Annotated in this window: 49 protein-coding genes and 4 pseudogenes (2 of these 53 running past the window's edge); 37 read left to right on the top strand and 16 right to left on the bottom strand. The window is 58.4% G+C overall.

Annotated elements, in window-relative coordinates; all coding sequences use genetic code 11:
- The 3 genes in view from V8689_RS22745 to V8689_RS22755 are tightly spaced (at most 46 nt apart) and all read left to right on the top strand, a layout consistent with a single transcriptional unit that may run on beyond the window.
- Window positions 1-857, top strand: the 3' portion of a protein-coding gene (locus tag V8689_RS22745; protein WP_056791634.1) for a putative 2-dehydropantoate 2-reductase. The gene continues 61 nt to the left of window position 1, outside the view; the window shows 857 of its 918 coding nt (coding positions 62-918); its start codon lies beyond the left edge, outside the window; it ends in the stop codon at window positions 855-857.
- Window positions 858-903: 46 nt separating this feature from the next.
- Window positions 904-2,940: a sensor histidine kinase gene (locus tag V8689_RS22750; RefSeq protein WP_056791137.1), complete on the top strand. Its 2,037-nt coding sequence runs from the start codon at window positions 904-906 to the stop codon at window positions 2,938-2,940.
- 2 nt (window positions 2,941-2,942) lie between these two features.
- On the top strand, window positions 2,943-3,521 hold the full coding sequence (locus tag V8689_RS22755) for a cob(I)yrinic acid a,c-diamide adenosyltransferase (protein WP_014719723.1): 579 nt from the start codon (window positions 2,943-2,945) through the stop codon (window positions 3,519-3,521).
- A 111-nt stretch (window positions 3,522-3,632) separates the two neighbouring features.
- Here the strand turns inward: V8689_RS22755 and V8689_RS22760 are convergent, their stop codons facing one another.
- From V8689_RS22760 to secA, 3 genes are all read right to left on the bottom strand, one after another.
- The gene (locus V8689_RS22760; RefSeq protein WP_056791134.1) at window positions 3,633-4,577 is read right to left on the bottom strand and encodes a Nudix family hydrolase; all 945 of its coding nucleotides are present in this window, start codon (window positions 4,575-4,577) and stop codon (window positions 3,633-3,635) included.
- Window positions 4,578-4,720: 143 nt separating this feature from the next.
- A complete protein-coding gene (gene argJ / locus V8689_RS22765; RefSeq protein ID WP_056791131.1) occupies window positions 4,721-5,938 on the bottom strand; it encodes a bifunctional glutamate N-acetyltransferase/amino-acid acetyltransferase ArgJ in 1,218 nt (405 codons plus the stop codon).
- 124 nt (window positions 5,939-6,062) lie between these two features.
- Window positions 6,063-8,798 (bottom strand): preprotein translocase subunit SecA, encoded by a 2,736-nt coding sequence (gene secA / locus V8689_RS22770; RefSeq protein ID WP_014719726.1) that lies wholly within the window; start codon window positions 8,796-8,798, stop codon window positions 6,063-6,065.
- A gap of 306 nt (window positions 8,799-9,104) precedes the next feature.
- Here secA and V8689_RS22775 point away from each other — a divergent pair, with 306 nt between their 5' ends.
- Complete coding sequence (locus tag V8689_RS22775; RefSeq protein ID WP_003193887.1) at window positions 9,105-9,560, top strand: DUF721 domain-containing protein; 456 nt, start codon at window positions 9,105-9,107, stop codon at window positions 9,558-9,560.
- 4 nt (window positions 9,561-9,564) lie between these two features.
- Here the strand turns inward: V8689_RS22775 and V8689_RS22780 are convergent, their stop codons facing one another.
- The gene (locus V8689_RS22780) at window positions 9,565-11,043 is read right to left on the bottom strand and encodes a helicase HerA-like domain-containing protein (RefSeq protein WP_056791128.1); all 1,479 of its coding nucleotides are present in this window, start codon (window positions 11,041-11,043) and stop codon (window positions 9,565-9,567) included.
- A 349-nt stretch (window positions 11,044-11,392) separates the two neighbouring features.
- Between V8689_RS22780 and V8689_RS22785 the strand changes: the two are divergent.
- The 5 genes and pseudogenes from V8689_RS22785 to V8689_RS22805 form a co-directional block, all read left to right on the top strand.
- Window positions 11,393-12,232: pseudogene (locus V8689_RS22785) on the top strand (HAMP domain-containing protein); the annotation flags it as partial.
- A 141-nt stretch (window positions 12,233-12,373) separates the two neighbouring features.
- Window positions 12,374-13,138 (top strand): methyl-accepting chemotaxis protein, encoded by a 765-nt coding sequence (locus V8689_RS22790; RefSeq protein ID WP_370694806.1) that lies wholly within the window; start codon window positions 12,374-12,376, stop codon window positions 13,136-13,138.
- Between the two features lie 207 nt (window positions 13,139-13,345).
- Complete coding sequence (locus V8689_RS22795) at window positions 13,346-14,467, top strand: glycosyltransferase family 4 protein (RefSeq protein WP_056791125.1); 1,122 nt, start codon at window positions 13,346-13,348, stop codon at window positions 14,465-14,467.
- Complete coding sequence (locus tag V8689_RS22800; protein WP_056791122.1) at window positions 14,460-15,212, top strand: DUF2334 domain-containing protein; 753 nt, start codon at window positions 14,460-14,462, stop codon at window positions 15,210-15,212. Before V8689_RS22795 ends, V8689_RS22800 begins: the two co-directional genes overlap by 8 nt.
- On the top strand, window positions 15,200-16,309 hold the full coding sequence (locus V8689_RS22805) for a lysylphosphatidylglycerol synthase transmembrane domain-containing protein (RefSeq protein ID WP_056791119.1): 1,110 nt from the start codon (window positions 15,200-15,202) through the stop codon (window positions 16,307-16,309). Before V8689_RS22800 ends, V8689_RS22805 begins: the two co-directional genes overlap by 13 nt.
- 124 nt (window positions 16,310-16,433) lie before the next feature.
- Here the strand turns inward: V8689_RS22805 and purU are convergent, their stop codons facing one another.
- On the bottom strand, window positions 16,434-17,282 hold the full coding sequence (gene purU / locus V8689_RS22810) for a formyltetrahydrofolate deformylase (protein ID WP_019821236.1): 849 nt from the start codon (window positions 17,280-17,282) through the stop codon (window positions 16,434-16,436).
- Between the two features lie 351 nt (window positions 17,283-17,633).
- Here purU and mvaT point away from each other — a divergent pair, with 351 nt between their 5' ends.
- Window positions 17,634-18,008, top strand: a complete 375-nt coding sequence (gene mvaT / locus V8689_RS22815) for a histone-like nucleoid-structuring protein MvaT (protein ID WP_019821235.1) — start codon at window positions 17,634-17,636, stop codon at window positions 18,006-18,008.
- Window positions 18,009-18,098: 90 nt separating this feature from the next.
- Here the strand turns inward: mvaT and sbcB are convergent, their stop codons facing one another.
- Window positions 18,099-19,526 (bottom strand): exodeoxyribonuclease I, encoded by a 1,428-nt coding sequence (gene sbcB / locus V8689_RS22820; protein WP_056791116.1) that lies wholly within the window; start codon window positions 19,524-19,526, stop codon window positions 18,099-18,101.
- 166 nt (window positions 19,527-19,692) lie between these two features.
- On the opposite strand from sbcB, the gene V8689_RS22825 reads away from it, so the two are divergent.
- The 9 genes from V8689_RS22825 (at window position 19,693) to V8689_RS22865 (ending at window position 29,777) form a co-directional block, all read left to right on the top strand.
- A complete protein-coding gene (locus V8689_RS22825) occupies window positions 19,693-20,385 on the top strand; it encodes an RDD family protein (RefSeq protein ID WP_056791113.1) in 693 nt (230 codons plus the stop codon).
- The gene (locus V8689_RS22830) at window positions 20,382-21,362 is read left to right on the top strand and encodes a stage II sporulation protein M (RefSeq protein ID WP_056791111.1); all 981 of its coding nucleotides are present in this window, start codon (window positions 20,382-20,384) and stop codon (window positions 21,360-21,362) included. The genes V8689_RS22825 and V8689_RS22830 overlap by 4 nt, the downstream gene beginning before the upstream one ends.
- Window positions 21,349-22,878, top strand: a complete 1,530-nt coding sequence (locus V8689_RS22835) for a DUF4129 domain-containing protein (RefSeq protein ID WP_056791108.1) — start codon at window positions 21,349-21,351, stop codon at window positions 22,876-22,878. The genes V8689_RS22830 and V8689_RS22835 overlap by 14 nt, the downstream gene beginning before the upstream one ends.
- The gene (locus V8689_RS22840) at window positions 22,875-24,032 is read left to right on the top strand and encodes a DUF4350 domain-containing protein (protein WP_056791106.1); all 1,158 of its coding nucleotides are present in this window, start codon (window positions 22,875-22,877) and stop codon (window positions 24,030-24,032) included. Before V8689_RS22835 ends, V8689_RS22840 begins: the two co-directional genes overlap by 4 nt.
- A 154-nt stretch (window positions 24,033-24,186) precedes the next feature.
- Window positions 24,187-25,359, top strand: coding sequence for a tyrosine-type recombinase/integrase (locus tag V8689_RS22845; protein WP_434520632.1), 1,173 nt, complete (start codon window positions 24,187-24,189; stop codon window positions 25,357-25,359).
- The gene (locus V8689_RS22850) at window positions 25,334-27,013 is read left to right on the top strand and encodes a hypothetical protein (protein ID WP_056791100.1); all 1,680 of its coding nucleotides are present in this window, start codon (window positions 25,334-25,336) and stop codon (window positions 27,011-27,013) included. Before V8689_RS22845 ends, V8689_RS22850 begins: the two co-directional genes overlap by 26 nt.
- On the top strand, window positions 27,010-28,908 hold the full coding sequence (locus V8689_RS22855; RefSeq protein ID WP_056791097.1) for a hypothetical protein: 1,899 nt from the start codon (window positions 27,010-27,012) through the stop codon (window positions 28,906-28,908). The genes V8689_RS22850 and V8689_RS22855 overlap by 4 nt, the downstream gene beginning before the upstream one ends.
- Complete coding sequence (locus V8689_RS22860; RefSeq protein ID WP_054899051.1) at window positions 28,905-29,324, top strand: hypothetical protein; 420 nt, start codon at window positions 28,905-28,907, stop codon at window positions 29,322-29,324. The genes V8689_RS22855 and V8689_RS22860 overlap by 4 nt, the downstream gene beginning before the upstream one ends.
- 219 nt (window positions 29,325-29,543) lie before the next feature.
- The gene (locus V8689_RS22865) at window positions 29,544-29,777 is read left to right on the top strand and encodes a hypothetical protein (RefSeq protein WP_150072850.1); all 234 of its coding nucleotides are present in this window, start codon (window positions 29,544-29,546) and stop codon (window positions 29,775-29,777) included.
- Window positions 29,778-30,479: 702 nt separating this feature from the next.
- Here V8689_RS22865 and V8689_RS22870 read toward each other — a convergent pair.
- The gene (locus V8689_RS22870) at window positions 30,480-31,148 is read right to left on the bottom strand and encodes a tyrosine-type recombinase/integrase (RefSeq protein WP_155717324.1); all 669 of its coding nucleotides are present in this window, start codon (window positions 31,146-31,148) and stop codon (window positions 30,480-30,482) included.
- A 121-nt stretch (window positions 31,149-31,269) separates the two neighbouring features.
- Entirely contained in the window at window positions 31,270-31,767 is a 498-nt protein-coding gene (locus V8689_RS22875; protein ID WP_223816855.1) for a tyrosine-type recombinase/integrase, read from the bottom strand.
- A gap of 291 nt (window positions 31,768-32,058) precedes the next feature.
- Between V8689_RS22875 and V8689_RS22880 the strand changes: the two are divergent.
- The 9 genes and pseudogenes from V8689_RS22880 to V8689_RS22920 form a co-directional block, all read left to right on the top strand.
- Window positions 32,059-32,187 (top strand): annotated as a pseudogene (locus V8689_RS22880) (type II toxin-antitoxin system RelE/ParE family toxin); the annotation flags it as partial.
- Window positions 32,188-32,540: 353 nt separating this feature from the next.
- Window positions 32,541-32,762: a hypothetical protein gene (locus V8689_RS22885; protein ID WP_054899052.1), complete on the top strand. Its 222-nt coding sequence runs from the start codon at window positions 32,541-32,543 to the stop codon at window positions 32,760-32,762.
- Window positions 32,763-33,178: 416 nt separating this feature from the next.
- Window positions 33,179-33,541 (top strand): GtrA family protein, encoded by a 363-nt coding sequence (locus tag V8689_RS22890; protein ID WP_056791091.1) that lies wholly within the window; start codon window positions 33,179-33,181, stop codon window positions 33,539-33,541.
- Window positions 33,538-34,458: a glycosyltransferase family 2 protein gene (locus V8689_RS22895; RefSeq protein WP_054899054.1), complete on the top strand. Its 921-nt coding sequence runs from the start codon at window positions 33,538-33,540 to the stop codon at window positions 34,456-34,458. Before V8689_RS22890 ends, V8689_RS22895 begins: the two co-directional genes overlap by 4 nt.
- The gene (locus V8689_RS22900; RefSeq protein WP_081089431.1) at window positions 34,455-35,897 is read left to right on the top strand and encodes a glucosyltransferase domain-containing protein; all 1,443 of its coding nucleotides are present in this window, start codon (window positions 34,455-34,457) and stop codon (window positions 35,895-35,897) included. Before V8689_RS22895 ends, V8689_RS22900 begins: the two co-directional genes overlap by 4 nt.
- Before the next feature lie 217 nt (window positions 35,898-36,114).
- Window positions 36,115-36,330 carry a hypothetical protein gene (locus V8689_RS22905; protein ID WP_223816856.1) on the top strand — a complete coding sequence of 72 codons (216 nt, stop codon included), beginning with the start codon at window positions 36,115-36,117 and terminating at the stop codon, window positions 36,328-36,330.
- A gap of 140 nt (window positions 36,331-36,470) precedes the next feature.
- Window positions 36,471-36,683, top strand: coding sequence for a hypothetical protein (locus tag V8689_RS22910; protein WP_434520633.1), 213 nt, complete (start codon window positions 36,471-36,473; stop codon window positions 36,681-36,683).
- 381 nt (window positions 36,684-37,064) lie between these two features.
- Complete coding sequence (locus tag V8689_RS22915; protein WP_056791085.1) at window positions 37,065-37,307, top strand: transposase; 243 nt, start codon at window positions 37,065-37,067, stop codon at window positions 37,305-37,307.
- Window positions 37,298-37,384, top strand: a pseudogene (locus V8689_RS22920) (site-specific integrase); the annotation flags it as partial. The gene V8689_RS22915 and the pseudogene V8689_RS22920, both read left to right, overlap by 10 nt.
- A 263-nt stretch (window positions 37,385-37,647) precedes the next feature.
- Here the strand turns inward: V8689_RS22920 and V8689_RS22925 are convergent.
- Window positions 37,648-38,809: pseudogene (locus V8689_RS22925) on the bottom strand (IS3 family transposase).
- Window positions 38,810-39,205: 396 nt separating this feature from the next.
- On the opposite strand from V8689_RS22925, the gene V8689_RS22930 reads away from it, so the two are divergent.
- On the top strand, window positions 39,206-40,201 hold the full coding sequence (locus V8689_RS22930; protein WP_056789215.1) for an AAA family ATPase: 996 nt from the start codon (window positions 39,206-39,208) through the stop codon (window positions 40,199-40,201).
- 7 nt (window positions 40,202-40,208) lie between these two features.
- Window positions 40,209-41,540 (top strand): DUF58 domain-containing protein, encoded by a 1,332-nt coding sequence (locus V8689_RS22935; protein WP_056789212.1) that lies wholly within the window; start codon window positions 40,209-40,211, stop codon window positions 41,538-41,540.
- Between the two features lie 52 nt (window positions 41,541-41,592).
- On the opposite strand, the gene V8689_RS22940 is transcribed toward V8689_RS22935, so the two are convergent.
- Both V8689_RS22940 and V8689_RS22945 read right to left on the bottom strand, forming a co-directional pair.
- Window positions 41,593-41,952 (bottom strand): PilZ domain-containing protein, encoded by a 360-nt coding sequence (locus tag V8689_RS22940; RefSeq protein WP_056789208.1) that lies wholly within the window; start codon window positions 41,950-41,952, stop codon window positions 41,593-41,595.
- A gap of 222 nt (window positions 41,953-42,174) precedes the next feature.
- The gene (locus tag V8689_RS22945; protein WP_003193903.1) at window positions 42,175-42,549 is read right to left on the bottom strand and encodes a tetratricopeptide repeat protein; all 375 of its coding nucleotides are present in this window, start codon (window positions 42,547-42,549) and stop codon (window positions 42,175-42,177) included.
- A gap of 173 nt (window positions 42,550-42,722) precedes the next feature.
- Between V8689_RS22945 and pyk the strand changes: the two genes are divergently transcribed.
- Window positions 42,723-44,174, top strand: a complete 1,452-nt coding sequence (gene pyk, locus V8689_RS22950; protein WP_003193904.1) for a pyruvate kinase — start codon at window positions 42,723-42,725, stop codon at window positions 44,172-44,174.
- A 222-nt stretch (window positions 44,175-44,396) separates the two neighbouring features.
- Here the strand turns inward: pyk and V8689_RS22955 are convergent, their stop codons facing one another.
- On the bottom strand, window positions 44,397-45,338 hold the full coding sequence (locus V8689_RS22955) for an iron-sulfur-binding ferredoxin reductase (protein WP_056789205.1): 942 nt from the start codon (window positions 45,336-45,338) through the stop codon (window positions 44,397-44,399).
- A gap of 303 nt (window positions 45,339-45,641) precedes the next feature.
- Here V8689_RS22955 and V8689_RS22960 point away from each other — a divergent pair, with 303 nt between their 5' ends.
- The 4 genes from V8689_RS22960 (at window position 45,642) to V8689_RS22975 (ending at window position 52,489) form a co-directional block, all read left to right on the top strand.
- Window positions 45,642-47,165, top strand: a complete 1,524-nt coding sequence (locus V8689_RS22960) for a fumarate hydratase (RefSeq protein WP_003193907.1) — start codon at window positions 45,642-45,644, stop codon at window positions 47,163-47,165.
- Window positions 47,166-47,783: 618 nt separating this feature from the next.
- Window positions 47,784-49,550: an ATP-binding protein gene (locus V8689_RS22965; protein ID WP_056789203.1), complete on the top strand. Its 1,767-nt coding sequence runs from the start codon at window positions 47,784-47,786 to the stop codon at window positions 49,548-49,550.
- Window positions 49,544-50,869, top strand: a complete 1,326-nt coding sequence (locus tag V8689_RS22970) for a sigma-54-dependent transcriptional regulator (RefSeq protein WP_056789201.1) — start codon at window positions 49,544-49,546, stop codon at window positions 50,867-50,869. The genes V8689_RS22965 and V8689_RS22970 overlap by 7 nt, the downstream gene beginning before the upstream one ends.
- 300 nt (window positions 50,870-51,169) lie before the next feature.
- The gene (locus V8689_RS22975; protein ID WP_032895468.1) at window positions 51,170-52,489 is read left to right on the top strand and encodes an MFS transporter; all 1,320 of its coding nucleotides are present in this window, start codon (window positions 51,170-51,172) and stop codon (window positions 52,487-52,489) included.
- 100 nt (window positions 52,490-52,589) lie between these two features.
- Here the strand turns inward: V8689_RS22975 and V8689_RS22980 are convergent, their stop codons facing one another.
- Window positions 52,590-53,345 (bottom strand): COG4705 family protein, encoded by a 756-nt coding sequence (locus V8689_RS22980; RefSeq protein WP_056789199.1) that lies wholly within the window; start codon window positions 53,343-53,345, stop codon window positions 52,590-52,592.
- A 177-nt stretch (window positions 53,346-53,522) separates the two neighbouring features.
- Here V8689_RS22980 and V8689_RS22985 point away from each other — a divergent pair, with 177 nt between their 5' ends.
- Window positions 53,523-54,143: a flavin reductase family protein gene (locus V8689_RS22985; protein WP_032895466.1), complete on the top strand. Its 621-nt coding sequence runs from the start codon at window positions 53,523-53,525 to the stop codon at window positions 54,141-54,143.
- Between the two features lie 99 nt (window positions 54,144-54,242).
- On the opposite strand, the gene V8689_RS22990 is transcribed toward V8689_RS22985, so the two are convergent.
- A complete protein-coding gene (locus V8689_RS22990; protein WP_056789193.1) occupies window positions 54,243-54,488 on the bottom strand; it encodes a hypothetical protein in 246 nt (81 codons plus the stop codon).
- Window positions 54,489-54,529: 41 nt separating this feature from the next.
- The gene (locus tag V8689_RS22995) at window positions 54,530-54,871 is read right to left on the bottom strand and encodes a putative quinol monooxygenase (protein ID WP_056789190.1); all 342 of its coding nucleotides are present in this window, start codon (window positions 54,869-54,871) and stop codon (window positions 54,530-54,532) included.
- A 327-nt stretch (window positions 54,872-55,198) separates the two neighbouring features.
- Between V8689_RS22995 and V8689_RS23000 the strand changes: the two genes are divergently transcribed.
- The gene (locus V8689_RS23000; protein ID WP_003193916.1) at window positions 55,199-56,128 is read left to right on the top strand and encodes an AraC family transcriptional regulator; all 930 of its coding nucleotides are present in this window, start codon (window positions 55,199-55,201) and stop codon (window positions 56,126-56,128) included.
- Window positions 56,129-56,643: 515 nt separating this feature from the next.
- Here V8689_RS23000 and V8689_RS23005 read toward each other — a convergent pair.
- Window positions 56,644-57,671: the 3' portion of an ATP-binding protein gene (locus V8689_RS23005; protein ID WP_056789187.1), read on the bottom strand. Its footprint extends 442 nt past the window's final position; 1,028 of the gene's 1,470 nt are visible here — the last part of the coding sequence; its start codon lies off the right edge, out of view; its stop codon occupies window positions 56,644-56,646.

Raw genomic sequence — 57,671 nt, forward strand, 5'->3', positions numbered from 1 at the left:
TGGCGCGCGCCGGCGTGCCCGTCAGGCTGATCCTGCGCAATGAGGCGCGCCTGGGCGACTATCGAGCCGGCCAGGGTCTGACACTGGTCGAGCACGGTGTGGAACAGACTTACCCGGTAGTCGGCGAAACGCCTGACAGCCCAGAGCCAATTCATCGCCTGCTGCTCGCATGCAAAGCCTACGACGCCCAAAGCGCTATCGCCCAGTTGCAACCTCGACTGACGCCCGACGCCGAACTGATCCTGCTGCAAAACGGCCTTGGCAGCCAGGACGCAGTGGCCGCACAAGTACCGTCGGCCCGTTGCATCTATGCCTCCAGTACCGAAGGCGCGTTTCGCGAAGGCGACTGGCGGGTGGTATTTGCCGGCCATGGTTTCACCTGGCTGGGGGATGCGAGCCACCCCACGCCACCGCTGTGGCTGGACGACCTGCAAGCGGCCGGCATTCCCCACGATTGGGCCAGCGATATCCTCACGCGCCTGTGGCGCAAGCTGGCGCTCAATTGCGCCATCAATCCCCTGACCGTGCTTTACGAATGCCGCAACGGCGGCTTGCAAGCCCACGCGTGTGAAGTGGCGACCTTGTGCGCTGAACTGGCCGAGCTGCTCGAATGCTGCGGCCAACCCGCCGCCGCACAGGACCTGCACAGCGAAGTTCAGCGGGTGATCCAGGCCACGGCAGCCAATTACTCGTCCATGCACCAGGACGTGGCCAACGCCCGACGTACCGAGATCAGCTACCTGTTGGGCTACGCCTGCCAGGCGGCGGCCCGCCATCAATTGGTGTTGCCACATCTGCACCAGCTGCAAGCGCGCCTGGTCGAGCATTTGCGCGCACGCGGATTGGCCAGCGACTGAGGCACGCGCTACCCTGCCTACCTGTCTATCACCTGGGAAAACCCTGATGCCACTGCGCCAGCGTCTTGAAAATCTACCGGTAGGGCAGAAACTGCTGGCCGCCCTGCTGGTGTTGTTGACCACCGTATTACTGGTGGCCAATCTGACGTTTATCAGCGCTGCCTACTGGATCTCCCAGGAAAGCATGGCCCCCCAGGCCTTGCAGTCCATCGGTCGACTGGTGTCCAACCCCGCGCTCGCCGCCGAGGCCCTTGAGTCTCCGACCAAGGCCGAGGCGCTGCTCAATGAGCTGACCAGCTATTCACCGTTGCGCGCCGCCGCCCTGTACGACGGCGAAGGCAACCGCCTGGCGCAGATGCAGCACGGCGACCGCCTGCACCTGCCGGACCACTACCGGCATATCGAAGCCTGGCGCCTCACCGAATTTCGCAGCAACCAGGTCATCACCCTGCCCCGCGGCAACCAGCCTTCGGGGTATTTGTTGCTGGTGGCCAGCAGTGAGCTGCCGGTGGCGTTCTATACCGGCACCCTGACCGCGAGCCTGGGCATCCTGATTTTCAGTGTGTTGCTGTGGCTGGTCATCGCCCGGCAGATCAAACGCCTGATCACCCGACCAATTCATGAACTTGAAGAACTGTCTCGCCAGGTGACCCGCGAGGAGAACTACGCCTTGCGGGCCGGGCGTGGCAACCGTGATGAAATCGGCAGCCTGGCCGAAGCGTTCAACACCATGCTGTCGCGTATCGAAGCCCGTGAGCAGCAGCTCAAACGCGCGCGCGACGATTCCCAAGCCGCGTATGACCAGGCCCAGGGTTTGGCCGAAGAAACCCGGCATACCAACCGCAAGCTGGAGCTGGAAGTCCAGGTGCGCAGCAAGATCGAGAAAAAGCTCACGGGTTTCCAGAACTACCTGAACAGCATCATCGACTCGATGCCCTCGGCGCTGATCGCCCTGGACGAACAACTCTATGTCACCCAGTGGAACCAGGAAGCCACCGCCCTCTCCGGTACGCGCCTGGACGAAGCCCTGAACCAGCCGGTGTTTCTGGCCTTCCAGCCGCTCAAGCCGTACCTGCCACAGATCAAGGCCACCGTGGAGCAACACACGGTGGAGCGGATCGAGCGGGTCACCTGGATCAAGGACGACGAGCCCAAGCATTACGCGCTGACGTTCTACCCATTGATGGGCGGCGCCGGACGCGGTGTGGTGATCCGAATCGACGACATCACCCAGCGCCTGTCCCTGGAAGAAATGATGGTGCAATCGGAAAAAATGCTCTCCGTGGGCGGCCTGGCCGCAGGTATGGCCCATGAGATCAACAACCCGCTGGGCGCGATCCTGCATAACGTGCAGAACATTCGCCGGCGCCTGTCCCCCGAGCTGCCCAAGAACCTGGAACTGGCCGAACAAGTGGGCATCGAGCTGGAGACAGTCAACCGTTACCTGCAAGGCCGTGAAGTCCCGCAACTGCTCGACGGCATCCAGCAGGCCGGCGCACGTGCCGCGAAGATCGTCACCCACATGCTCAGCTTCAGCCGCCGCAGCAATCGCCAGATGGCGCCTTGCGATTTGCCGGCGCTGATCGACCAGGCCGTGGAAATCGCTGGCAACGACTTTGACCTGACCATCGGCTTCGACTTCAAGGGCCAGGCGATCATCCGCCAGTTCGATCCGCAACTGGGCCCGGTGCCCGGCACTGCCAACGAACTGGAGCAAGTGCTGCTCAACCTGTTGAAGAACGCCGCCCAGGCCATTCACCTGCGCGAAGACGACAGCGAGCCGGGGCGCATTATCCTGCGCACCCGCCTCAACCCGCCGTGGGCAGAAATCCAGGTGGAAGACAACGGCATCGGCATGAGCGAAAACGTGCGCAAACGTACATTCGAACCGTTCTTTACCACCAAGGAAATCGGCCAGGGCACCGGGCTAGGCCTGTCGGTGTCGTACTTCATCATCACCAACAACCACAAGGGCCAGATGGAAGTGCATTCCACCCTGGGCCAGGGCACCTGCTTTACCTTGCGCCTGCCCCTGGCCGGCAGCCAATTGCCCACCACTGAACTCACCCAACTGGAGCACTGACCATGGGCTTTCGCCTGTCGAAGATCTACACCCGTACCGGCGACAAAGGCGAAACCGGCCTCGGCGACGGCCGCCGCGTGCCCAAGGACCATCCACGCGTGGAAGCGATTGGCGAGGTGGATACCCTGAATAGCCAACTGGGCCTGCTGCTGGCCAACCTTGAAGAACAAAGCGGCAAGCACCCGGGGTTGAAGGATGTGATTGAAGTGCTCACACCTTGCCAGCACCGTCTGTTTGACTTGGGCGGTGAGCTGGCCATGCCGGTGTACAAGGCGTTGAATGCGGCGGAAGTGGATCGACTGGAGGCTGCGATTGATCGTTGGAATGAGGAGGTTGGACCGCTGGAGAACTTCATCCTGCCCGGCGGCTCAGCCCTGATTGCCCAGGCCCATGTGTGCCGCAGCCTGGCGCGCAGCGCCGAACGCCGCTGTCAACACCTCAATGCGGTGGAGCCGTTGGAGGGTGTGGGGCTGGCGTATATCAATCGGTTGTCGGATTTGCTGTTTGTGGCGGCCAGGGTGATTGCCAAGCGCCAAGGGGTTGCGGAAGTGTTGTGGCAGGCGGCGGCCAAGCCACACTGAGCAGATCGTTCCCACGCTCTGCGTGGGAATGCATCAAGGGACGCTTCGCGTTCCAAAGCGTGACGCAGAGCGTCACAGTAGGCATTCCCACGCGGAGCGTGGGAACGATTATCAGAGCTGCGGCCAGAACGCCCGAATACCTGCCACACCTTGCGCACCAGCCTCCCAAGCCTGCTCCCGCTGCGCCGGGCCAACCCCGCCCAACAGAAACACCGGCTTGCTGAACCCGGCGATCAACTGCTGCGCCTGCTCCCAGCCCAACGGCTGGGCATCCGGATGAGTCTGGGTCGGCTGCACCGGCGACAGGGTGACAAAATCCACGTCCATCATTTCTGCCAGGGCCAGCTCTTCAGCGTTGTGGCACGAAGCCGCCAGCCAACGGTCTTTGGGCAGCGGTCGACCCTTACTGGCGTATTTGCGCAACTGCGCCGAAGTCATGTGCCAGCCGGCAGCGGGAAAATCACCCAGCCACTCAAACGGCCCCTTGAGCATCAGTTGCGCCTTGCCGGCACACAGGCCCACCGCATCTACTGCCAAGTCGCGGTATTTGGGGTCATAGCCGTTGGGCGCACGCAGTTGAACCAGCTTGATGCCACCGGCGATAGCCTTCTGGATACCGCGCAACAACGTCGGGGTTTCCAGCTCGCCAGGGGTGATCAGGTACTCGGCGGGCAAGCGTGCCGCAGCGACAATCGGCGCATTCGCCGCCGGGAATTCATAGTTGATCAGGTCGCGCGGTGCCACCCATTCCAACGGCTGCCCTTCGGCGCCATGGGGCTCGCCGGTAAAGGCCGAGACTTCCCAAACATCCAGCAATACCTGTTTGTCCGGGTAGTCATGTTGCACCTTGATCAGCGGCCGCGCCGTAGTGACCTGGATGCCCAGCTCTTCCTGCAGTTCACGGGACAAGGCCGTGGCAACCGACTCATCGGCCTCCACCTTGCCGCCGGGAAACTCCCAGAGGCCGCCCTGATGCTGGGTATCGGCACGGCGCGCCAGCAGGATCCTGCCATCGACACCGCGGATCACCGCTGCTGCTACATGCACTCGTTTCACGCCACTGCTTCCTCTCGTTATAGCCCTTTGTAGGAGCGAGCTTGCTCACGAAGAACGTCAACGATAACGCGTGCATCCTGGATAAACGCGGTGGCCTTGAGTTTTTCGCGAGCAAGCTCGCTCCTACAGGGGGAGGGTCATTTTCAGGTACGGTATTCCGCGTTGATCTTCACGTACTCGTGGGACAGGTCGGTGGTCCAGATGGTTTCGCTGCACTCGCCGCGACCCAGCTCGATACGGATGGTGATTTCTTCCTGCTGCATCACTGCCGAGCCCTGGGCTTCGGTGTAGGTTTCGGCGCGGGCGCCACGGCTGGCGATGCACACGTCACCCAGGAACACGTCGATCTTGCTCACGTCCAAGTCCGGCACGCCAGCACGGCCGACAGCCGCGAGGATACGGCCCCAGTTCGGGTCCGATGCAAACAGCGCGGTCTTGATCAGCGGCGAGTGCGCCACGGTGTAGCCCACATCCAGGCATTCCTGATGGTTGCCGCCGCCGTTGACTTCAACCGTGACGAACTTGGTCGCGCCCTCGCCGTCACGCACGATGGCCTGGGCCACGTCCATGCACACCTCGAACACCGCCTGCTTCAACGCCGCAAATAATGGACCTTCGGTGGAAGTGATTTCCGGCAGGTTGGCCTGGCCGGTGGCGATCAGCATGCAGCAGTCGTTAGTGGACGTATCACCGTCGATGGTGATGCGGTTGAACGACTTGTTGGCGCCGTCCAGCATCAAGCGTTGCAGCACATCGCGGGAGACTTTGGCGTCGGTGGCGATATAGCCGAGCATGGTGGCCATGTTCGGGCGGATCATGCCTGCGCCTTTGCTGATACCGGTGACGGTAATGGTCACGCCCTCATGCACGAACTGGCGGCTCGCGCCTTTTGGCAAGGTGTCGGTGGTCATGATACCGGTAGCGGCAGCCGCCCAGTTATCCACAGACAGGTCATCGAGCGCGGCTTGCAGGGCGCCTTCGATTTTTTCCACCGGCAGCGGCTCACCGATCACACCGGTGGAGTACGGCAGCACCTGGCTGGCGTCCACGCCGGTCAGCTGGGCCAGCTTGGCGCAGGTGCGCGCAGCCGCCACCAGGCCCGGCTCGCCGGTGCCGGCGTTGGCATTACCGGTATTGGTCAGCAGGTAACGGATCGACCCGGCCACGCGCTGCTTGGCCAGAATCACCGGTGCGGCGCAGAAGGCGTTGAGGGTGAACACGCCCGCTACGGTCGAGCCTTCAGCACAGCGCATCACCACCACATCCTTGCGCCCCGGGCGCTTGATGCCGGCCGAAGCGATACCGAGTTCAAAACCGGCAACCGGGTGCAACGTGGGCAAAGGACCAAGACCAACAGCCATGAATGCGCTCCTTAAAAATAGGTGATGTCTGTGCCGTCGCTATCGACGGTGGGAATTAATGGCAAAACGCCGCGACGGCAAAGGCCGGTCGCGGCGCGGGGTGTTGCAGCGTCAGGCGAAAATCTTATTCGATCTGGCCGTGGCAGTGTTTGAATTTCTTGCCCGAACCGCAGTAGCACAGCTCGTTGCGACCCAGCTTCTGGTCATTGCGAACCGGGGTCTGGGCCAGGGCCACATCAACCTCTTCACCCAAGGCTTCAGGCTCATCCAGGCCCGGCGCTTCGTCATGCTGGAACTGCATGCGCGCCGCCAGGGCCTCGGCTTCCTGACGCAGGCGTGCTTCTTCCTCGATCGGGTCTTCGCGACGCACCTGAACGTGGGACAGCACGCGGATCGAGTCGCGCTTGATCGAATCCAGCAATTCGGAGAACAGCGTGAACGACTCGCGCTTGTACTCCTGCTTCGGGTTCTTCTGGGCGTAGCCACGCAGGTGGATACCGTGGCGCAGGTGGTCCATGGTCGACAGGTGGTCTTTCCACAGGTCATCCAGCACGCGCAATACGATCTGTTTCTCGAAGGTGCGCAGTGCTTCGGCACTCGCCTGCTCTTCTTTCTCGTTGTACGCAGCCAGCAGCTCGGCCATCAGTTTTTCGCGCAGGGTTTCTTCGTACAGGTGGTCGTCTTCGTCCAGCCATTGCTGAACCGGCAAGTCCACACCGAAGTCGCTCTTCAATGCCGCCTCCAGGCCGGCAACATCCCACTGCTCAGGCAGCGATTGTGGCGGGATATGCGCGCTGACAGTGGCGTTGAGCACGTCCTGACGGAAATCAGCGATGGTCTCGCCAATGTTGTCGGCGGCCAGCAACGTGTTACGCATGTGATAGATCACTTTACGCTGTTCGTTGTTGACGTCGTCGAACTCGAGCAGTTGCTTACGAATGTCGAAGTTACGGCCTTCTACTTTGCGCTGGGCCTTCTCGATGGCGTTGGTCACCATGCGGTGCTCGATCGCTTCACCGGACTGCATGCCCAGGGCTTTCATGAAGTTCTTCACCCGGTCCGACGCGAAGATACGCATCAGGCTGTCTTCCAGCGACAGGTAGAAGCGGCTGGAACCGGCGTCACCCTGGCGACCGGCGCGACCACGCAGCTGGTTGTCGATACGACGCGATTCGTGGCGCTCGGACGCGATCACCTGCAAGCCACCGGATTCCAGCACGGCCTGGTGGCGCTTCTGCCAGTCGGCCTTGATCTGGGCGATCTGCTCAGGCGTCGGGTTGTCGAGCGAGGCCACTTCCACTTCCCAGTTGCCGCCCAACAGGATGTCGGTACCACGACCGGCCATGTTGGTGGCGATGGTCAGTGCGCCTGGGCGACCGGCCTGGGCGATGATCTCGGCTTCTTTTTCGTGGAACTTGGCGTTCAGTACCTTGTGCTCGATACCTTCCTTGTTGAGCAGGTTGGACACGTGCTCGGAAGTCTCGATGGTGGCGGTACCCACCAGGATCGGGCGGCCCTTGGCCATGCCGTCCTTGATGTCATTGATGATCGCCGCGTATTTCTCTTCGGCGGTCAGGAACACCAGGTCGTTGTAGTCTTTACGCGCCAACGGCTTGTTCGGCGGGATGACCATCACGGCCAGGTTGTAGATCTGGTGGAATTCGAACGCTTCGGTGTCGGCCGTACCGGTCATGCCGGACAGCTTGTTGTACAGACGGAAGTAGTTCTGGAAGGTGGTGGACGCCAACGTCTGGCTTTCGGCCTGGATGTTGAGGTGTTCCTTGGCTTCGATGGCCTGGTGCAGGCCTTCGGACAGGCGACGACCGGGCATGGTACGACCGGTGTGCTCGTCGACCAGTACCACCTGGCCGTCCTGCACGATGTATTCGACGTTGCGGTGGAACAGCTTGTGAGCGCGCAAGCCGGCGTACACGTGGGTCAACAGGCCCAGGTTGTGCGCCGAGTACAGGCTTTCACCTTCGGCCAGCTCGCCGATCTGGGTGAGCATTTCTTCGACAAACTGGTGACCGGCTTCGTTGAGTTCGACCTGGCGGGTCTTCTCGTCGATGGTGAAGTGACCTTCTTTGGTCACCACGCCTTCCACTTCCTCGATGTGCTGCTCCAGGCGCGGGATCAACTTGTTGATCTCGGTGTACAGGCGCGAGCTGTCTTCGGCCTGGCCGGAGATGATCAGCGGGGTACGGGCTTCGTCGATGAGGATGGAGTCGACTTCGTCGATCACGGCAAAGTTGAGTTCGCGCTGGAATTTTTCATCCATGCTGAACGCCATGTTGTCGCGCAGGTAGTCGAAACCGAATTCGTTGTTGGTGCCGTAGGTGATGTCGCAGGCGTACGCGGCGCGCTTCTCTTCCGGCGGCTGGAACGGCGTTACCACGCCGACGGTCAGGCCGAGGAATTCATACAGCGGGCGCATCCAGTTGGCGTCCCGGCGAGCCAGGTAGTCGTTCACCGTCACAACGTGCACGCCCTTGCCGGACAGTGCGTTGAGGTAGACGCCCAGGGTTGCCACCAGGGTCTTGCCTTCACCGGTGCGCATTTCGGCAATCATGCCTTCATGCAAGGTCATGCCGCCGATCAACTGGACGTCGAAGTGGCGCATGCCCATGACGCGCTTACCGGCTTCACGGGCGACCGCGAAGGCTTCGGGCAGCAGCTTGTCGAGGGTTTCACCTTTGGCTATGCGGGCCTTGAACTCTTGGGTCTTGGCGCGCAATTGCTCGTCCGACAGAGCAACCATCTGCTCTTCGAAGGCATTGACCAGCTGCACCGTCTTGAGCATGCGTTTGACTTCGCGCTCATTCTTGCTTCCAAAAAGTTTCTTTAACAAAGGCGCAAACATATCGGCAGGTTCTTCCACACATAGGGATGGAGGGCGCACCGTGAGTGGCCCGAGCAGCCCTCACGGCCGCATTGCGAACGCGCATTCTACCCGGAATCGTGGGTGAGGAAAGTGGCGTTGTTCCCCGAGGCAGGCACGGCGCTGTGAGAGGGCTTGTTTAAAATAAGGGCTTTTGCGCGAACTTCAACCCATGGAGGGCAGAAGTTACTTATTGATTTGATGGGCAAAGCCCAGTCGACGCAGAGCCTCGGGGTGTGCAGGCGCTTTCTGATAAGATAGCCGCTCTGTTACCTAAGGTGTCTAAACATGGCATTTCGCCCTCTCACAGCCCGCGCTCCCGGCGTGTTGCTTCGCGAAGCCAAGCCGTTGAAAGCCATCTTTGGCCATGCCAAGCGCCTGGGCCATTTGCAACGCCTGCTTGAAAGCCAGCTGCAACCGGCCGCACGTGAGCACTGTCATGTGGCGTCCTGGCGTGAAGGCAATCTGCTATTGATTGTCACCGATGGTCATTGGGCCACGCGCTTGCGTTATCAGCAAAAACGCTTGCAGCGCCAACTGATGGTGTTTGAAGAGTTCGCCGGTTTGACGCGCATTCAGTTCAAGGTACAGCCACCCACCGTGCCGCAAGGCGCGGTGGGGCATACCCTGGACCTCTCGGAAACGGCCGCTGAAACCCTTCAGGCCACCGCCGAAGGGATCAACGACCCGGGCTTGCGCGCCGCCCTGGAACGGCTGGCCGCCCATGCCCGGCCCAAAGCCTGAAGCGCTATTTGCGTTTGCTGCCGCCCAATAATGAACCCAGCAGACCCCGCACCAGCTGGCGCCCCATCTGATTGGCGGCCTGCTGCATGGCTGATTTCAACGCCTTGCCCGCCGTGGTCCCCAGGAAGGCACCGGCCTTGTCGGTGAAGCTTGGCTCTTCGGCGGCCGGCGCGGTCTGCTCGGCAGGCCCCAGCTCCTTGCGGGCCATCAGCACTTCATAGGCAGACTCACGATCCACCGGCTTGTCATAGCGCCCCAACAGCGGCGAACTGGCGATCAACGCTTTGCGTTCGGCTTCGCTGAGCGGCCCGATCCGCGATTGCGGAGGCGCAACCAGTACGCGCTGGACGACTTCCGGCGTGCCCTTTTCCTGCAAGGTTCCCACCAATGCCTCACCGGTGCCCAACTCTGTGAGCACAGACAAGGTATCGAATGTTGGGTTGGGCCGGAAACCGTCCGCCACCGCCCGCAGGGACTTCTGCTCTTTGGCGGTGAACGCACGCAAACCGTGCTGGATGCGCAGGCCCAGTTGCGCCAGCACCGTATCCGGCAGGTCGCCCGGCGATTGGGTGACGAAATACACACCGACGCCTTTGGACCGGATCAGGCGCACCACTTGCTCCAGGCGCTCCTGCAAGGCTTTTGGCGTATCGGCGAACAACAAATGCGCCTCATCGAAAAACAACGCCAACAAGGGTTTGTCGGCATCGCCGCGTTCCGGCAATTGTTCGAACAACTCTGCCAGCAGCCACAACAGGAAGGTCGCGTAGACCTTCGGCGCTTCATGCACCAAGCGGCTGGCGTCCAGCAGGTGGATGCGCCCACGTCCATCGCTGGCGGGCTGCAAAATATCCTCCAGTTGCAGGGCCGGCTCGCCAAACAAGGCTTCGGCGCCCTGCTGCTCCAGCACTGCCAGGCGCCGCAACAAGGCCTGGCTGGAACCGGTGGTCATCAAGGCGGCGTCTTCGCCCAGCAGTTCCGGGTGATAGCGCAGGTGATTGAGCAGTGCCTTGAGGTCTTTGAGGTCCAGCAGCAACAGGCCTTCGCGGTCGGCCACCTTGAACGCCGCATAGAGCGCCGATTGCTGGCTGTCGGTGAGTTCCAACAGGCTGCCGAGCAACAGCGGGCCCATTTCACTGATGGTGGTGCGCAGTGGGTGACCGGATTGGCCGTGGATATCCCACAGGGTGACCGGGTACGCCTGGGCGGTGTAATTAAGGAAGGGCATGCCGGCAATACGCTCGGCCACTTTGCCCTGGGGGTTGGCGGCGGCGCCCAGGCCGCAGAGGTCGCCCTTGATGTCGGCAGCGAACACCGCCACGCCCGCATCACTGAAGGCTTCCGCCAGGCGCTGCAAGGTGACGGTCTTGCCCGTGCCCGTGGCGCCAGCGATCAACCCGTGACGGTTGGCCAGGCGCATGGACTGGGCGATGGGCTGGCCGTCAAGGCCGGCACCGATAAGCAGTTGTGTGGAGTCAGGCATTTCGTCACCTATGGTTAATCTTTAGTGCCGCGAGGTCGATATAGACGGATGTAAGCCCGACAAAGACTAAAAAATGGTCAGATAATTCCGATATGGACCAACGGAGCTATCACCAGAAATACCACACCTTTTTTGACGCTGCCATTTTGCGCCTCCCGCATAGGATGCGCCTCGGATATTAAGACCTTAGCGGACCCTTCAAGCCATGAACAAAAATCTGCGCTTCAGCCACAAGATCCTGCTTGCAGCCTCCCTTATCGTCATCGCCGCCTTTGCGTTGTTTACCCTCTACAACGACTACCTGCAGCGCAACGCGATTCGTGACGACCTCAATAACTACCTGCATGAGATGGGCGACGTCACCGCCAGCAACATTCAAACCTGGCTCACCGGGCGTATCGCCCTGGTGGAAAACGCCGCACAGAACATCGCCATCAACCCTGAAAAAACCGTGGTGGCCAGCCTGCTGGAGCAGAAAGCGCTGACCTCGTCATTCATGGCCACCTACGTCGGTGACAGCCAGGGCACATTCACCATCCGCCCTGACACCAAGATGCCCGACGGCTTCGACCCGCGTGTTCGCCCCTGGTACAAAGGCGCCCAGGCCAGTAATGGCTCGACCCTGACAGAACCCTATATCGACGCGGCGACCGGGCAACTGATCATCTCCGTTGCCACGCCCAGCGCCAAGGGCGGCCAGAGCATCGGCGTGGTCGGTGGCGACCTGAGCCTGCAGACCCTGGTGGATAACATCGGCGCGCTGGACTTTGGCGGCATGGGCTATGCGTTCCTGGTCAGCGCCGACGGCAAAGTGCTGGTGCACCCGGATAAAGCCCTGGTGATGAAGACCCTGGCGGACGTTTATCCAAAAGACACGCCAAAGATCAGCGGTGACTTCAGCGAAGTGCAAGCCAACGGCAAGACCAATATCGTGACGTTCACACCGATCAAGGGCCTGCCCTCGGTGAACTGGTACCTGGGCGTTTCGGTGGATAAAGACAAGTCTTTCGCCATGCTCAGTGAGTTTCGCACCTCGGCGGTGATCGCCACGATCATCGCGGTGGTGATCATCATCGCCCTGCTCGGCATGCTCATCCGCGTCTTGCTGCAACCTCTGCACCTGATGACCCGCGCCATGCAGGACATTGCCGACGGTGAAGGCGACCTGACCCGCCGCCTGACCATCCAGAACAATGATGAGTTCGGCACCCTGGGCAATGCGTTCAACCGCTTCGTGGAGCGCATTCATACCTCGATTCGCGAAGTGTCTTCCGCCACCGAGCACGTCAATGAAGTGGCCCTGCGGGTGGTCAGCGCCTCGAATTCGTCGATGGTCAATTCGGACGAACAGGCCAACCGCACCAACAGCGTCGCCGCCGCCATCAATCAGCTGGGGGCTGCGGCCCAGGAGATCGCACGCAACGCTGCCCAAGCCTCCAGTCAGGCCAGCGATGCACGGCACCTCGCCGAGGACGGCCAGCAGGTGGTTGAACGCAATATCAAGGCGATGACGCAGTTATCCAGCATGATCAGCACCTCAAGCACCAATATCGAAGCACTTAACAGCAAAACGGTGAATATCGGCCAGATTCTTGAGGTAATCACCAGCATTTCCCAGCAAACCAACCTGCTGGCGCTCAACGCGGCGATTGAAGCGGCGCGCGCCGGGGAAGCCGGGCGTGGCTTTGCGGTGGTAGCCGATGAAGTGCGCAACCTGGCCCATCGCACTCAGGAGTCGGCGCAACAGGTGCAGACGATGATCGAAGAGCTACAGGTGGGCGCCCGGGACTCGGTGACTACCATGAGCGAAAGCCAACGCCACAGCCTGGACAGCGTGGAAATCGCCAACCTGGCCGGCGAGCGCCTGAACAGCGTGACCCAGCGCATTGGCGAGATCGACGGCATGAACCAGTCGGTCGCCACTGCCACTGAAGAACAGACCTCGGTGGTGGAGTCGATCAATATGGACATCACCGAGATCAACACCCTCAACCAGGAAGGGGTGGAAAACCTGCAATCGACCCTGCGCGCCTGCTCGGACCTGGAACAACAGGCCTCGCGCTTGAAGCAGTTGGTGGGCAGCTTCCGGATCTGAAATTCACCTGTAGGAGCGAGCCTGCTCGCGAAAAACGTCAACGATAACGCGGGCTGCCTGAAGAAACGCGGCGTGTGTGAGTTTTTCGCGAGCAAGCTCGCTCCTACAGTGTGCGTTTGTCCGCTCGCAACGCCGTTATGCTGCGAATCTAAACCGAACATCTATCCTTACCTCAGGTCCATCTAGGGAGAGCAATGGATCGGAGGGATGTTCATCGTGCATATCGCTGACATAACCATGTTCTACGCCCCGGCCAGCGGTGGCGTACGCACTTACCTGGACGCCAAGCACCGGCGTCTGGCGCTCAAGCCGGGCATTCGCCACAGCCTGTTGATCCCCGGCGCACATTTGAGCGAACAGGACGGCATCTTCAAAGTACCGGCACCCGCCCTGCCCTTCGGCAAAGGCTACCGTTTCCCCGTTCGCTTGGCGCCATGGCGAAATGTCCTGCACGATTTACAGCCCGATCTGATCGAAGTGGGCGACCCTTACCTGACCGCCTGGGCAGCCCTGGATGCCCGGCGCCAGTTGGATGTGCCGGTCATCGGCTTCTACCACTCCGACCTGCCACTGCTGGTGAGCAACCGCATGGGGCCTTGGTTTACCCCCAATGTTGAAGCCTATGTGCGCAAACTCTATGGGAATTTTGACCGGGTGCTCGCCCCCAGCCAGGTCATGGCCGACAAGCTCACCGGACTTGGCGTCAGAAATGTCTTCGTGCAACCCCTGGGCGTAGACCTGCAAACCTTCACCCCTGAGGTACGTGACCCCGGCCTGCGCGCCGAACTGGGGATTGGCGAAGACACTCGGCTATTGATATTCGCCGGGCGCGGCTCCAAGGAGAAAAACCTGCCGGTTCTGCTCAACTGCATGAAGCGCCTGGGGGATGGCTACCACTTGCTGCTGGTGGGCTCCGGCATGCCCGCCAGCGTGCCAGACAATGTCACCGTCATTGATGGATTCCGGCCCGCCCAGCATGTTGCGCGCCTGATGGCCAGCGCCGACGCCTTACTGCATGGCGGCGACCAGGAAACCTTCGGCCTGGTGATTCTGGAAGCCATGGCCTGCGGTATTCCGGTGGTCGCCGTGGCGGCCGGGGCCTTTACCGAGATTGTCGATGAGCGTTGTGGCCTGCTGTGCACGCCGAACAACCCCAAGGCCATGGCCGATGCGGTGCGCGAGCTGTTCAGTACCGACAGCCGACGCCTGGGTGCTCAGGCTCGGCGCCATGTCGAGCAGCATTATGCGTGGGACACGGTAGTCGACAGCCTGTTGGGGCATTACTACGCCGTGCTGGGCAGCCACGAACCGATGCTCGCCCATGGCTGAGCGCGCGCTGATGCTGGTACTGCACGACGTGGCACCGCACACCTGGGTCGACTACCGGCCCTTCGTCGAGGCCGTCGATGCGCTGGGCAACGTGCCCATCACTTGGCTGGTGGTGCCAGACTTCCATCACCATGACGACCTGGCCGCCCACCGCGATTTTCGACGCCTGCTCGATAGCCGTGTCGCCAAGGGCGATGAACTCACCTTGCATGGTTATTACCATTGCGACGACCAACCTCGGCCGCGTACGCCAAAAGAATGGTTTATGCGACGCATCTATACCCACGAAGGCGAGTTTTACCAGTTGTCTGAGGCCGAGGCGTTGCGGCGGCTAACCGCCGGCATCGAGGTATTCCAGCGCAATGGCTGGCCGCTGCATGGCTTTGTTGCGCCCGCCTGGTTGATGAGCGATGGCACCCGGCAGGCATTGCGCCAGTTGCCCCTGAGCTACACCAGCGACCCGCAACATCTTTATCGCCTGCCGGACTTCACCCCCATCAATGCCCCCGGCCTGGTGTGGAGTGCCCGCAGTGCCTGGCGCCGGGGATTGTCCAAAGCCCTCAGCGACCGCCGGGAACAGCGTTGGCAGAAGGCCCCATTGATCCGACTGGGATTGCACCCGGTGGACATGCGCCACAGGTTTTCCCGCGATTATTGGCTGCACACCCTGCAACGCCTGCTCAACGCGGGGCGCGTCCCCCAAACCAAGGCCGCCTGGCTGGCGACGCAGCCATGGGCCGACTGATCTGGTTAATGTTGGCGCTCTTGGTGGCGCTGGTGATCCCACTGTGGCTGGGCGGCGGCGAGAGCTGTACACGCCTGCGCCAGTTTCCGCTGCCCCAGTTGCTGGGGATGTTCGCCATGATCATCGGCTGCTGGCTGATCAACAGCCTGCGTATCCGCCTGTTGCTTGGCGAGCATCGCGCCCAGTTAGGGCCGCTTAAAAGCCTTGGCGTGGTGATATCCACCGAGTTCGCCATGTGCGCCACACCCGGCGGCAGCGGCGGGCCGTTGACCCTGATGGCACTGCTGGCACGTAACGGCGTCCGCCCCGCCCACGGCAGTGCGGTGTTCGCCATGGACCAACTGAGCGACTTGGTATTTTTTCTCTGCGCACTGGTGGGGATCCTGCTGTATGCGCTGTTTCATAGCCTCAGCCCGCGTATGGAGTGGTTGCTGGGTCTCAGCGCCGTGTCGATGGTAGGTGGGGTGATCAGTGGCTGGGCCGTGGTGCATTTTCACCGACGGCTGATTCGCCTGGCGGGTTTGGCACTCAAGGCCATGAAGGTCGGCGCGACCACCCGCCGACGCTGGGCACGCCGGTTGCTGCGTTTTCTTGCGGCGTTCAGCGCCACCCTGAAACTCCCCCGGGGCACCTTGCTTGGGGTCTTTGCACTGACCAGCCTGCATTGGCTGCTGCGTTACAGCGTGCTGTACCTGGCGCTGCGCGGGTTGGGCGGTGAGGTGCAGTGGGCCTGGAGCTTTCTGATCCAGATGTTATCCCTGACTGCTGGGCAGTTCAGCCTCGCGCCAGGCGGGGCCGGCGCTGCGGAGTTGACGTCAGCGGCACTGCTGGCGCCCATGGTGGGTACATCCACAGCGGCTGCGGCGATTCTGATCTGGCGCGCGGTGACCTATTACTTCTATTTGTTGGCCGGTGCGCCAGTGTTTCTATTGATGGTCGGCAAACCGCTGCTCAAGCGTCTTTTGCAGGGGCAGCAGGCGGCTCGTCCTGCGCCTGCGTCTGCTCCCATAAACGCGCCGCGCCTGGAAAATCAGTTCCATCCTCGGCATCCAGCGCGTCCGGGTCGTAACGACTCAAACAGCCCTCGCCCAAGGTAGCAGGCGCCCGTGAGGTGGCTTTATCGAGCGGGTCGCTCATGGGAATCTCCTGAAACAGAAATAAAAAAAGGGCCTGGAGAGTTTTACCTCCAGGCCCCGGTGTCTTTCAATCAAAACCGCTGGGTCAGAAGACCACGGTCTTGTTGCCGTGCACCAACACGCGATCTTCCAGGTGGTAGCGCAAGCCACGGGCCAACACCATCTTCTCGACATCACGGCCGAAGCGCACCATGTCTTCAATACTGTCGCTGTGGCTGACGCGCACCACGTCCTGCTCGATGATCGGGCCGGCGTCCAGCTCTTCGGTCACGTAGTGGCAGGTTGCACCAATCAGCTTCACGCCACGCAGGGAAGCCTGGTGATACGGCTTGGCACCGACAAAGGACGGCAAGAAGCTGTGGTGGATGTTGATCACCTTGCCTGCGTATTCGCGGCACAACTCCGGTGGCAGGATTTGCATGTAGCGCGCCAGCACCACCACATCCGCGTCATGCTGCTTGACCAGGCGCGACACTTCGGCGAATGCCGGCTCCTTGTCCTGTGGGTTGACCGGCACATGGTAATAAGGGATGCCATGCCATTCGACCATGCTGCGCAGGTCGTCATGGTTGGAGATCACGCAGGCAATCTCGCAATCGAGTTCATCACTGTGCCAGCGGTGCAGCAGGTCTGCCAGGCAATGGGATTCGCGGCTGGCCATCAGCACCACGCGTTTCTTCTGCTCTGTATCAGTGATGTGCCAGGTCATCGAAAACTCTTCGGCAATCGGCGCAAACGCCTCGCGGAAGGCTTCCAGGCCAAAGGGCAGCGTATCGGCACGGATTTCGTGACGCATGAAAAACCAACCACTGAGATCGTCCGAGTGATGGCTCGCCTCGGTGATCCAGCCATTATGGGAAGCCAGAAAGTTACTGACCTTGGCAACGATGCCAACCCGGTCCGGGCAAGCAATCACCAGCCGAAAAGTGCGCATTAGGGGGAAACTCCAGAACTTCACAAAGGCGGCTATTCTAGCGATTACGCAGAAAAACTGCAGTATTCCCTTGCACCTAATCTTGAGCCCTCGCCGTAGCAACACCCCTTAATCGCGTAAGGTTTTACCACCGCTATATGACGATACAAGGGCATGCTCAGGCCAGTAGCAAAAAATTAACGCGATTATCTTTGCGCATAACGCTTACTAATTAACTCATCGGCCAGGTTTTCTCACACTCATTCAATGTCATTCACCTGAATAACGTCTTAAATGTTTACTTGATGAAATTGCCTGACTATTATTAGGCCACTCACCCTGTCAATCAGCGTTCTACATAAGGTAGTCCACATGTCACTGATCAACGAATACCGCGCCACCGAAGAAGCTATCAAAGAGCTGCAAGCCCGTTTGAAGAACCTGTCCGAAGACGACAAGCTGAAAACCGAGCTGGAATTCGAAGGCAAATTGCGCACCCTGATGGGTGAATACTCCAAATCCCTGCGTGACATCATCGCGCTGCTGGATCCAGAGTCGAAAGTTAAAGCACCGCGTGGCGCTGTGAAAACTACCGGCACCAAGCGTGCTCGCAAGGTCAAGCAGTACAAAAACCCGCACAACGGCGAAGTGATTGAAACCAAAGGTGGCAACCACAAAACTCTGAAAGAGTGGAAAGCCAAGTGGGGCGGTGACGTAGTTGAAGGTTGGGCAACCCTGCTGGGCTAAGCCCGGTCGGACGTTCACCCGATACGTCACACATGAAAAACGCCAGCTTGCTGGCGTTTTTTATTGTCGGAATATTCTGTAGTTATGCGCCTACAGATTCAGGCGCGCCGCTAAGGAATCTACATAGTCCTGCCATTGCGCCAGTACCTGACACTGAAACGATGTAGCACTAACCGCCAACTCCTCACGCGCCTGCTTAAACCCCAACAGGGTATTCGGCGCCCCCCACTGCGCATCCGACAAACGTTGCTGACAGAAAAGTTTCCAGCGTTGTTGCTCCTCATTGTTCAAGGTTTCAGGAAAGTTACGCGCCCGGTAGCGAAATAATAATTCCGGCAAACGATGATCATCGAACGGCCACTGCTGACGGGCCAACTGCGCAGGCTCCGCCATGCGAACTTGCTCACATAAACGACGGTCACGGTCACCAATAAAACCATCGTAGAGCTGCTGCTCCGGGTCCGCGTTCGGCGCAAAGTCTTCCTCGGCATAAATGGCCGCTAACTTGTCCCGCCAAACTTCCTGTGCGTCAGTTAGCCGCAGCGCCCGCGCAAGGCAAGCCTCCTTATCCAATTGCAGGCGCTCCAGGTCTTGCGGGCGCAGCACGTTTAACGGCGCGACCACCGGGCAACGGTTGATATGCAGCAACTTGAGCGGAACCGGCAGCTCACCTTCGGCCAACTCATCGCGGCGCGTGTAAAGACGCTGGCGCAGGGTCGCCGCATCCAGGTGCAACAGCCCTTGTGGATCGAGCCCCAGGTCACAGACGATCAAGGCATTGCGATTGCGCGGGTGCCAGGCCAGGGGCAAGACCACGCCCAGGTAATGGCGCTCGGCAGAAAAACGCCCGGAGATATGCACCATCGGTTGCAGCAACCGCACCTGATCCATGACCCGCTGTTTGCTGCGCAGTTGAAACAACCACTCATATAACTTCGGTTGTTTGTCTCGGACCAACCGCGCCAGGGCGATGGTTGCACGCACATCCGACAACGCGTCATGGGCCTGGCCATGGTCGATGCCATTGGCCTCGGTCAAGCGTTCGAGCTTGAGGGTCACGCGCCCTTCCTGCTCGGGCCAGTTGATGCCCTCCGGCCGCAGGGCGTAGGCGGTGCGCATCACATCGATCAAGTCCCAGCGGCTGTTGCCGCCCTGCCACTCGCGCGCATACGGGTCGAAAAAATTGCGGTACAGACTGTAGCGCGTCATTTCATCGTCAAATCGCAGGGTGTTATAGCCGGCGCCGCAGGTACCTGGCGCGGCCAGCTCGGCGTGCACCCGAGTCATGAAATCGGCTTCGGCGAGGCCCTTCTCGGCGAGGATACCCGGCGTGATACCCGTGATCGCACAGGCTGCCGGATGAGGCAGGATATCGTCGCTGGGTTGGCAATAAAGATTGATCGGCGCACCGACCTCATTGAGCTCAAGGTCGGTGCGGATACCGGCTACCTGGAGCGGACGATCGTTGCGCGGGTTGATGCCGGTGGTTTCATAGTCGTACCAGAAAATCGAGGTCACGGGCTATTCCTGTGCTGAAGACCGACAAAGTCTAGGCGCTGCAAGGCGTTTGGGGCCAGCGATACCTTACTGTATAAATATCCAGAAAAACCTCGGGTGGTTGCTTCCATCCTCGACACTGCTAGCATCCGTGTTTCTAAGTCGCCTCGCACTGCCAAGGATCGCAATGCCATCAACGCCTTTGGATACCCACTATCAGATAGAAACGCCGGAGGGCATCGACCTGCCCCTGCGCCCTGCTGGCCTGCCCTCCCGGGCATTGGCGTTTGCATTCGACCTGGGCGTGCGCGGGATCATCATGGGTATCCTGCTGGTGCCACTGGCGTTGCTCGGCAATGTGGGGGTCGGGCTGGGTTCGCTGCTGCTGTTCCTGGTGAGCTGGTGGTACATGGTGTTGTTCGAAGTGCTCAACCAGGGCTGCTCGCCGGGCAAGCAGGTCATGGGCCTGCGCGTGGTACAGGATGACGGCACGCCCATTGGCTGGTCGGCATCGCTGATCCGCAACCTGCTGCGTTTTGTCGACATGCTGCCCTTCGGTTATTTCCTCGGCGCCATCAGTTGCCTGCAACATCCGCACTTCAAGCGGCTCGGCGATCTTGCCGCCGGTACGCTGGTGGTCTACCGCGAACTGCCGCTGGTACGCCCAAGCATCCCTCAAGCACCCGCCCTGCGCCTGCCCTTCGCGCTGGCGTTGAGCGAACAGCGGGCCATCCTCGGTTTCGCCGAACGCCAGGCCGAGCTCTCGGCCGAACGGGTGCATGAACTGGCCGCCATCCTCGCAGGGCCCCTGCAGGTGGCTGCACCGCGTGCCGTGGAGCAACTCAACGGTGTAGCCCGTGGTTTGTTGGGGCCGACATGAAACAGAGCCTTTTTGAAAGCCGCCACCAGCACCAATGGCAAACCTTCGCCGAGCAGTTGACGCTACTGGAGCAAGGTAAAGCCAAGGCCGCCGATGTTGCCGACTTCCCCCATCAATATCGACGCCTGTGCCAACACCTGGCCCTGGCTCAGCAACGCGGCTATAGCAGTTACCTGGTCGACCCGTTGCAACAACTGGCACTGCGCGGCCATCAACAACTGTATCGCCATCGCAGCCAACTGACGGCGAACATACTGGCGTTTCTTCTGGCCGACTTCCCGCGCCTGGTACGCGAACAGTGGCGGTTCGTGCTGATCGCCGGCCTGCTGTTCTTTGGCAGCCTGGTGGGGATCGCCCTGCTGGTGTACCTGTTCCCGGACCTTGTCTACAGCATCATCAGCCCCCTGCAGGTGGCCGAGATGCAGGGCATGTACAACCCCGACGCCAGCCGCTTGGGCCGCGCGGCCGAACGTGCCGCCAGCGAAGACTGGATGATGTTTGGCTATTACGTGATGCACAACATCGGCATCGCCTTCCAGACCTTTGCCGCCGGCCTGTTGTTCGGCCTGGGCAGTGTGTTCTTCCTGATTTTCAACGGTCTGGTCATAGGTGCGGTCTCCGGGCACCTTACCGACATCGGCTATGGCCAGACCTTCTGGTCGTTTGTCATTGGTCACGGCGCATTCGAGTTGACCGCCATCACACTGGCCGGTGCCGCAGGCTTGCAACTGGGCTGGTCACTGGTCGCCCCCGGGCGCTTGGCGCGCAGCGAGGCCCTGCGCCTGGCCGCGCGCAAAAGCGTACGGATGCTCTGCGGTGTCATGGTCTTCCTGTTGATCGCAGCCTTTATCGAAGCCTACTGGTCCTCAACCACTCGCATTGAGCCCTGGATCAAATACGCAGTAGGCGTCGCGCTCTGGCTGCTGGTGGCCGCTTACCTGACCCTGGCCGGGCGGAGTCGCCATGCGCCTGACTGACGCCAGCGTGGTGATTCGCCCGCGCACTTCCTGGGAAGCCATGGACCTGGGTGTGCTGATGGCCAGGGAACACCGTTTCTTGCTGATGAGCAGTTGGGCGCTGGTGAGCCTGCCGGTATTCATCTTGTTGACGGTGCTGCTCTGGAATTACCCGTCTTTGGCCATGTTCCTGTTCTGGTGGCTCAAGCCGGCCTTCGACCGCTTGCCGCTGTATATTCTTTCCAAAGCCCTGTTTGGTGAGCCCCCCAGCCTCAAACAGGCCGTTCGCCATTGGCCGCAGTTGCTCAAAGGGCAACTGTTCGCCAGCCTGACCTGGCGGCGGCCGAGCATGAGCCGCAGCTTCACCCTACCCGTCAGCCAACTGGAAGGCCTGGACGGAGACGCACGTCAACGACGCCTTGGGGTGTTGCTACAACGCAACGCTGGCGCCGCACGCTGGCTGACGACCATCGGCGTGCACCTGGAAATCGGCCTGTGGTTTGGCGCCATGGCCCTGTTCTATCTCTTCATCCCGCAACAGATCGAACTGGACTGGGACTGGCAACGGCTGGTATTGGCGTCTGGCTCGGACGTACTTTGGCTTGAGCACATGAGCAATGCCTTCTATGCCCTGATCCTGGTGTTCTGGGAACCTATCTATGTCGCCTGTGGCTTCAGCCTGTACCTGAACCGCCGCACGGTGCTGGAGGCCTGGGACCTGGAGCTGGTATTCCGTCGCCTGCGCCAGCGCCTGAGCAACGTCGCACCGCTGTTGTTGCTGGTCGTAGGCTTGGCGCTGCTACACCTCAGCCCACCCGCTATGGCAGATGAAACCACAGCCCATAAGCCCCTCAGCACCCAGGCCGCCAGCCAATCCATCCAGGCATTGCTGGAAAAGCCCCCCTTCAAGAACCCGGAAACCGTCACACGCTATCGGTTTGGTGAAGAAAAAGCGCCGGTTCAAAACAAGGCCAAGGGCGACGGCAGGTTACCTGGCTGGCTCCAGGCACTGCTCGACAACTTCAACAGCGACACCTTCAAATACGTCGCCAAAACCTTGGAAATACTGCTCTGGAGCCTTGTGATTGGCGGCCTGGCTCTGGTGTGCTGGCGTTACCGTGAATGGTTGCGCACCTTCGTCAGCCGCCTTGGGCCCACTCGCACGGCCGCTCCCTCGCCCGTTCCCGCTCAGTTGTTCGGGCTGGAGCTGGGCACCGAGACATTGCCCGAAGACATCGCCAGCACCGCCGAACAGCTATGGCCCACCCAGCCCCGGGAAGCCCTTGGCCTGCTGTATCGCGGGTTGCTCAGCCGGCTGTTGCATGAGTTCGACCTGCCACTGACAAGCGCCGATACCGAGGGACAGGTACTGGAGCGTGTTCATCATTTGCAACAACCGCAGTTGCTGGCGTTCAGCGACGAACTGACACGCCACTGGCAAAACCTGGCCTATGGTCACCGCCTGCCGCCCTCTTCAGCCCAACAAAAACTGTGCAGCGACTGGCGTGCTCTCTTCAGTGACGGAGCGGGCCAATGAATCGCACGTTATTGTGGATAGCACTGTTATTGGCATGCTTGTTGGTTGCGGGCGGCCTTTATGCCTGGCACAAGGCAATTCCCTACGAAGAAGTGGTAGATCGCGGCCCGTCGCCGGAGGCACGCGCCAACCCTTACCTGGCGGCCGAGCACTTTCTGCGCCAGCAAGGCGTGGTGGTGGCGCATGCCAATGGCCTTGAACGACTCGCCGAGCTGCCCGCCAAAGGCCATAGCCTGTTGCTGCTGGGGGAGCGCAGCAACATGACCCCACGCCAGGTCGAACAACTGCTGGGCTGGGCAAAAGCCGGCGGCCACCTGCTCTTGGTCGCCGAGGCATTATGGGATGAAGAAACCGGCACCAGCGGTGACCTGCTGCTTGATCGCCTTACTGTCCGCCAAACCTTGAGCGACACCTTCGACGAACCCGCACCACCGCGTAAAAAAACCAAGCCGGACCTGACCAAGCTCTATGTCGACAACGAAACGGCACCGGCGTATTTCAGTTTTGACACCGACTTCAACCTCACCGACCCCAAGCACCTGGCGCAGTTTTCCGCCAACAGCGCCAAGTCCAGCCACCTGATGCAACTTGAGCTGGGGCAAGGCCGCGTAACGGTGATCACCGACAGCGACCTGTGGAAAACCGCGGATATCGGCAAACATGATAACGCCTGGTTGCTGTGGTACCTGAGCCAGGGCACTGACGTCACCTTGCTGTTCAACAGCGACACAGACGACCTGTTTACCCTGTTGTTGCGTTATTTCCCCCAGGCCCTGGTCGCCCTGATTGCGCTGGTTGCCCTGGGGCTGTGGCACGCAGGCATGCGCCACGGCCCGATCCAGGCGCCGGCGCCCAAGGCCCGTCGCCAGTTGCAGGAACACTTGAAGGCCAGCGCGGACTTCCTGTTGCGCCGCAGTGGCCAGGGCACGTTGTTGAAAGCCTTGCAACACGACATTCTGCGCGCAGCCCGGCGACGCCACCCCGGTTTCGAACACCTTGATGCGCCAGGGCAACGCCAAGTGCTGGAGCACCTTACGCGACAACCCCCTCATATCATCAGCCAGGCGTTAGAGCCCGTTGCGCTGAAGCGGCTTTCCAGCGCCGACTTCAGCCGACAGGTGGCGTGCCTGCAAACCCTCAGGAATGCCTTATGATCCGGCACCTTGCAACCGTTAAATACTCCGTCTAAAAGAAACAGACCCTCACGATTTCATAGTTCCACGATGTGCTTGAGGGTCGATCTAATAGCCCTAGCTCTGCCAGAGCAGACAAAGGGATTGGCTGCCTAGTCAGTACAGGGGATGGCAGATGGAGCTTGTGTGGGCTACTGACGATTTGGTGATCGCTGGGCAACCCTATCCTGGATTCCCCATTCTGCTATGGGACTCAATGGAAAGTTGTGTCCCGGCCAATCAGTTCTTTCGTCACTACCTGTTTCGCGGGGTCATTGGCTCTAAGCGATCCTGGCCCAGCACCGGACGCGCGCTCTACGACTTTTTCAGCTTCATCCAGGCTCATGAGCTGGACTGGTGCGACGTTGATCGTGGCGAGGCAAAGAGCCTTGTGGCGGCCTATCGGGACTACAGCCTGATTGCGTGCGAACTGGCATCGAACACCACTCGCCAGCGTCTGCATTACATCTGCAAGTTCTACGAGTTCGCGCAAAAGGAAGGGTGGGTGAAGCGCCTGCCCTTCGCCTATGAGGAACGCAGCGTGAGGCACGGGAGACGTTTTCTTGCACATATTGATGCAAGTGGCGGCAAGGCTACGGCAAACGATGTGATGCCGCGTAGGCATAAGACTCTGCCCAAGTTCCTGAACATGGCCGACGTCAAGGCGCTACTGACCGCTGCGGAGAATCCGCATCACCGCATGATGATGCGCCTGGCGCTGCATACGGGTCTGCGCCGCGAGGAACTCGCCGCCTTTCCGCTGTCCTATGTCTTCGATCCAGACAAGGCGTTACGAACCGAGCGCAACCTTCGCATCTACCTCGATCCATTCGACGGCAGCGGCATGGTGACCAAGGGCAGCAAACCGCGAGGTATCTACGTTAGTCGCGAGTTTATGGCTGAACTCTACCGCTATGTGACGAAGTTCCGCAGCGAGCGTGCGTCGCTGAGCAAGACCCCGCAAAGGGCGCTGCTCCTCAACCAGTTCGGACGACCGTACGGTGGGGACGGCAAGAGCATCAATCGGATCATCAGCAAGGTAGGCAAGCGGGCGGGGATCAAGGTCCATACGCATATGCTCCGACATACCTATGCCACACATACCCTGATCAGTCTTCAACGCAATCCAGCGAGCGGACTGGAACCACTAGTATTCATCCAACGGCAACTTGGCCACAGTTCGATTCAAACAACCATGGTGTACCTGCATCTGGTCAACGAAATAGCCGACGAGGCTGTGCTGGCCTATGACGATGAGTTGAACGCGCTAGTGGGGGGACTTGATGGGCAAGCGCAAGGTATTTACTAAAACCGATCTCAGCGTCCCGCAAGTCGAGCACTGTCACAACGCGGCAGGCAATGTGGTCATTCTCCCCGAGGTCATCCCGCCGACTAACACTACGATCGAGTTCGGGCGGAACTCTATTAACGCCCGTCGCTTTAAGTTTGGCCGCTGGTACGGTGTCGGCATCGACCACGTTACCTACGCCTGTCAGCGCCAAATCGAGCGGTTCCTCGCCGGCCAGGACCAAGCCGCCTCAGTCACCACAATTATTAGCTATTGCAACACTGGCCTGTGCAACTTCCTTGACTACTGCGTGCTACGTGGGATGGCTTTTAGTCGTAACTTAGCTTTGTCTGATTTACATCGGGATCTGATCGACGGCTACCTTGCACATCTGGCGGGGCGGGGCTGGGTTACTAATACTCAGAAGAGCGTCTATTCGAAGACCAAGCCTGTGCTGCTCGCCTTGGGTCGGCGTGGGCTGATCACTCTTATCAACTCCGGCAATGCAGCCACCTTTCCGCGCAACCCTTTCCCAAACAGCAACCTCAAGGGCAAGGGCGAGACAGCGCTATCTAAACGCGAGCGACAAGCATTCAAAATAGCACTCAGGCAGGCTCTTAAGCCGATCTGGGATGACGACGCACCAGTGACCAAGGAGCTACTGGTCTTCGCTCTGTTGGTCATTGCGCTGCACACCGGACGCAATACAACTCCACTGCTGGAAATAGGCCGGGACTGCCTGCGGCCGCACCCCAAAGACAACGCCGTATTTCTGGTGCTATGGAAGCGGCGTGGTTACAACACCAGCAAAGTGGCGCTACGCTCAGACTCGAACGCCAATCGCCTCCTGGAATCAACACCGAGTGTGAGAACCAACGTGGAGCGACTAATCCGCCGCGTGATGTCGCTGACCGAGTCTCTGGATGCAGATGCCCCGGACGACCTGAAGGGCAGAGTATGGCTATATCGATATGGTAGCGATAAGGGTGCCAGTCGAGTCTCGGCTTTGAATCAAAATGCGCTAGCTAAGGCGACAAGTAGCCTCGTAACCAAATATAGCTTGACCGACAGCGACGGGAAGGCACTACGCATCAACGTCTCGCGCCTTCGCAAGACCTTCGCTAATCGTATCTTCGAGTTGACCGATGGCGATTTAACGACCTCCGCCGCGGCGCTCGGCAACACTCCCCAGGTGGCCGACCAGAACTACTTGGCGCCCGGCGAAGATGCCCGTCGCAACTGGCAGTTCATGGGTGAGGTACTGGTGCAGGAGTTGCTGACTAACACCATCGGTACGACCTACAAGGACACCCCCATGGGCCACTGCTCCGACTTGGTATACGGTCAGTACGCCCCGGCGCGCGAAGGCGCGACTTGCATGAATTTCATGAACTGTCTGCGCTGCAAGCACTACGCGGTGACGGCAGAAGATCTGTACAAACTGTTCAGTTTCTATTTCCGCGTACTGACCGAGCGCTCGCGCATGGACAAGCGGCGCTGGGCACGGGAATACGCCCACATTCCACGGCTGATTGAGCATTACATCGTTGCCGAGGGGCTGCGCCGCGGCACCTTTAAGGCCACAGCAGTGGAAGCCGCCCATGAGCGCGCCCGAACCCAGCCACACCAGTTCTGGTCGATTGATTTGATTGACAGCCTGGAGACATTTTCATGAACGGCAACCTCCTGACGGTACCACCCCAAGTACCTCTTCCCACCCAGCCGAACGATGTGTATGAGCTCGCCGAATCCGAGCGCGACGCTCTGATCATCAGCGCGACCAAGGTCGGTGAACACTGGGTCATCCTCAGTTGCTACGGCGATGACACCTGGCAACTCGACGGCTTCCCCAACAACATCTCTACCAGTAAAACACGACTGGACTTCAGCATCGTGCCACCGGTATTTCGGGCGGTAATGAAGGCGGCGCTGTATCGTTATCTCCGGAGTGGGCGCACAGATTCGGGTCGGCCTAAAGGCGGCATAGTGCGACAACTTTTCTTTAATGCAATGATATTCCTTCGGCATTTGAAGGTGCTCAAGCTCGACCATCTGGGCGCGGTGACACCTCTGGTATGTGCGAGCTATGTGACCGCCTGCAAAGCGTACCGGCAACCCCACCGGTCTAAGGGAAAACCGCTGTCGCAAGAGGGACTACGTAGACGTTTAGCGGCCGTCGAAGCGCTCTATGAACTGAGCCAGTACACCAATGATCCAATGCCAAAGCATCCCTGGCCAGAGACGTCCTCTTTAGCAGTGGCAGGGCTCACCGGTAGCGGCTCCCGTCAGAAGAAAGACAGCAAGACGCCGCTGATCCCCGATGATGTGTTCTGCATCCTGTTCGAACGGGCCTACCTGCAGGTTGAACGCGGCCATCAACTGTTAGACCTTCGCGATAAGTTGGAAGTCATCGCGAAGGAGCGAAAGGGGCAATGTCGCGAAGCAGTCATAGCGGCCAAGAATCGCCTTCTGAGCGATAGTGGTCGGAAGGGAGGTCTGAGAGCATTCAACCGGGCGCTGAGCGACCTGCGTACGGCCTGCTACATCATCCTGGCCAGCACCTCCGGCTGTCGCCACCATGAGTTGGCAAACTTGCAGTTGGGTGCGCACCACCGTACCCAAGACGATGAGGGCACCATCTATCATTGGATGCGCTCGCGGTCGGACAAGACTGACGTAGGAATTCATGACTGGATGATCCCTGAGGCAGCCGTGCTTAGCCTGCGGGTGATGGAACGCTGGTGCGCGCCCTATCAGGCCATGATTGCTGCAGAGATCGTGCGCCGCCGCCGCGCCAACCCACATGATCCGCGAATTGTAGAGGCGCAAAAGCACCGGCATGCGTTATTTCTCGGCGTATATCCAAAAGAGGGTAACCAAGTACGCACGCTTACCACGTGGGGTTTGGGTTTCAACTTAAACATATTCGTCAAGGATTGCGGGTTGAACTGGAGTCTCACCAGCCACCAGTTCCGCCGCAAGTTTGCCAACTACGCTGCGCATAGCCGCTTCGGTGACCTACGTTATCTCAAGGAGCATTACGCGCACTGGTCACTGGACATGACCTTTGGCTACGCGCTAGACGACAGTTGGGGACAGCACTTGGACCTAGACCTTTACGCCGATATTCAGACGGAATTGCAAGATGTAAAACTCGGCATCGTTGATTACTGGTTGGGAGACGAACCCATGGCTCGCGGCTATGGTCGTGCGCTCAAGCAGTGGCAGCAAGAACCCCAGAACCTGCTGATATTCAAGGATCACGCCTCTATGCTGAACTCTATTGCTGAAAGCACTGCGATTCGCAGCAACGGTCATGCCTGGTGCACGGCGGACAACGACGGTTGCGTCGGCAATACTTTAGAACGTACCCGCTGCAGCAACTGCAACAATGCCGTGATTGGACGTCGCCACGCGGCCATATACCAGCGACTCTACGATGATCTGAAAGGGCTGCTGCATTGCCCGGACATTGGCGAGAGCGGACGACAGCGCGTTGAACGCGACCTGAATCGGTGCCGAGACGTACTGGACAAGTTAGGCATGGACCCGGAGAGCCTGATAGCATGAAGCCGATCGACAAGGCAACTAACTACAAGCCGGCTGACGATCGTGAAAAGGATCTGCGGCTCGCGCTTTACCGCATCCAGAAGGGACGTACCCGCTCTGGGGAAACCAAGGTTACGATCACCGCAGTCGCCCGCGAAGCAGGCGTATCAACGGCGCTAATTCACAACTACTACCCAGGTATTGCCGAGGCTATCCGCGAGGCTCAAGGGCGCTCCAGTCGCGCCATGCGTGATGTGAAACACCAAGACTTGCTTGCTGAACGCATAAAGTCAGCAGCACATCGTCAGGAGATAGAGGAACTGCGGGCCAAGATCGCCCAACTCGCATCCGTCAATGAGGTGCTATTGGACGAGAACCGTGTGCTCAAGAGTAAGATGAACGATCATAAGGTGATCGATCTGGCTTATAAGGAGTAAACGTCCGACCAACTCACCTTGAGTAAGTCAGGCCGGTACCCACTAGTTTGGTAACTGCTAGCTGCGTGAGCAGAAGTCTCAGAATGGCAAAAGCCCGGAAATCAACCGGGCTCTGCAAATCCCTCAAGGGGTTAAAAATCAAGTGCCTCAAGGGCTACCTTTAGAACTCTATGGCCGGTTGACTCAAATGTCAACATTCGTCATATAAGACCGACTCGCTTGTCTCGCGACATTGGACCACTGCTGCTCTGCATCTTCAAAGGCATCGAAGGGATGATCGGCGCCGAGTTGCTGCCTGGAGAATCCTTGCTCTTTGAAAAATGGCCTAAAGAGGCCCTTGAAAAGCTGTTGTCAATGGTGTCTGAGCGCTACGCCAGTTCCTTTGATCTTTCGACCTTCCGCGCCGACGGATCATGCCCGATTTGGATGAGACAGAGGGTTTCAGGGCACTGATTTACTGTGAGGTTGCAGGACCGGCAAGTTTCGACGAAAGCCGATTAACGCCCTACGGGAGCTACCAACCACTCGGCCCCTATGCGGACATGTCCTCCATCTTACGTGTACCACTACCCATTCGCCTTGACCGAACCATTTCCCGTGTGCGGGTAATGCCGGACGAAGGCGATTTGATTCTCATGGTCGGCCAATTTCGTTGCGGGTAAGCCTTAAAGCTTGACGATGGCTCTTTTTGCGTCGAAGAATTTGCGCCGGAACATCGGCGTCGGGTGGGTCGCTAACGGCGTGGTTCACGTCAAAATTTCAAACCCTACTACTGCAAACATCACAATTCCCGCAACGGAGACTTCAGCGTTTTTGAAGCGCACGGGAGTATAGAAATATAGGGCCCGTCTTTTAGGCGGACCTCATATATCTAAGACGGTCAGTCTAACCGAAAGCACCTTCTTTGATCCTGCGTCATAGTCACACTCAAAGCTGGCCTTCTTATATACTCCCGCTCCATGCTGATACGCGACCTTGCCGTGAGAATCTTGAAAAACACCAACGTCCTCCAAGGTTTCAAAGTTTTCGCCCTTTATGGTTATCGTCGATTTGTTGTAATCCAGCCAGGCGATATCCTTTATTGCTATGCCCCCACTGCCACCAGTCCATTTGAAAGCGTTTTTAGCTGTTTTCTGTATTGCTTGTTGGCAACCGTCAACATAGTAGGGATGGTTTAGCTTTCCCCAGCATGACAAATCCCTGGAACAAGCTTGCTCGCTGACGTCGGTAGGATCTACTTGGCCGGCCTGTGCTACGCCTGTGATGCTTGTCATAGACAGCACGAAAGAAAAGATAGTTGCCATTACTGGTTTCATAAAGCGTCCTTATATATTTTTGATTCGTGAGACGAACTCGGCCCGCTGTTGTTCGGTCATGCGCTTCCCGAAGCGCATCAAGATAGTCCGCATACCACTGCACCATCTTCTTGCGCTGCGGCAGGTAGATCGCTTTGCCATACACGCCTTTGAGTCCGACCTTCTTGTGGGCCAGATGCATGTGCCGCCAGTTTTCATCCCAGCCAAATTCGGATAGCAAAGTTTCGCAGTTGTGCCGACTGCCGTGGCCCGTCATCCGCCCTTTGTACCCGATCAGTGCAAAGCACTTATTGATCGACGCATCTGAAATTTCCGGCACCTTCTCGCCCGATGATGGGATCAGGTAGCGGGACCGGCCAGTAAGCCGTTGCAGATCACTGATCAGCTCCACTATCTGGGTGGGCAGCAGTACGACGTTGTCACGCCGCATTTTCATCTTGACAGCCTGTTCGGCCCATTCCGCCCAGCGCGTCATGCCTGGCTTTGAGCGGTCAGCAGAGTCAGCCATGCGGCAGTGCGGACAATGGTGCCGCTGCGTGATTCAACCAGCGCCCGCAAGAACTCTGGCAGCTCCGACTCCAAAAGGTGTGGGTACTGCGATTCCTCTGGTGCCTTTTCGGCAATGTCTATCAAGTGCTGGCCGGATTGTTCTCATTCATGCCCTTGGCAATGGCCAGTCCAAATATCTGATTCACCCACACGCGCACCTTCTCTGCGGTGTTGTGGGCACCGCGGCTCTCGATGCTCGCCTGGAGGTTGGCGCAATCCGACCTGGTGATCCTGCTCAGGGGCTTGCTACCAAGGGCCGGGAGTATGTCGTTGGTCAGCGCGCCTTTGATTCCGGACAGGGTCTTTTCAGCCCGACCGTCCTTGATCTTTTTATCAAGCCATAGATCGGCTGCAGCTTTGAACGTGTTCGCCTCGACGGCATTCTTGGAAACTTTCAACGTTGCCTTATGGGTGATAGGGTCTACGCCTTCAGCATTGAGCCGCTGCACTTCCTGAGTTTTCTCCCTGGCCTTTTTGGCGGTCACGTCCGGGTAGGCGCCCAGTCCGTGCCATCCCCATTTGCCATCAGACTTCTTGAAACGAAGCTCCCTGCGTTTACAGCCCGTGCTGCTGACCACGAAATAAAGCCGGTCTATTCCATAGTTTTCGCGGTATTCCTCTCCCCTGGCTCAAGGGATGCCAGCACCGTGTCGGCCAGTGGCCGGCGCTTTATCTCGGATCGTTTCATGCTGGATTCTTGTATGGTTAGGTTCGATGTTGCGCGAACCATATATGGCGCCATACACAGAATCAAGGATAAGAGGACACAAAAGGAATAGCGGGGATCAGAAGGGATTGGAGCTTGTTCAGTATTGCAGGGGGGTTGGTGCATAGCGGGAGGGTGTGGGACAGGGGGGAATAAGAATGTGGAGCGGGTAGAAGGGTTTGAACCAAGGGATGTTCGCCGAATCCAGGTCGGCCATTACGAGATGCGCTACGTGATAGTGGATTCGACTATCTACCTTCTGCGCCTGTGGCAAACCCGCGCAGATAGGTGAATGGATGGCCTACCAAGGCTCAGAAAACCTTAGCGTACGTTTTTTACGAATTCTGTAGGCTCCCCTTTGCAGGCTACCAGCCACCCAAGACCCTCACTGGCCTTAGGTGCACTTTTTATTCCGTTGCTCCCCAAATCCTAAATACAGGATAGGTCGCCCCGAGGCCGTGTTCAATTTGCTAACTGACAAGATAATTAGCCTGAAAACCAATGAATCAGGTGCTGACTGATTGGGAGTGAAATGAGCTGATTCCCAGCCCAGCCACCCTCTGTGGATAGGATGCAGACTGTTGACATGTCTATGAAATTCGCATACATTGAGTCAAGTAATACGCGTAACACATGAGGCATGACATGACAGCAAAGAAACACGTCAGCGTTCGATTGGAACAAGAGACCAGGGTAAAGCTAGAGTTAATCGCCAAGCGCAGGATGATGGCGACAGGCGTGGCGGTGACACTGGCCGATCTGATCCGCGAAGGTCTGGCCCAGTTTACCGACAGTGAGCCATCAGAGAATTCTATGGCACCTATTCAGTCCCTCGCACCAGTAAAGCCAGCTCCAGCCGAAGAATAGGCCGATATGATCCCTCAGATCGCAGCCAAGCCAAAGACTAGCCGCACCCGTACAGAGGATGAAATGAGCGAGCTACGCCGTCAGGCTCTGAAGCTGAAAAGTGAGGGGATGAGCAGCTAAGAGATTGCAGACCAGCTAGGCGTTAACCAACGATGGCTGCCCGCAAGCTGCTGAAGTAATACCGGAGATGGCTCAGGTTTGAGCTATCAGAAAGAGTGCCAGTCCACTGCGCTAGCAACGGAATGACGTCCACACAGAAACTACCGTAGGAATAGTGCAATCTGGAACCAACAGAATAATCGTGTAGCACTTAGTTCCTGCAACCAAGTAACTGTTTGATGGGTATTATTCACAGCTTGCCAGTTGTGGTAGATTGCAAGTCCAATGTTTATAAAAAAGCTGTAGGGTTTTAGAAAATGAGTAAGCTTTTTTTTAAATATTTGTCTGTGGGTATAGTCAATACTATGCTGCATTGGGTTGTATTTGCATGGCTGGTTTATAAGGAAGACTTCAGTCAAGCCACGTCAAATTTGTATGCTTTCAGTATCGCGGTTACATTTTCTTATTTTGCTAATTCGTATATGACGTTCGAGAAAAAGCCTACGACACTCAGGTATATTGCGTTCGTTGCTTTTATGGGTGCATTAAGCTATGCGTCTGGTTTGTTAGCCGATCGAATAAGCTTGACGCCAATTTTAACGCTGATAACATTTTCTGCAATTAGCTTGATTGTGGGATTCTTTTACTCAAAACTGATTGTTTTTAAAGATAAAAAATGAAAATATCATTGGTTGTACCTGTTTTCAATGAAGAAGATGCAATACCTATCTTCTATAAAGCCGTTCGTGAAAACAAAGAGTTGAGCGAGTATGAAGTAGAAATAATCTTCATAAATGACGGTAGTCACGATGCAACAGAGTTGATTATTAATAAATATGCGACTGCAGATTGTCTAGTGATGGCGCTAAGCTTCACCCGAAATTTCGGTAAAGAGCCAGCGCTATTTGCTGGTATAGAATATGCGACTGGAGATGCTGTAATTCCAATTGATGTAGATCTTCAGGATCCCATTGAAGTAATTCCAGAGCTTATTAGAAAATGGCAGTTAGGGGCTGATGTAGTGTTAGCCAAGCGTACTGATCGCTCTAAAGAAAACTGGTTGAAAAGGAAAACAGCCGAGTGGTTTTATAGATGCCACAATAAAATCAGTACGCCGAGAATTGAAGAGAATGTAGGTGATTTCCGACTAATGTCAAGAGAGGCAGTCGAAAATGTTAAGCTGCTGCCTGAGCGCAATTTGTTTATGAAAGGGATATTGTCATGGGCAAGCGGAAATATTGAACTGGTTGAATACTCTAGAGCAGAAAGGTCTGCTGGGGATTCAAAGTTTAATGGCTGGAAATTATGGAATCTGGCGATTGAAGGAATAACCAGCTTTTCATCTGTACCTCTAAGAGTATGGACATATTTAGGGTTGTTTGTGGCTACCTGCTCATTTTTGTATGGTAGCTTCATGGTAATTGATAAAGTTATCTGGGGTAATGCTGTGCCTGGTTATCCATCGCTACTCGTCTCCATTCTGTTTCTTGGTGGCATTCAATTGATAGGTATTGGTGTGCTGGGTGAATATATCGGGCGCATATACACTGAGGTAAAACAAAGACCGCGGTATATCCTCAAAAGGCACAGAAAATGACTTATAGCAAAAACTGTTTTATTTCATGCCTGCTGATATTGGGAGTGGCGTTAATTCCCATTTTTAGTTCGAATGTTTACTATATGGATGACTTGTATAGGGTTGTCCTAGGTATTAAAGGATGGTCTGGCGATGCAAGACCATTCGCAGAGATCTTCTACAATGTATTAACTTTGCAAAGCGATATTGTGCCTGATTTATATCCAGCACCATTAATATTGGCAGTGGTTTTCTTGTGCTTTGTTTTTTCTATGTTGTCCAAGAGACTTTCTAACGGGAGGGATATTTTATTTGCTTTTTGTATATGCCCCTTAATCCTTAGCCCTCTGTTTAGCTCAAACTTACATTTTAAATATGATTCACCTTTTATGGTGCTTTCTGTTGCATTTGCCTTGCTGTCGTTTTGTTTTGAATTCAAAAGAACAGTTGCGTGTGTTCTGATTACGGCAACATTTGTGACGCTGACATTGTCAACCTATCAAGTTTCAGTAAATATTTTTGCTGTGCTGACAGTTGTTGAGTTCTTGTATTTCGCTACAAAAGGAGATTTCAGAGTAGCCGTATTAAGACTTGTTAACCGGGGTTTCGGTTTCATTGTTGGATATTTTGTTTACTCCAAAATAATAATCCACTTTGTGCAGGTCAATAAATACTTCTTAGAATACAGCACTACTGTGGGGCTGGATAAGTCTGGTGCTTTGAAAGTATTCGATAATTTTACATCTTCATTTTCGATATTCACTAACAGTCAAAGCTTGGGCTTTGAGATTTTCGTCTTATGTCTAGTTTCTGCTTATGTCTTGACAATTACCAATTTATTGATATCAAACTACAAATCTATAAGTCCATTTGCTTTGGCTTTGTCAAGCGTTTTGGCATTCTTCACGTTTGTATTGCTAATTCCTGGGGTTATGATTTTTAGCGAGCAACCACTATTCTTTGCTAGAGGCTATATAGGCTTTGGTGGATTTATCTCGGCAATGCTTATACCTTTGTGCTGGGCTTCGGTTAGGGCGCTTAGATATATTCTGGTTATTCCTTATATTTATATGGTTGGTTTTGTCTATGCTGCGCATAACGCTTTTAAACTAGAAAACGACCATATTGAACGAACGGCTATCAGCATTATTGATGACATAAATAGAAGCAGATATGATGATATAAAATATATACGCGTCGATGGTGTGCTAAAAAATTCCTCTGGCACTGAAGTCATAGTGACTGCGTATCCCCTGGTAAAAAATATTTTGCCTAAAGCATTTTCATATCAATATGACGGAGGTCTATACGTCATTAAAAGACTTGGTCTTCCAGATGTAAAATATGCAACGGATGAAAATGCTGAGGCTTTTTCTAATGGTTGCCTGCCTAAGCTAAAAAGATATTATTACGATATTTGTTTCGGATCCGAAGATACGGCGTATGTCAAATTTAAATAATACGGGATGGCTCATCACCCTTACGTGTCGAATTTTTATGTTTGCAGGATGTCGACTAGCAGGCGCTCACTCGAGTGCTTCCGTCGCTGCGGTGTAAATCATAGACTGTTACGGTAATTCACCCCCGCTTTTAATGCTTGCTAGAAGTATAGGCTTGTCCGTTGGGGCCAGTTTCTGTTTGGGGGTAATATCTCCAAGGGCCCTATTCGCCGGGGCCTTGCTGGACTTCAAGGCCGCTGTCGAGCGCCATGATAAATCCGAGGCACACCTCCATTACGCACTGGTTTTCGGGCTGATTTGTGGTGCGGCATTGAGTGGAGGGATCAACAAACAGGCAGGACATAAATTGCTGATCCCCCTAGAAGAAACCCGAGCAGCACTGATGGACGCTTTCGGTGAAGCGCCGAAAGTGTCTGCGCCTTCGATCAATTGAGGGAAAAGGCCTAGGTACGACCAAGTCCTAGCCTCGCAGCGGGGCGGGTTCGTAGAAGGACGCCCATTTTCGCATCCGCGAAAACAAAAGAAAGACGACTCAGAAGTGAACGCAAGCGGCTGGCTCTTACGCAAGCTGTAATGACTGAACGTTGCGGCATATCTCGCGAGATTTGGTGTCGCTACGAGCAAGGCAAGGGGCTTCCAGGGAGCGAAGTGCTGCAAGCCTTCTTGAAGGCGGGATGCAACGCCCACTTTGTCTTATCAGGTAAATCACCTGTGGAGGAAACGTTGTTGATCGAGCGTTTCAGGGCGTGTCCGAAGATGCTGCAAGATGCCATCTTGCGGCATTGAAAACAGAACACTGAATTTCAGGAAAAGTCGCTCAGCAACGCCCAAGCCCAGCACCTGCGGGGCTGAGGCGGTAGAGGAACGCCGCGTTGGCGTCTACCCCCTTAAGCTAAGGGACACTTATGGATTTCAAGCTTACTTATTGGACGCGTCGGTGGTCAGCGAACACGACGCTCACGGTACAGAAATTCGAAGCTGGATGGCACATTTCCCACGTCGCGATCTATAGTGATGCTGATCGAGAAGGTGCGCCGTTCCTTGAGTCGAGCTTACATCAAGACCATGGTAAGCAGATGGCGAACACACCTACCGAACTCCAGTATTTAGGATGATGGTGTCCGCGTATTTTAAGCGGACGCGATTACTCTTATCGCCAGGATTTCCATGGGCCAACGTAGCTCTTACCCCAAATCGTTCAAACCCCAGGTCGTCCAGGAATGCCTGCAACCTGAAGCGACGATTTCCAGCGTAGCCGTCAATCACGGCATCAACGCCAACGTGATTCGTATCGACTCCATCTGGATCGCCACCCAGCCCATGGACATGCGGGCCGGCACTGACACTGCACGGGCACGCGTGGTCGCGGTATTTGGTGCGGCGAAGCCGCACTGCGCCTACCAGCTCTAAAAAGCGCCGGCGTCAGATATCGCCGCTCTTATCAAACTCTTCACACCTACGCATCGATGATGCTTTCCGCTGGTGAGCAATAAGCGGGCGGCGAACACACCTACCGAACTCCAGCATTAAGGGCGATGGTGTCCGCGTATTCATAAGCGGACGCGATTGCCCTTATCGCTAGGATTTCCATGCGCCAACGAAGCTCTTATGTATCTGTCCGGCCAACACACCTTCCTGACGCAACCGCCGAAGGCCTTGGTGTCCACCTAATTAAGTGGGCCCCATTTCCAGCCTTTTAAGCGGGTCTTTCATGCAGTCATAACGCCGTTCCTATTCCAAATTGTAATGGTCAACTAATCCCAGACACGACGTTAAGTTTTTCCTCGGCTCGCGCTGGAGCCAACCCATCGTTGAATTGATGAGGCCTAATCCAGTTGTAGCAATGCATCAAAAATGGCTGATATCGCGCTATGCTTCCTGCGCAGTTCGATAACCCACGGTCGGTATCCATTCTGTTTTCAAGCTGCGAAATACGCGCTCCATCGGTGCGTTATCCCAGCAGTTTCCTCGTCGACTCATGCTCTGGCGCATGCGGTATCGCCACAACCGCTGGCGAAAGAGTCGGCTTGCATATTGCGATCCCTGGTCCGAGTGGAATAGCAGGTCCGAAGGCCTGCCACGCTGCTCGTAAGCCATATCCAGCGCTTAGATCACCAGCTCAGCGTCTGGCTTTTCCGACAGCGCCCAGCCCACGATCCGACGCGTACAAAGATCCAGGACGACAGCCAGGTAATGCCACTTTCCTTGCGCCCAAATGTAGGTGGTATCGCCGCACCAGACTTGATTGGGCGCTGGCACGTCGAACTCGCGGTTCAATGTGTTCGGGATATCCAGTCTTTCTACTGTTGCTAGTTTGTAGGCATGGGAGCAGGGTTGTTTGCTGACTAAATCAAGCTCGCGCATCAAGCTGCGCAATTTGAATCGACCGACCTGCTCACCGTCTTCACGCATCAGCGACAGGATGCTGCGAATGCCCGCAGCGCTACGACTTTTCGAGAACAGCGCACTGACGCGACTACGCAATCGAAGCCGTTCAACATCGGGCGTGCGGCGCTGCAGGCGCTGGGCGTAGTAACACGAGCGAGTGACGTCAAACACCTTGCACAGCCAATCAACCGGCTCATGGGTGCTCAACTGGGCAATCAGCGCGAACGCTCGTGATCTTCCGACATCAAGAGCGCGGTAGCCTTTTTTAGTATTGATTTCTCTCGCTCAAGCCGAGCAATCCGGGCTTCCAGCTCCTGAATTTTTTGCTGTTCCGGAGTCAGTGCTTTGCTCTGCGGGGTGACGCCTTTATGTTCTTTCTGAATCTGGTCAACCCAGCGACGCAATGCCGACTCACCAATGCCGAGTGAACGGCTGGCTTCGGTGTAGCTGTAGTTTTGCTTGAGCACAAGATCGGCAGCCTCGCGCTTGAATTCAGGAGTAAAGGAGCGGCGTTGTTTGGTCAGCTGACACCTCGATCTGGCGAGCATTCTCGTCAAAATGGGTGTCCGGTTTCATTAGACCACTACAGTTATAGGCATTTCTCATCAAGGTTGCATATGCTCGATTCTCCAGAAAAGGGCTATTCTGGCCTTCAGACGAGACCCCGTCCTCTACAACACTCTCCTAACAAAGTCACCAACCTGCCTTGGGATGCACTACCTGAAACGTTACTGGTTGCTCTAGCCTAACCTCCACTCCAGACGAGCTCAAAATGAGAAGGTTCTTAGGATTGCAATTGTGCATGCTGGCCTTCACTCACTCGGTCCACACGTGAAAACACGTGAAAAACGTTAAATTAGGTAAGTAACTGATTTATGGAAGATAAAACAAATTTAACCGTTAGCAGGGCACCAGAAATCGTGAGCGACTCTCCACTGGCCACCGCCCTGACCGCCGAGAACCTTCAGCATGCCAGCCAGCATGCCCAGGCGCTGCGCGTGGAATTGCGCAAGGCCGTGATTGGCCAGGACCTTGTGATTGACGACGTGCTGACGGCCTTGATCGCAGGCGGCCATGTACTGCTGGAAGGCGTGCCTGGCTTGGGCAAGACCTTGCTGGTACGCGCCCTGGCCCGCTGCTTTGGCGGTGATTTCGCGCGTATCCAGTTCACCCCGGACCTGATGCCCAGCGATGTCACCGGCCACGCCGTGTACGACTTACAGACCGAACAGTTCATACTGCGCAAGGGGCCGTTATTCACCCACCTGCTGCTGGCCGACGAGATCAACCGTGCACCGGCCAAAACCCAGGCAGCGCTTCTTGAAGCCATGCAGGAACGCCAAGTGACCCTTGAGGGTGAGGCATTACCCATCGGCCAACCCTTCATGGTACTGGCGACCCAGAACCCCATCGAGCAGGAAGGCACCTACCCACTGCCCGAGGCCGAGCTGGACCGGTTCATGCTCAAGGTGCGAATGGACTACCCAGATGCTCTACAAGAGCTGGATATGGTCCGCGAAGTGACGCGCTCGTCCAAGGCCGACATGCTGGAGGTACAGCCGTTGCGTACGGTGCTGCAAGCCGAGGACGTAGTAAGGATGCAGCAAATTGCCAGTGACCTGCCGTTGGATGAGCAGGTGCTCGACTACGCCGTGCGCCTGGCCCGTGCCACGCGCAGTTGGCCGGGGTTGGCCATCGGTGCCGGCCCCAGGGCCTCCATTGCTCTGGTACGCGGGGCACGTGCCCGTGCGCTGTTGCGCGGTGGCGAATTCGTCACCCCCGATGACATCAAGGGCTGCGCCCTGGCGGTACTGCGTCACCGGGTACGCATCGCACCAGAACTGGACATCGACGGCCTTGAAGTCGACCAGGTGCTCCAGCAGTTACTCGACCAGATTGCAGCACCAAGGCAATGACGCGGCCATGAAACCGACTCGTCTGCTGCTGACCTGGCTGGGCGTTCTGCTTGGCTTGAACATCTTGCTGGGCGCCTCGGCAGCGTTGCAGTTCAAAGTGCCCGCCACCTTGCACTCGGTAGCCTGGGGCCTGCTGCTGGCCCTGTTGCTGCTGGCGATGCTGGATGCTGCACGCTTGCGTCGTCGCCCTTCGGCCCGCGTGTACAGGGCATTGCCCGGTAGCCTGGCGCTGGGGCGCTGGGAAGAAATACGCCTGGGCCTGGAGCACGACTACCCGCAACCACTGACCGTGCAGGTGTTCGATCACGTGCCCGATGGCCTGGCTGTGGAGAACCTGCCCCAATCCATTCAACTACGCCCCGGTGAACGTGCTGAGCTGGGCTATCGCGTGCGCCCCTTGCGGCGCGGGCACTTCCATTTCAGTCGCTGCGAGCTGCTGCTGCCCAGCCCATTGGGGCTGTGGTCGGCACGACGCTGGGTCGACACCCACGATGCCACCCGCGTTTACCCGGATTTCGCACGTTTATACGATGCGCAGTTACGGGGTGTGGATAACTGGCTGAGCCAACTGGGCGTGCGCCAACATCAGCGGCGAGGATTGGGCCTGGAGTTTCACCAACTGCGCGAGTTTCGTGAAGGCGACAGCCTGCGTCAGATCGACTGGAAAGCCACCGCCCGCCAACGAACGCCCATTGCCCGGGAATACCAGGATGAGCGCGACCAGCAAATCGTGTTCATGCTCGATTGCGGCCAGCACATGCGCAGCCAGGATGATGAGCTGTCCCATTTCGACCACGCCCTCAATGCCTGCCTGCTGCTGAGCTACGTCGCCTTGCGCCAGGGCGATGCCGTAGGGCTGTGCACGTTCGCCAGCGACCAGCCGCGCTACCTGAAGCCGATCAAGGGTAGTGGCCAATTGAACCTGTTGCTGAATGCGGTCTACGACCTGCAGACCACGCGAAAAACCGCTGACTACCAGGCTGCCGCCAGCCAATTGCTGGCACGGCAAAAACGCCGGGCGCTGGTGATCATCGTCACCAACCTGCGGGATGAGGAGGATGAAGCCTTGATGGCCGCCGTCCAGCGTATCGGCCGGCATCACCGGGTACTGGTGGCCAGTCTACGGGAGGAGGTCCTCGACCAACTACGCCAGGCCCCTGTGCAAACATTGCCCGAAGCGCTGGCTTACTGCGGCACGGTCGATTACCTCAATACCCGCAACCAACGCCATGATCGCTTGAGTGCCCATGGGCTCTCGGTGCTGGATACCTTGCCATCGGCGCTGGGTGCCGGGCTGGTCACGCGCTATCTGGAATGGAAAAAGGCCGGAGTATTCTGAGGATGACTGCGCAGGGCCATGGCCAGGAAACAGCCACGACCCCACGCATAATTCAGACAGAGGCCTGCAAAGGATAAAAGCTGAAGTACTGCAACAGCGCGTTGATCAGATGCCGGTACTCTTCGGGTGCCTCAAGCAAGCTGAACCCCGAGTCGTAATGCTGCGGGGTGACATCTTCGTGGCTCCACAAGCAGGTTGCCGTGAGATCAATCGCCTTGAACTCGCCTTGCGCCACCGGCACTTTCAAGCGCAGCTCGAAATCCACCTCGGTCATCATGGGTAACGAGCTGATCAGCATCAGACCGTTTTCAGACACATTTCCAAGAAAGCCGATAGGCTTGTCAGTAATACGATTGAACACCTGCAAAAAATACGGCAGTTGATGCCGTTCGATCCGTCGTTCGGTAAACATGGTGAAGTCGCCATCCAATAGCCAAAAATCTGGCCGTGCCAGTGATTCGGAACAAGCAATCGCTCGCTCTCCCTGGATCTCGGTGTGACAACACGTACCGCTTGCCACCAAACAGCTGCCGAATCCGGGCCTTGCATCCGTTCGAATGGGAAACTGCACAAACAGACATTCAAAGAATAGCGCAAGACTGGCGACCGGCCAGCTCTGAAGCGATAAATACCCTTACAGCGACGCAGGCCGTGGTTTTGCCAGGCCTGCAGCCGGCAGATGCCCCAATTGTTGCAAGGTATCGAGCCGCGCGCGGGCTCGATAGGCGTACTCGCTCGACGGGTAGTGGCCGATGATGAACTGATAGGTCTGTGCGGCATCGACAAACAGTTTCTGGCGTTCCAGGCACTGCCCGCGCAACATCGAAACCTCCGGTTGCACGTAGCGGCGGGTACGGCTCTCGCGATCGACCTGGGACAACTCCAGGGTGACACGCTGGCAATCACCGACCCCATAGGCGCGGTAAGCGTTGTTCAAATGGTGGTCCATCGACCAGCGGGTACAGCCGACAACACTGACGGCCAGGGCAGCAACGAGCAAAATTCGCATGGGGTTCTCCTGTCTTGTGCAGTGTATCGACCCCTGGTCGAAAATCTTCAAGGCGTTTGCCCATTCAACCGCAGCCAAAACAAGCCAATCGTCGATAAGTAGTGCAAACGAACAATGACTACAACGAAAGAGCATAGTAGCCTTCCCCAGCGCTTGAACTCAGGAGTCCGTGCATGTCCGTCCGTCGTACCAAAATCGTCGCCACCCTTGGCCCGGCCAGTAACTCGCCGGAAGTCCTCGAACAGCTGATTCTGGCTGGTTTGGACGTCGCCCGTCTGAACTTCTCCCACGGCACCCCGGACGAGCACAAGGCTCGCGCCAAGCTGGTGCGTGACCTCGCCGCCAAGCATGGCCGCTTCGTTGCACTCTTGGGCGACCTGCAAGGCCCGAAAATCCGTATCGCCAAATTCACCAACAAGCGGATCGAGCTGAAGATCGGTGACAAATTCACCTTCTCCACCAGCCACCCGCTGACCGAAGGCACCCAGGACGTGGTGGGCATCGATTACCCGGACCTGGTCAAGGACTGCGGCGTTGGTGACGAACTGCTGCTGGACGACGGCCGTGTGGTGATGCGCGTCGACACTGCCACGCCAACCGAACTGAACTGCACCGTGATCATCGGCGGCCCGCTGTCCGACCACAAAGGCATCAACCGTCGCGGTGGTGGCCTGACGGCGCCGGCCCTGACTGAAAAAGACAAGGCCGACATCAAGCTCGCCGCCGAAATGGAAGTGGACTACCTCGCCGTGTCCTTCCCACGCGACGCCGCCGACATGGAATACGCCCGTAAACTGCGCGACGAAGCCGGCGGTACCGCCTGGTTGGTAGCGAAGATCGAACGCGCTGAAGCCGTGGCCGACGACGAAACCCTCGACGGCCTGATCAAGGCTTCCGATGCCGTGATGGTTGCCCGTGGCGACCTGGGCGTGGAAATCGGTGACGCCGAGCTGATCGGTATCCAGAAGAAGATCATCCTGCACGCACGCCGTCACAACAAAGCGGTGATCGTTGCGACCCAGATGATGGAGTCGATGATTCAGAACCCGATGCCGACCCGTGCCGAAGTGTCCGACGTGGCCAACGCCGTGCTCGACTACACCGACGCCGTGATGCTCTCGGCTGAAAGTGCTGCCGGCCCGTACCCGCTGGAGGCCGTGCAGGCCATGGCGCGTATCTGCGTCGGTGCCGAAAAGCACCCGACCAGCAAGACCTCCAGCCACCGCATCGGCAAGGTCTTCGAAAGCTGCGACCAGAGCATCGCCCTGGCCGCCATGTACACCGCCAACCACTTCCCGGGCGTCAAGGCCATCATCGCCTTGACCGAAAGTGGCTACACGCCGTTGATCATGTCGCGCATCCGCTCATCGGTGCCGATCTACGCGTTCACCCCACACCGCGAAGCCCAGGCCCGCGCGGCCATGTTCCGTGGCGTGTACACCATCCCGTTCGACCCGGCGTCGCTGGCACCGAACGAAGTCAGCCAGAAGGCGATCGACGAGCTGGTTAAACGCGGCGTTGTGGAAAAAGGCGACTGGGTCATCCTGACCAAGGGCGACAGCTACCACACCACCGGTGGCACCAATGGCATGAAGATCCTGCATGTGGGCGACCCGCAGGTCTGAGTGACAGGCTGAAAAACAAAAGCCCCGCCATGTGAATGGCGGGGCTTTTTGCATTTCAATGCAGGTCAATATGTTGAATTTAAGGGCCTCATCGCAGGCAAGCCAGCTCCCACAATAGACCGAGTTGTCTGACCAGACACGGACAACTGTGGGAGCTGGCTTGCCTGCGATGGCGTCATCAGCGTCGGGCGATAAACTCCGATACCGACTTGAGCAGGCTGTTCATAAAGTGAAAGGGCGGGGCAGGAACACATCCGCCAGCAGTTGATTACGCGGCAGTCCCGCCAGGAACAAGCGCTTGGAAAAAGCCTCGACGCTGGTCGGGTGCCCGCAGAGCAAGGCCAGGGTTTTGCGGGAAACAAGCCGCAGTTGCGCCAATGCCGGCTGCAACTGCGCCGCGGTCCATAGCTCCACGGTCAGGTTCCCATGCTGCGCGGCAAGGGCTGCCAGGGGCTCAGCCAGATAATGAGCCTCGGCCTCATGGGCCAGGTGAATCACGCGGATAGCGCCCTGGTGATCCTGGCGCAACGCCTCGCGCAGCACACCCCACAACGGCCCCAAGCCAGTGCCGGATGCAAGCAGCCATAGGGGGCGCGACTGCCAGTCCGGATCGTATTGCAGCGCACCGCCACGCAACTCGCCAAGGCGCAAACGATCGCCGACGTTCAGTTGCCGAGCCGCATCGCTGAATTCGCCCGGCAAGCGACAATCCAGATGAAACTCCAGGTACGGGTCTTCCTGGGGCAAACTCGCCAGCGAATACGGCCGCGCCACCTGCCCCGCCCACAGCACCAGATGCTGCCCGGCGCTGTACCGCAGGGCACGTTCCGGTTGCAGGCGCAGGCGCAGTACCGTCGAACTCAGCCAATCGGCGCCCACCACCTGGGCGGGCAGGCCATCGCGCTGGGGGTCAAACGCCTCGACCTTCAGATCCGCACTGACCCGGCACTGGCACGCCAGGCGCCAGCCTTGCTGGCGCTGCGCCAGGCTCAGGGCTTCGGGCTGCTGGTCGTCAACCTCACCCTCGCAACGCACCAGGCACGCATGGCAACTGCCGGCCCGGCAACTGAAGGGCACGGCCACGCCGGCCTGATTCAAGGCATCCAGCAGGTTGCTGCCGGAGGTGACCGACCAGTGGCGTTCGCCGACGTACAGTTCAGGCATAACGCCGTTACCTCTCTAGGTAGGAGCGAGCTTGCTCGCGAAGATCGCTAACGATAACGCGGACAACCAGATGAAACCCACCAGATTCACGCTTTTCGCAAGCAAGCTCGCTCCTACAGATAACCGGGCCGGGCATTCGTGACCATAGTCGGGTGTATCGGCCACCGTGCCGGGTTATACTGCCGCGCCTTTTTAGCGTCGCGCCTGCACCATTCTGGCGTGCCTTGGAAAGATGGCTTCAGCCGACCGATGCAACACTGACGCCATCTTTATTGAATGTTCCCTTATAGAGGAGCGCGACTCATGACCGTGATCAAGCAAGACGACCTGATTCAGAGCGTTGCCGACGCCCTGCAATTCATTTCCTACTACCACCCCGTTGACTTCATCCAGGCCATGCACGAAGCCTACCTGCGTGAAGAATCGCCGGCGGCCCGTGACTCCATCGCCCAGATCCTGATCAACTCGCGCATGTGTGCCACCGGCCATCGCCCGATCTGCCAGGACACCGGTATTGTCACCGTGTTCGTGCGCGTGGGTATGGACGTGCGTTGGGACGGCGCCACCATGGGCCTGGACGACATGATCAACGAAGGCGTGCGTCGCGCCTACAACCTGCCGGAAAACGTCCTGCGCGCCTCGATCCTCGCCGACCCGGCCGGTGCCCGCAAGAACACCAAGGACAACACCCCAGCGGTCATCCACTACTCCATCGTCCCGGGTAACACCGTGGAAGTGGACGTGGCGGCCAAGGGTGGCGGTTCCGAAAACAAGTCGAAAATGGCCATGCTCAACCCGTCCGACTCGATCGTCGACTGGGTGCTCAAGACCGTTCCGACCATGGGTGCCGGCTGGTGCCCACCGGGCATGCTCGGCATCGGCATCGGCGGCACCGCCGAGAAAGCCGCGGTAATGGCCAAGGAAGTGTTGATGGAGTCCATCGACATCCACGAGCTGAAAAAGCGCGGCCCGCAGAACCGTATCGAAGAAATGCGCCTGGAGCTGTTCGAGAAGGTCAACCAACTGGGCATCGGCGCCCAGGGCCTGGGTGGCCTGACCACCGTGCTCGACGTGAAGATCATGGACTACCCGACCCACGCCGCTTCCCTGCCGGTGTGCATGATCCCCAACTGCGCCGCCACCCGTCACGCGCACTTCGTGCTCGACGGCTCGGGCCCGGCGTCGCTGGAAGCGCCACCGTTGGACGCCTACCCGGAAATCGTCTGGGAAGCCGGCCCATCGGCCCGCCGCGTCAACCTCGACACCCTGACCCCGGAAGAAGTGCAGAGCTGGAAGCCGGGCGAAACCGTACTGCTCAATGGCAAGATGCTCACCGGTCGCGACGCGGCGCACAAGCGCATGGTCGAGATGCTGAACAAGGGCGAAACCTTGCCGGTGGACCTCAAGGGCCGCTTTATCTACTACGTCGGCCCGGTTGATCCGGTGCGCGAAGAAGTAGTTGGCCCAGCGGGCCCGACCACCGCGACGCGGATGGACAAATTCACCCGCCAGATCCTCGAGCAAACCGGCTTGCTGGGCATGATCGGCAAATCCGAGCGCGGCCCGACCGCCATCGAAGCGATCAAGGACCACAAGGCTGTGTACCTGATGGCCGTGGGCGGCGCCGCTTACCTGGTTGCCCAAGCCATCAAGAAGTCGCGCGTGGTTGCCTTCGCCGAACTGGGCATGGAAGCCATCTACGAGTTCGACGTCAAAGACATGCCGGTCACCGTTGCAGTGGACAGCAAAGGCGAGTCCGTCCACATCACCGGCCCTGCCATCTGGCAGAAAAAGATCAGTGACAGCCTGGCGGTAGAAGTGCAGTAAGCACTTTCTCCACAAGCATAAAGGCGACTGCGGCCCCATGGCCCAGTCGCCTTTTTTATGCCTGGAGCAAGGGGCTGCTCCTGATCTTGCTCTTGCTCTTGCTCTTGCTCTTGCTCTTGCTCTTGCTCTTGCTCTGCTTTTGATCTTGATCTCAGGCGCCCCGTTAAACCACGCTGGCCGGAATTCGACAGGGATTTGGGGGGTAAACCGGCAGGGATGCCGGTTTAGCCGCCCCGCGCCATGGATGGCGCGTGGCGGCGGCCCCCCAAATCACTGGCGGATTACGGGCACACCGAGCCTAGGCGAGGTGCCGAGTGGTGGGGCAAGAGCCCTTTGGTTACTTTGGGGCTCTTTTCCAAAGTGACCCGCCGTCAGGCGGAACCCTAAGCGGCCGTTACCGCAGCAATGGATATGTACACAATCCAACTGCGTTGACTGCCAAGCCGCCTTCGCGAGCAAGCCCGCTCCCACATTGCGATCGTGGGGTGTCAGGTAGATAGCCGTCGGCTGGCAGGCCGTCATCGCAGGCAAGCCAGCTCCCACACAAGCGCCTTGGCCACAAGATATGTGCCGCCCATGCTATGGTGCTCGCCCCTTACCGTGCCTGTTCATCATCGTATGATCGTGATCCCTCGCCCCCTGCGCCTGACCTTCTATTCCCTGTTGATCATCGCCGGTGCGGTGCTGGCCGCCGCCTTGGCCACGCGCCATGCCGAACGCCAGGCCCTGGTGGACGACGCAGCCCGCGCCAATCAGCAGCTCGCGCTGTATGCCAACTCGCTGCACACCCTGATCGAACGCTACCGTGCCCTGCCCGCCGTACTGGCGTTGGATTCGGAGATGATCAGCGCCTTGAAGGGCCCGCTGGACGCCGCCACGCAAGACCGGCTCAACCGCAAGCTGGAGCGTATCAACGGCGCTGCGCAGTCTTCGACCCTGGAGCTGATGGACCGCACCGGTCTGGCCGTGGCCGCCAGCAACTGGAACCTGCCCAGCAGTTATGTCGGCCACAATTACGCATTCAGGCCGTATTTCAGCCAGACCCTGAGCCAGGGCACCGGGCGCTTTTATGCGGTGGGCGTTACCACCGGTATTCCGGGTTATTTTCTTTCCAGCGCGGTCGTGGATGAGCACGAGCAGTTCCTCGGCGCCATGGTGGTCAAGCTGGAGTTCCCCGAGCTGGAACGCGAATGGGCCCAGGGCAACGACCTGCTGTTGGTCAGCGATGCGCGAGGCATCGTGTTTATCGCCAACCAGCCGGGCTGGCGTTATCGCAACCTGCGGCCGTTGTCCGAAAATGACCTGGCCGAACTCAAGGCCACTCGGCAATACGACAAGAAGCAACTGCAGCCACTGGACACCCAGCCCCTGCAACGCTTTGACGAAAACAGCCACTTGATCCGCGTCAACGGCCCCGACGGCAACGCCAATTACATCTGGGAGTCGCTGCCGCTCAAGCGCGAAGGCTGGACTCTGCACCTGTTGCGCAAACCCCAGTTTGCCTTTGAAGACCAACGTAACGCGGGCCTTGCCGCTGCGGGTTCGTGGCTGGCATTGGTGTTTTTGGTGCTGTTCCTCAGCCAGCGCTGGCGCCTGGCCCGCTTGCGCCAGCGTAGCCGTGAAGAACTGGAGCAATTGGTCGAGGAACGCACCCAGGCGCTGCGCACCGCCCAGGATGGCCTCGTGCAGTCGGCCAAGCTGGCGGCATTGGGGCAGATGTCGGCCGCCCTCGCCCATGAAATCAACCAGCCACTGACCGCCCAGCGCATGCAACTGGCGACGCTGCGGCTGCTGCTCGACCATGGTCGCGTGGACGATGCCTACAAGGCACTCACACCATTGGATGACATGCTCACGCGCATGGCCGCGCTCACCGGCCACCTCAAGACGTTCGCGCGCAAGAGCCCCAGTGGCCTGCGCGAAAAGCTGGACCTGGCGACGGTGGTCGACCAATCCTTGCACCTGCTCGACGCGCGCCTGCGGGACGAAGCCATCGGTGTGGTGCTGGACCTCACCCGCCCGGCCTGGGTACGTGGCGACGCGATCCGCCTGGAACAGGTGCTGATCAACCTTTTACGCAACGCCCTCGACGCCATGGCCGACAAACCGCGCAAGCGCCTGGAAGTCCGTCTGCACGCCGATCAGCAGCTGTGGCAGTTGAGCGTCTGCGACAGCGGCGGCGGGATTGCCGAAGAACACTTGGGCAGTGTGTTCGACCCGTTTTTCACCACCAAGCCAGTGGGCGACGGGCTCGGCTTGGGGCTGGCGGTGTCCTACGCTATCGTGCATGAACTGGGCGGACGCCTGAGTGCCGCTAACCGTGGCGATGGCGCGATTTTCACCTTGACCCTGCCTATCGCCCTGGAGACGCCAGACCTATGTTGAACGCGGTGATTGTGGTCGATGACGAAGCCAGTATTCGCACGGCCGTCGAGCAATGGCTGAGCCTGTCGGGGTTTGACGTGCAGTTGTTCAGCCGCGCCGAAGAGTGCCTGGCGCAACTGCCCAAGGACTTTGCCGGCGTGATTCTGAGCGACGTGCGCATGCCGGGGCTCAGTGGCCTTGAGCTGTTGGCCGAGGTGCAGCGCCGCGATGCCGATTTGCCGGTGATTTTGCTCACCGGCCATGGCGACGTGCCAATGGCCGTCGAAGCCATGCGCGACGGGGCCTACGACTTCCTGGAAAAACCCTTCAGCCCCGACGCCTTGCTCAACAGCCTGCGCCGGGCGCTGGACAAGCGCGGGCTGATCCTGGAAAACCGCCGCCTGCATCAACAGGCCGATCATCGCGTGCAGTTGGAATCCAGCCTGCTGGGCGTGTCCAAGGGCCTGCAAAGTTTGCGTCGCCAAGTGCTGGACCTGGCGAGTTTGCCGGTCAATGTGCTGATTCGTGGCGAGACCGGCAGCGGTAAGGAGCTGGTCGCCCGCTGCCTGCATGACTTCGGCCCACGCGCCAAGAAGCCCTTCGTGGCCCTCAATTGCGCGGCGATCCCCGAGCAGTTGTTCGAAGCCGAGCTGTTCGGGCATGAAAGCGGCGCCTTCACCGGCGCCCAGGGCAAACGTATCGGCAAGCTGGAATATGCCCACGGCGGCACCTTGTTCCTGGATGAAATCGAAAGCATGCCCTTGGCCCAGCAAGTGAAATTGCTGCGCGTATTGCAAGAGCAGAAGCTGGAGCGGCTGGGCTCCAACCAGAGCATCCATGTGGACCTGCGCATCATCGCCGCCACCAAGCCCGACCTGCTGGAAGAGGCCCGTGCCGGGCGTTTTCGCGAAGACCTGGCCTATCGGCTCAACGTCGCCCAACTGCGCCTGCCGCCATTGCGCGAGCGTCGCGAAGATATTCCGCTGCTGTACGAGCATTTTGCGCAAAGCGCCGCCGAGCGTCTGGGCCGCCAGGTCGAACCCTTGAGTGGGCCACAGTTGGGGCGCCTGCTCAGCCATGACTGGCCGGGCAATGTGCGCGAACTGGCCAACGTCGCCGAGCGCCAGGTGTTGGGGCTGGACGAGCCGGAACCGCAAGGGATCGAAGCCGGGCAGTCGTTGGCGGCGCAGCAGGAGGCGTTCGAGGCACACTGCCTGAAGGCCGCGTTGACGCGTCACAAGGGCGATATCAAGGCGGTGCTGGCCGAGTTGCAACTGCCGCGTCGTACCTTCAATGAGAAGATGCAGCGGCATGGGTTGGTGAGGGAGATGTTTGTGTAGCGACCTTCAGATCGTTCCCACGCTCCGCGTGGCAACGCAGCCTAAGACGCTCTGCGTCGCTTTTTAAAGGCGCGACGCGGAGCGTCACCACAGGCGTTACCACGCAGAGCGTGGGAACGATCACTGCAGCCATAAGCGGATTTCCGCTCATCACCCCAAAACCATCAGCGACTTTCCGCTCAAAAAAATCCCGCAACCCTTCTATTCCGGGCCTTCCTCTACCTGGCACAGCTCCTGCTATAGCCCCAACAGGCTGCGCACGCGCCGCTCCATAAAAACAACTAGATGAAGGATCCTTCAATGGATAACTCCAACACCGTGCCTCTGGGATCGACGGCCGCTAAAGCGCAGGAGCGCACCACCTCCAGCCGCATCAAGTCGATTTTCAGCGGATCAGTCGGCAACATGGTCGAATGGTACGACTGGTACGTCTACGCCGCCTTCTCGCTGTATTTTGCCAAAGCCTTCTTCCCCAAGGGCGACACCACTGCCCAACTGCTCAACACCGCCGCGATTTTCGCCGTGGGCTTCCTGATGCGTCCGATCGGTGGCTGGCTGATGGGCCTGTACGCCGACAAGGTCGGGCGTAAAAAAGCCTTGATGGCCTCGGTCTACCTGATGTGCTTCGGCTCGTTGCTGATTGCCCTGAGCCCAGGCTATGAAGTCATTGGTATCGGTGCGCCGATCCTGCTGGTGTTTGCCCGCCTGCTGCAGGGCCTGTCGGTCGGCGGCGAATACGGCACCTCTGCCACTTACCTGAGTGAGATGGCTACCAAGGAACGTCGCGGTTTCTACTCCAGCTTCCAGTACGTGACCCTGATCTCCGGCCAGCTCATCGCGCTGGCGGTGCTGATTGTGCTGCAACAGGTGCTCACCACCGAGCAGTTGTACGCCTGGGGCTGGCGTATCCCGTTCGCCATCGGTGCCTTGTGTGCAGTGGTCGCGCTATACCTGCGTCGTGGCATGGAAGAAACCGAGTCGTTCACCAAGAAAGAAAAAGCCAAGGAAAGCGCAATGCGCACCTTGATGCGCCACCCCAAGGAACTGCTGACCGTGGTCGGCCTGACCATGGGCGGCACCCTGGCGTTCTACACCTACACCACCTACATGCAGAAATACCTGGTGAACACCGTCGGCATGAGCATCTCCGACTCCACCACCATCTCGGCGGCGACGCTGTTTCTGTTCATGTGTCTGCAACCGATCATCGGCGGGCTGTCAGATAAAATCGGCCGCCGCCCGATCCTGATCGCTTTCGGCGTGCTTGGCACCCTGTTCACCGTGCCGATCCTCACCACCCTGCACACCATCCAAAGCTGGTGGGGTGCGTTCTTCCTGATCATGGCAGCGCTGATCATCGTCAGCGGCTACACCTCGATCAACGCCGTGGTGAAGGCCGAGCTGTTCCCGACCGAAATCCGTGCGCTGGGCGTAGGCCTGCCATATGCCCTGACCGTGTCGATCTTCGGCGGTACCGCTGAATACATCGCGCTGTGGTTCAAGAGCATCGGTATGGAAACTGGCTATTACTGGTACGTGACGGCGTGTATCGCGGTGTCGCTGATGGTTTACGTGACCATGAAAGACACGCGTAAACACTCTCGGATCACCACGGACTAAAAACTGTGGGAGCGGGCTTGCCCGCGATAGCGGAGGATCAGTCAAAGTTGTATCAACTGACCCACCGCAATCGCGGGCAAGCCCGCTCCCACATTTAGTCTCAGGACAACTCTGCGGCCTCATTGCGTCCATAACGCCGTTGTGCATACGACGCGCCCGCAATCATCACCACCAGCACCGCCGCCAACACCGCCGATGAACCGACGGTGCCAAAATCCAGGCCGCCCTTTTCATGGGGTTTGGTCAGGAAGTCCCCCAAGGTCGCGCCAAACGGCCGTGTCAGTACAAACGCCACCCAGAACAACAGCACCGACGAGATGCGGGTGAAGTATTTGAGCGCCACCACCGCGGCGATGGTCGAGCCGATCAGCAATGCGCCACCGGCGAAGCCCAACCCCGAATCGTCCGCGAGAAAATCGCCCAATGCGGTGCCCAGGGTGTTGGAAAACAGGATCGCCATCCAGTAAAACAGCTCGCCCCGGAAAGTCTGCACCTTGTTCACGTTCAGCGAGTCACCACTGAGGTGCCACAGCGCAAAGATGATCATCAGGATCACGATCAGGATCATCGACCCGGTGGCGTAGCCCAGCCCCAGCGTGCGGTCCATGAAGTCGGACATCGTGGTACCCGCGGTGCTGGTAGACAAAATCACGATCCAGTACAGCACCGGGTTATAGGTTTTCGACCAGAGTTGTGTCACCAGGGTCACCAGGAAAACGCTGATGAGGATCATGGAGCTGATGGCGTAGCCAACGTTCAAGGTCATCGACAGCAAGTCCCCAGCGGTTTCGCCCAAGGTGGTTGCGCAGATTTTCATGACCCAGAACGCCAGGGTGATCTGAGGAAGTTTGTTCATGCAGTAAATGGCTCCAAGGCTCAGTCTTATAGGGGGTATTGACCTTGGGGCGCAGACTGAAGGGAAAGCTGTGAAAAATAGGTGGCCTATGTATGAAAAATCCATGGGCACCGTGGAAATTCACCGCCATGAATTGCACTATGACGGTCTCTCAAACCGCGTAGCAGGAACCCGGCCATGTCCGACGATATCCACTTTTACGAACCCGCCAACGGCCACGGCCTGCCTCACGACCCGTTCAATGCCATCGTCGGCCCACGCCCGATTGGCTGGATCTCCTCGCACGACCGCGAAGGCCGCCTGAACCTGGCGCCCTACAGCTTCTTCAATGCGTTCAACTACATTCCGCCGATCATTGGGTTTTCCAGTGTCGGGCGTAAAGACAGCCTGAACAATATCGAACAGACTGGAGAATTCGTCTGGAACCTGGCCACCCGCCCGCTGGCCGAGCAGATGAACCAGAGCTGCGCGCCGGTATCGCCCGAGGTGAATGAATTCGAACTCTCCGGGCTGACGCCAGTGGCTTCGAAAATCGTCGGCGTACCACGGGTGGGCGAGAGCCCGGTGTCGTTCGAGTGCAAGGTGACGCAGATCATCCAGTTGCAACGTGCCGACCAGCAGTTGGTGCCGAGCTGGCTGGTGCTGGGCGAGGTGGTTGCGGTGCACATCGCCAAGTGGTTGCTCAAGGATGGGATCTACGACACCGCTGCCGCCGAGCCGATTTTGCGTGGGGGTGGCCCGGCGGATTATTTCCAGCTGGGGCCGGAAGCACTGTTCAAAATGTACAGACCTCAATAGCCCCTGTAGGAGCGAGCTTGCTCGCGAAGATCGTCAACGATAACGCGGGGCACCAGGCTGAACGCGGTGCTCTTGAGTTTTTCGCGAGCAAGCTCGCTCCTACAGTGCGGCGGGGGCCCAGGCCAGTTGGCCTTCTGCATCCACATCGACCAGACGCTCAAGTTGCAACGTCGCTGCATCATCGGCATCGGACGCCGTCTTGAACGTCTGCCCATCAAGGATCTTGTGAAACCTGGGTGCGCCCATGCCATCCAGTGCCTTGACGGCGACGGCGGCGCTATAGCCACCTTCGCCCGGTACTACGGCGGAAACGGCTTCGTGGTGGGCAAATTGTTTACGTGCCATGTTGCAGGTCCTGGCCAATGGAAAGTCGGCCATTCTAACCGCTAACCGGCCAGTTGCAGGTACTCGCCGTACGCCTGTGCCGCCGATGCGTCGGTAAAAGTCTGGAAGTCCATGCTACGCACGACCATGTCGTTCAGCAGCTCAGTGAAGATCATCAGGGCCGCAGAGTTGAAGTAGGCGCTCATGGCCTGCTCGCTGCTCCAGAACCCGGACACCAGCCACACATCGGGGTCGACCTGGGAATGCTGCAACGAGAATTGCAGGCAACCCTGGGTCTGGCGACCCGGTTCAATCAAACTGCTCAAGCGTGCACCGAGTTCGGTGCTGCACCCGCTACGGGCACGGATAAAGGCCATATGGCTCGCGGGAATGGGGGTGGACATGTTCGACTCTCCCGTTGAGAAGTGATGCTCGGCAAGCACAATGAGGGCGTGTTGCCACAGGATCAAAGATAACGGCGCGGGGGTAGGCGCGGTTAGTCAATTCCTGCAGGCTTATTGCACAATCCTGCGAGAAGCGTAGGGAGGACGTTCGGCTTCAGGATTTATTCCAGGCCCAGGCCCCATGTTTCAGGCTGATGACAGGCAGCGTACTTGCCTGATTCACGCGCTCTCGCAGGATCAGGCAAGGATCCTGCAGAATCGACGTAACACTATTTGAAAAGCCGCCGCTAAGCTGAGCCCATCAAAGCCGCGTGTAGAGGACGCCCCATGCCGTCGCCCGAATCCAAGCCCGTTCCCCTCGATGCCGAGATGGAGAAACAACGCGCCGAGCTGGCCAGTATCGTGCACCGCCATACCTGGGAGGACGGCTCCTACGGCACGGCGATCACCTCGCTGTACCTGAACCGCCACAATGCGCCACGGGATTTCATGCCGGTGCTGGTGGAACCCGCGCTGTGCATCCTCGCCAGTGGCAGCAAGGAAGTGCGCCTGGCCGACGAGATCTTTGCCTACGACCCGCTCAACTACCTGGTGTTCTCGGTGGCGATGCCGGTAGCCGGCCGCATTATCGACGCCACCGCCGAGGACCCGAACCTCTCGGTGCGCATCAACATCGACCCGGCGCAGCTCACAGCGTTGATCGCAGAGGCCGGGCCAATGGGCGTGCCCTCGCGCCCGACTTCGCGAGGCATGTACGTCGACCGCATCGATCACGCACTGCTCGACGCGGTGCTGCGCCTGACCCGTTTGCTGGACACCCCAAAAGACATCGCGATGCTCGCGCCGCTGATCAACCGTGAAATCCTCTACCGTTTGTTGCGTGGCCCACAGGGTTATCGCCTGTATGAAATTGCTGTGGCTAACAGCCAGAGCCATCGGGTGAGCCAGGCGATCACTTGGTTGAACGGTAACTACGAACAGCCGCTGCGTATCGACGACCTGGCCAAGGAAGTGAACCTGAGCGTCTCGACCTTGCACCACCGGTTCAAAGCGATCACCGCCATGAGCCCGCTGCAATACCAGAAGCAACTGCGCTTGCAGGAAGCCCGGCGGCTGATGATTGCCGAAGGGCTGGAGGCCTCGGCGGCGGGGTATCGGGTGGGGTATGAAAGCCCGTCGCAGTTCAGCCGGGAGTACAGCCGGTTGTTTGGTGCGCCGCCGCTGCGCGACCTGGCCCGGCTGCGTCAAAGCATCTGATGCACGCGTAGCAACATGTGGGAGCTGGCTTGCCTGCGATGGCGGTGTGTCAGTCACTATTGTATTAACTGACCCACCGTCATCGCAGCATAAGTATCTACACAACTTTGTGGGTTGTAACAGCAGACGGTAACCACGATGCGAAGCGAGCCGCTCTTGCTCTTGATCTGCTTTTGATCTTAGGCGCCCCGTTAAACCACGCTGGCCGGAATTCGACAGGGATTTGGGGGGTAAACCGGCAGGGATGCCGGTTTAGCCGCCCCGCGCCATGGATGGCGCGTGGCGGCGGCCCCCCAAATCACTGGCGGATTACGGGCACACCGAGCCTAGGCGAGGTGCCGAGTGGTGGGGCAAGAGCGTTTTGCTTACTTTTGCGCTTTTCAAAAGTGAGCCGCTGTCAGAGCGGAACCCTAAGTGGCCGTTACCTAAATAACGGATATGTACCCGGTCCAACTGTGTTGACTGTCAGGCCGCTATCGCAGGCAAGCCAGCTCCCACAGTAGGTCTGCGTATATTCAATCTAATCCGCGGGGAAGTTGCAGGGTGACGCGCAGGCCGCCTTCGCGCAGGTTCTGCAAACTCACTTCGCCCCCATGGCTGTGGGCAATGTTGCGCGCAATCCCCAACCCCAACCCGTAACCCTGCTGCTGGCCGGCCAGGCGAAAGTGCGGTTCAAACACTTGCTCCAGTCGCTGCTGCGGCACGCCTGGGCCCTCATCATCCACGTGCAGGATGAACTGCACGCCATCGTCCTCGATGTGCAAATGCGCGTTCTGCCCGTACTTGAGGGCGTTGTCGATCAGGTTACCGATGCAACGCTTGAGCGCCAGCGGTTTGCCTGGGTAGGCAGACAGGGCCGCGCCATCGAGGGTTACTCGGCCATTGCCATGGGGTGCCAGGTACGGCTCCACCAGGCATTCGAGGACGTGGTTGAGGTCTACCGGCTGGATGTTTTCGTGGATGTCGGTGTCTTTCACGCATTGCAGCGCGCCCTTGACCAGCAATTCCAGCTCATCCAGGTCACGGCCGAATTTGTTTTGCAGGTTCTCGTCTTCCAGCAATTCCACGCGCAGGCGCAGGCGGGTGATGGGCGTGCGCAGGTCGTGGGAAATCGCGCTGAACAGCTGGCTGCGCTCGGTCAGGTAACGGCTGATGCGTTCACGCATTGCATTGAACGCACGGCCCACTTCCACCACTTCACTGCCGCCGCCTTCAGCCACCGGCTCCACATCGGCGCCCAGGGACATGTCCCGCGCCGCTCGCGCCAGGCGTTTGAGCGGCCGGCTTTGCCAGTGCACCAGCAGGCCGATGAACAGCAGCAGAAAACCGCTGGTAAGCACGATGAACCACACCTGCTGGGACGGCAGGCCTTGTTCTTCCAGGCTGGTGTAGGGCTCGGGCAACAGCGAGGCGATGTACAGCCATTCGCCGGGCGCCAATTGGATCTGGGTGACCAGCACCGGCGGGTTCACCGGTTCCAGGGTCAATGCGTAATGGGCCCAGGAGCGTGGCAGTTCGTCGAGCTTCAGGCCGGCATTGAAGA

The sequence above is a fragment of the Pseudomonas sp. AK181 genome (assembly GCF_051122975.1).
Lineage (GTDB): Bacteria > Pseudomonadota > Gammaproteobacteria > Pseudomonadales > Pseudomonadaceae > Aquipseudomonas > Aquipseudomonas lactis.

Excerpts from the sequence above, each read along its gene's own strand:
- V8689_RS22755 (WP_014719723.1), top strand. The coding sequence starts at position 2,943 with ATGGGCTTTCGCCTGTCGAAGATCTACACCCGTACCGGCGACAAAGGC.
- V8689_RS22960 (WP_003193907.1), top strand. The coding sequence starts at position 45,642 with ATGACCGTGATCAAGCAAGACGACCTGATTCAGAGCGTTGCCGACGCC.
- V8689_RS22900 (WP_081089431.1), top strand. The coding sequence starts at position 34,455 with ATGACTTATAGCAAAAACTGTTTTATTTCATGCCTGCTGATATTGGGA.
- V8689_RS22985 (WP_032895466.1), top strand. The coding sequence starts at position 53,523 with ATGTCCGACGATATCCACTTTTACGAACCCGCCAACGGCCACGGCCTG.
- V8689_RS22780 (WP_056791128.1), bottom strand. The coding sequence starts at position 11,043 with ATGCCTGACTCCACACAACTGCTTATCGGTGCCGGCCTTGACGGCCAG.
- V8689_RS22840 (WP_056791106.1), top strand. The coding sequence starts at position 22,875 with ATGAATCGCACGTTATTGTGGATAGCACTGTTATTGGCATGCTTGTTG.
- V8689_RS22850 (WP_056791100.1), top strand. The coding sequence starts at position 25,334 with ATGGGCAAGCGCAAGGTATTTACTAAAACCGATCTCAGCGTCCCGCAA.
- V8689_RS22910 (WP_434520633.1), top strand. The coding sequence starts at position 36,471 with ATGACTGAACGTTGCGGCATATCTCGCGAGATTTGGTGTCGCTACGAG.
- secA (WP_014719726.1), bottom strand. The coding sequence starts at position 8,798 with ATGTTTGCGCCTTTGTTAAAGAAACTTTTTGGAAGCAAGAATGAGCGC.
- V8689_RS22995 (WP_056789190.1), bottom strand. The coding sequence starts at position 54,871 with ATGTCCACCCCCATTCCCGCGAGCCATATGGCCTTTATCCGTGCCCGT.
- pyk (WP_003193904.1), top strand. The coding sequence starts at position 42,723 with ATGTCCGTCCGTCGTACCAAAATCGTCGCCACCCTTGGCCCGGCCAGT.
- V8689_RS22890 (WP_056791091.1), top strand. The coding sequence starts at position 33,179 with ATGAGTAAGCTTTTTTTTAAATATTTGTCTGTGGGTATAGTCAATACT.
- V8689_RS22830 (WP_056791111.1), top strand. The coding sequence starts at position 20,382 with ATGAAACAGAGCCTTTTTGAAAGCCGCCACCAGCACCAATGGCAAACC.
- argJ (WP_056791131.1), bottom strand. The coding sequence starts at position 5,938 with ATGGCTGTTGGTCTTGGTCCTTTGCCCACGTTGCACCCGGTTGCCGGT.
- V8689_RS22980 (WP_056789199.1), bottom strand. The coding sequence starts at position 53,345 with ATGAACAAACTTCCTCAGATCACCCTGGCGTTCTGGGTCATGAAAATC.
- V8689_RS22860 (WP_054899051.1), top strand. The coding sequence starts at position 28,905 with ATGAAGCCGATCGACAAGGCAACTAACTACAAGCCGGCTGACGATCGT.
- V8689_RS22775 (WP_003193887.1), top strand. The coding sequence starts at position 9,105 with ATGGCATTTCGCCCTCTCACAGCCCGCGCTCCCGGCGTGTTGCTTCGC.
- V8689_RS22970 (WP_056789201.1), top strand. The coding sequence starts at position 49,544 with ATGTTGAACGCGGTGATTGTGGTCGATGACGAAGCCAGTATTCGCACG.
- V8689_RS22805 (WP_056791119.1), top strand. The coding sequence starts at position 15,200 with ATGGGCCGACTGATCTGGTTAATGTTGGCGCTCTTGGTGGCGCTGGTG.
- V8689_RS22895 (WP_054899054.1), top strand. The coding sequence starts at position 33,538 with ATGAAAATATCATTGGTTGTACCTGTTTTCAATGAAGAAGATGCAATA.
- V8689_RS22795 (WP_056791125.1), top strand. The coding sequence starts at position 13,346 with ATGTTCATCGTGCATATCGCTGACATAACCATGTTCTACGCCCCGGCC.
- V8689_RS22835 (WP_056791108.1), top strand. The coding sequence starts at position 21,349 with ATGCGCCTGACTGACGCCAGCGTGGTGATTCGCCCGCGCACTTCCTGG.
- V8689_RS22945 (WP_003193903.1), bottom strand. The coding sequence starts at position 42,549 with ATGCGAATTTTGCTCGTTGCTGCCCTGGCCGTCAGTGTTGTCGGCTGT.
- V8689_RS22845 (WP_434520632.1), top strand. The coding sequence starts at position 24,187 with ATGGAGCTTGTGTGGGCTACTGACGATTTGGTGATCGCTGGGCAACCC.
- V8689_RS22915 (WP_056791085.1), top strand. The coding sequence starts at position 37,065 with ATGGGCCAACGTAGCTCTTACCCCAAATCGTTCAAACCCCAGGTCGTC.
- V8689_RS22800 (WP_056791122.1), top strand. The coding sequence starts at position 14,460 with ATGGCTGAGCGCGCGCTGATGCTGGTACTGCACGACGTGGCACCGCAC.
- V8689_RS23000 (WP_003193916.1), top strand. The coding sequence starts at position 55,199 with ATGCCGTCGCCCGAATCCAAGCCCGTTCCCCTCGATGCCGAGATGGAG.
- V8689_RS22790 (WP_370694806.1), top strand. The coding sequence starts at position 12,374 with ATGGTCAATTCGGACGAACAGGCCAACCGCACCAACAGCGTCGCCGCC.
- purU (WP_019821236.1), bottom strand. The coding sequence starts at position 17,282 with ATGCGCACTTTTCGGCTGGTGATTGCTTGCCCGGACCGGGTTGGCATC.
- V8689_RS22990 (WP_056789193.1), bottom strand. The coding sequence starts at position 54,488 with ATGGCACGTAAACAATTTGCCCACCACGAAGCCGTTTCCGCCGTAGTA.
- V8689_RS22965 (WP_056789203.1), top strand. The coding sequence starts at position 47,784 with ATGATCGTGATCCCTCGCCCCCTGCGCCTGACCTTCTATTCCCTGTTG.
- mvaT (WP_019821235.1), top strand. The coding sequence starts at position 17,634 with ATGTCACTGATCAACGAATACCGCGCCACCGAAGAAGCTATCAAAGAG.
- V8689_RS22885 (WP_054899052.1), top strand. The coding sequence starts at position 32,541 with ATGACAGCAAAGAAACACGTCAGCGTTCGATTGGAACAAGAGACCAGG.
- V8689_RS22955 (WP_056789205.1), bottom strand. The coding sequence starts at position 45,338 with ATGCCTGAACTGTACGTCGGCGAACGCCACTGGTCGGTCACCTCCGGC.
- V8689_RS22750 (WP_056791137.1), top strand. The coding sequence starts at position 904 with ATGCCACTGCGCCAGCGTCTTGAAAATCTACCGGTAGGGCAGAAACTG.
- V8689_RS22975 (WP_032895468.1), top strand. The coding sequence starts at position 51,170 with ATGGATAACTCCAACACCGTGCCTCTGGGATCGACGGCCGCTAAAGCG.
- V8689_RS22855 (WP_056791097.1), top strand. The coding sequence starts at position 27,010 with ATGAACGGCAACCTCCTGACGGTACCACCCCAAGTACCTCTTCCCACC.
- V8689_RS22825 (WP_056791113.1), top strand. The coding sequence starts at position 19,693 with ATGCCATCAACGCCTTTGGATACCCACTATCAGATAGAAACGCCGGAG.
- V8689_RS22935 (WP_056789212.1), top strand. The coding sequence starts at position 40,209 with ATGAAACCGACTCGTCTGCTGCTGACCTGGCTGGGCGTTCTGCTTGGC.
- V8689_RS22940 (WP_056789208.1), bottom strand. The coding sequence starts at position 41,952 with ATGTTTACCGAACGACGGATCGAACGGCATCAACTGCCGTATTTTTTG.
- V8689_RS22870 (WP_155717324.1), bottom strand. The coding sequence starts at position 31,148 with ATGGCTGACTCTGCTGACCGCTCAAAGCCAGGCATGACGCGCTGGGCG.